Annotated in this window: 49 protein-coding genes (2 of these 49 only partly in view); 25 read left to right on the forward strand and 24 right to left on the reverse strand. The window is 72.4% G+C overall.

Going from position 1 to position 57,050, the window contains the following annotated elements:
* From iolB to ACZ7FF_RS30175, 5 genes are all read right to left on the reverse strand, one after another.
* A protein-coding gene (iolB, locus tag ACZ7FF_RS30155) for a 5-deoxy-glucuronate isomerase (RefSeq protein WP_470815989.1) crosses the window boundary here: on the reverse strand, positions 1–446 show its 5' portion. The gene continues 370 nt to the left of window position 1, outside the view; 446 of the gene's 816 nt are visible here — the first part of the coding sequence; the start codon lies at positions 444–446; the stop codon falls past the left edge of the window.
* Positions 447–453: 7 nt separating this feature from the next.
* Positions 454–1,338, reverse strand: a complete 885-nt coding sequence (locus ACZ7FF_RS30160; RefSeq protein WP_470816227.1) for a Cgl0159 family (beta/alpha)8-fold protein — start codon at positions 1,336–1,338, stop codon at positions 454–456.
* A 59-nt stretch (positions 1,339–1,397) separates the two neighbouring features.
* Positions 1,398–2,348: a 5-dehydro-2-deoxygluconokinase gene (gene iolC, locus ACZ7FF_RS30165; RefSeq protein WP_470815991.1), complete on the reverse strand. Its 951-nt coding sequence runs from the start codon at positions 2,346–2,348 to the stop codon at positions 1,398–1,400.
* Positions 2,349–2,486: 138 nt separating this feature from the next.
* On the reverse strand, positions 2,487–2,978 hold the full coding sequence (locus ACZ7FF_RS30170) for a helix-turn-helix transcriptional regulator (protein WP_470815994.1): 492 nt from the start codon (positions 2,976–2,978) through the stop codon (positions 2,487–2,489).
* Positions 2,979–2,981: 3 nt separating this feature from the next.
* On the reverse strand, positions 2,982–3,242 hold the full coding sequence (locus ACZ7FF_RS30175; protein WP_470815996.1) for a hypothetical protein: 261 nt from the start codon (positions 3,240–3,242) through the stop codon (positions 2,982–2,984).
* 189 nt (positions 3,243–3,431) lie between these two features.
* Between ACZ7FF_RS30175 and ACZ7FF_RS30180 the strand changes: the two genes are divergently transcribed.
* On the forward strand, positions 3,432–3,632 hold the full coding sequence (locus ACZ7FF_RS30180; RefSeq protein ID WP_413953082.1) for a helix-turn-helix transcriptional regulator: 201 nt from the start codon (positions 3,432–3,434) through the stop codon (positions 3,630–3,632).
* A 16-nt stretch (positions 3,633–3,648) separates the two neighbouring features.
* On the opposite strand, the gene ACZ7FF_RS30185 is transcribed toward ACZ7FF_RS30180, so the two are convergent.
* Positions 3,649–4,710, reverse strand: a complete 1,062-nt coding sequence (locus ACZ7FF_RS30185; RefSeq protein ID WP_470815998.1) for a zinc-dependent alcohol dehydrogenase family protein — start codon at positions 4,708–4,710, stop codon at positions 3,649–3,651.
* Between the two features lie 52 nt (positions 4,711–4,762).
* Positions 4,763–6,985 carry an MMPL family transporter gene (locus tag ACZ7FF_RS30190; RefSeq protein ID WP_470816000.1) on the reverse strand — a complete coding sequence of 741 codons (2,223 nt, stop codon included), beginning with the start codon at positions 6,983–6,985 and terminating at the stop codon, positions 4,763–4,765.
* 159 nt (positions 6,986–7,144) lie between these two features.
* Here ACZ7FF_RS30190 and ACZ7FF_RS30195 point away from each other — a divergent pair, with 159 nt between their 5' ends.
* From ACZ7FF_RS30195 to ACZ7FF_RS30210, 4 genes are all read left to right on the forward strand, one after another.
* Positions 7,145–7,783, forward strand: coding sequence for a TetR/AcrR family transcriptional regulator (locus tag ACZ7FF_RS30195; RefSeq protein WP_470816001.1), 639 nt, complete (start codon positions 7,145–7,147; stop codon positions 7,781–7,783).
* A gap of 87 nt (positions 7,784–7,870) precedes the next feature.
* Positions 7,871–8,821, forward strand: coding sequence for a PrsW family intramembrane metalloprotease (locus ACZ7FF_RS30200; protein ID WP_470816003.1), 951 nt, complete (start codon positions 7,871–7,873; stop codon positions 8,819–8,821).
* 74 nt (positions 8,822–8,895) lie between these two features.
* Complete coding sequence (locus ACZ7FF_RS30205) at positions 8,896–9,135, forward strand: heavy-metal-associated domain-containing protein (RefSeq protein WP_470816004.1); 240 nt, start codon at positions 8,896–8,898, stop codon at positions 9,133–9,135.
* A gap of 84 nt (positions 9,136–9,219) precedes the next feature.
* Positions 9,220–11,472, forward strand: a complete 2,253-nt coding sequence (locus ACZ7FF_RS30210; RefSeq protein WP_470816006.1) for a heavy metal translocating P-type ATPase — start codon at positions 9,220–9,222, stop codon at positions 11,470–11,472.
* A gap of 610 nt (positions 11,473–12,082) precedes the next feature.
* Here the strand turns inward: ACZ7FF_RS30210 and ACZ7FF_RS30215 are convergent.
* On the reverse strand, positions 12,083–13,372 hold the full coding sequence (locus ACZ7FF_RS30215; protein ID WP_470816008.1) for a citrate synthase: 1,290 nt from the start codon (positions 13,370–13,372) through the stop codon (positions 12,083–12,085).
* 178 nt (positions 13,373–13,550) lie between these two features.
* Positions 13,551–15,887, reverse strand: coding sequence for an SF1B family DNA helicase RecD2 (recD2, locus tag ACZ7FF_RS30220; protein WP_470816010.1), 2,337 nt, complete (start codon positions 15,885–15,887; stop codon positions 13,551–13,553).
* Positions 15,888–16,019: 132 nt separating this feature from the next.
* Here recD2 and ACZ7FF_RS30225 point away from each other — a divergent pair, with 132 nt between their 5' ends.
* Complete coding sequence (locus tag ACZ7FF_RS30225) at positions 16,020–16,955, forward strand: ribokinase (RefSeq protein WP_470816229.1); 936 nt, start codon at positions 16,020–16,022, stop codon at positions 16,953–16,955.
* Between the two features lie 272 nt (positions 16,956–17,227).
* On the opposite strand, the gene ACZ7FF_RS30230 is transcribed toward ACZ7FF_RS30225, so the two are convergent.
* From ACZ7FF_RS30230 to ACZ7FF_RS30240, 3 genes are read right to left on the reverse strand one after another with little or no spacing between them, the layout of a single operon-like run.
* Complete coding sequence (locus ACZ7FF_RS30230) at positions 17,228–18,022, reverse strand: sugar phosphate isomerase/epimerase family protein (RefSeq protein ID WP_470816230.1); 795 nt, start codon at positions 18,020–18,022, stop codon at positions 17,228–17,230.
* A gap of 35 nt (positions 18,023–18,057) precedes the next feature.
* Entirely contained in the window at positions 18,058–19,212 is a 1,155-nt protein-coding gene (locus ACZ7FF_RS30235; RefSeq protein WP_470816012.1) for a dihydrodipicolinate synthase family protein, read from the reverse strand.
* On the reverse strand, positions 19,209–20,360 hold the full coding sequence (locus ACZ7FF_RS30240) for a Gfo/Idh/MocA family protein (RefSeq protein ID WP_470816014.1): 1,152 nt from the start codon (positions 20,358–20,360) through the stop codon (positions 19,209–19,211). The genes ACZ7FF_RS30235 and ACZ7FF_RS30240 overlap by 4 nt, the downstream gene beginning before the upstream one ends.
* 263 nt (positions 20,361–20,623) lie before the next feature.
* Between ACZ7FF_RS30240 and ACZ7FF_RS30245 the strand changes: the two genes are divergently transcribed.
* The 5 genes from ACZ7FF_RS30245 to ACZ7FF_RS30265 all read left to right on the forward strand — a co-directional run bounded on the left by ACZ7FF_RS30245 (position 20,624) and on the right by ACZ7FF_RS30265 (position 26,572).
* Positions 20,624–21,682 carry a LacI family DNA-binding transcriptional regulator gene (locus ACZ7FF_RS30245; protein ID WP_470816016.1) on the forward strand — a complete coding sequence of 353 codons (1,059 nt, stop codon included), beginning with the start codon at positions 20,624–20,626 and terminating at the stop codon, positions 21,680–21,682.
* A gap of 196 nt (positions 21,683–21,878) precedes the next feature.
* Positions 21,879–22,811, forward strand: a complete 933-nt coding sequence (locus ACZ7FF_RS30250) for a bifunctional helix-turn-helix transcriptional regulator/GNAT family N-acetyltransferase (protein ID WP_470816018.1) — start codon at positions 21,879–21,881, stop codon at positions 22,809–22,811.
* A gap of 18 nt (positions 22,812–22,829) precedes the next feature.
* Positions 22,830–23,630 (forward strand): sugar phosphate isomerase/epimerase family protein, encoded by an 801-nt coding sequence (locus ACZ7FF_RS30255; RefSeq protein WP_470816022.1) that lies wholly within the window; start codon positions 22,830–22,832, stop codon positions 23,628–23,630.
* A gap of 375 nt (positions 23,631–24,005) precedes the next feature.
* Positions 24,006–25,862 carry a glycoside hydrolase family 3 protein gene (locus tag ACZ7FF_RS30260; RefSeq protein ID WP_470816024.1) on the forward strand — a complete coding sequence of 619 codons (1,857 nt, stop codon included), beginning with the start codon at positions 24,006–24,008 and terminating at the stop codon, positions 25,860–25,862.
* Positions 25,863–25,975: 113 nt separating this feature from the next.
* Positions 25,976–26,572 (forward strand): hypothetical protein, encoded by a 597-nt coding sequence (locus tag ACZ7FF_RS30265; RefSeq protein ID WP_470816026.1) that lies wholly within the window; start codon positions 25,976–25,978, stop codon positions 26,570–26,572.
* 36 nt (positions 26,573–26,608) lie between these two features.
* On the opposite strand, the gene ACZ7FF_RS30270 is transcribed toward ACZ7FF_RS30265, so the two are convergent.
* From ACZ7FF_RS30270 to ACZ7FF_RS30285, 4 genes are all read right to left on the reverse strand, one after another.
* A complete protein-coding gene (locus ACZ7FF_RS30270) occupies positions 26,609–27,001 on the reverse strand; it encodes a hypothetical protein (RefSeq protein WP_470816028.1) in 393 nt (130 codons plus the stop codon).
* A 103-nt stretch (positions 27,002–27,104) separates the two neighbouring features.
* A complete protein-coding gene (locus tag ACZ7FF_RS30275; protein WP_470816030.1) occupies positions 27,105–30,824 on the reverse strand; it encodes an ABC transporter ATP-binding protein in 3,720 nt (1,239 codons plus the stop codon).
* Between the two features lie 121 nt (positions 30,825–30,945).
* Entirely contained in the window at positions 30,946–31,974 is a 1,029-nt protein-coding gene (locus ACZ7FF_RS30280) for an esterase-like activity of phytase family protein (RefSeq protein WP_470816032.1), read from the reverse strand.
* Positions 31,975–32,049: 75 nt separating this feature from the next.
* Entirely contained in the window at positions 32,050–32,973 is a 924-nt protein-coding gene (locus ACZ7FF_RS30285; protein ID WP_470816034.1) for a serine hydrolase, read from the reverse strand.
* A 179-nt stretch (positions 32,974–33,152) separates the two neighbouring features.
* Between ACZ7FF_RS30285 and ACZ7FF_RS30290 the strand changes: the two genes are divergently transcribed.
* A complete protein-coding gene (locus tag ACZ7FF_RS30290; RefSeq protein WP_470816036.1) occupies positions 33,153–33,560 on the forward strand; it encodes a YciI family protein in 408 nt (135 codons plus the stop codon).
* Between the two features lie 8 nt (positions 33,561–33,568).
* Positions 33,569–34,714 (forward strand): RNA polymerase sigma factor, encoded by a 1,146-nt coding sequence (locus ACZ7FF_RS30295; protein ID WP_470816232.1) that lies wholly within the window; start codon positions 33,569–33,571, stop codon positions 34,712–34,714.
* 5 nt (positions 34,715–34,719) lie between these two features.
* On the opposite strand, the gene ACZ7FF_RS30300 is transcribed toward ACZ7FF_RS30295, so the two are convergent.
* A complete protein-coding gene (locus tag ACZ7FF_RS30300) occupies positions 34,720–35,124 on the reverse strand; it encodes an ATP-binding protein (protein WP_470816040.1) in 405 nt (134 codons plus the stop codon).
* A 210-nt stretch (positions 35,125–35,334) separates the two neighbouring features.
* Between ACZ7FF_RS30300 and ACZ7FF_RS30305 the strand changes: the two genes are divergently transcribed.
* Positions 35,335–36,186: a helix-turn-helix domain-containing protein gene (locus tag ACZ7FF_RS30305; protein ID WP_470816042.1), complete on the forward strand. Its 852-nt coding sequence runs from the start codon at positions 35,335–35,337 to the stop codon at positions 36,184–36,186.
* 8 nt (positions 36,187–36,194) lie between these two features.
* Positions 36,195–36,398, forward strand: a complete 204-nt coding sequence (locus ACZ7FF_RS30310; protein ID WP_470816044.1) for a DUF397 domain-containing protein — start codon at positions 36,195–36,197, stop codon at positions 36,396–36,398.
* Here ACZ7FF_RS30310 and ACZ7FF_RS30315 read toward each other — a convergent pair.
* From ACZ7FF_RS30315 to ACZ7FF_RS30325, 3 genes are read right to left on the reverse strand one after another with little or no spacing between them, the layout of a single operon-like run.
* Positions 36,382–38,067, reverse strand: a complete 1,686-nt coding sequence (locus ACZ7FF_RS30315; RefSeq protein ID WP_470816046.1) for a thiamine pyrophosphate-binding protein — start codon at positions 38,065–38,067, stop codon at positions 36,382–36,384. The genes ACZ7FF_RS30310 and ACZ7FF_RS30315 overlap by 17 nt on opposite strands.
* A 5-nt stretch (positions 38,068–38,072) precedes the next feature.
* The gene (gene speB, locus ACZ7FF_RS30320; RefSeq protein ID WP_067131203.1) at positions 38,073–39,044 is read right to left on the reverse strand and encodes an agmatinase; all 972 of its coding nucleotides are present in this window, start codon (positions 39,042–39,044) and stop codon (positions 38,073–38,075) included.
* A 56-nt stretch (positions 39,045–39,100) separates the two neighbouring features.
* The gene (locus tag ACZ7FF_RS30325; RefSeq protein WP_470816048.1) at positions 39,101–40,561 is read right to left on the reverse strand and encodes a sodium:solute symporter family protein; all 1,461 of its coding nucleotides are present in this window, start codon (positions 40,559–40,561) and stop codon (positions 39,101–39,103) included.
* A 191-nt stretch (positions 40,562–40,752) separates the two neighbouring features.
* Here ACZ7FF_RS30325 and ACZ7FF_RS30330 point away from each other — a divergent pair, with 191 nt between their 5' ends.
* Both ACZ7FF_RS30330 and ACZ7FF_RS30335 read left to right on the forward strand, forming a co-directional pair.
* On the forward strand, positions 40,753–42,309 hold the full coding sequence (locus ACZ7FF_RS30330) for a PucR family transcriptional regulator (RefSeq protein WP_470816050.1): 1,557 nt from the start codon (positions 40,753–40,755) through the stop codon (positions 42,307–42,309).
* A gap of 82 nt (positions 42,310–42,391) precedes the next feature.
* Positions 42,392–43,180 carry a phosphatase gene (locus tag ACZ7FF_RS30335; RefSeq protein WP_470816051.1) on the forward strand — a complete coding sequence of 263 codons (789 nt, stop codon included), beginning with the start codon at positions 42,392–42,394 and terminating at the stop codon, positions 43,178–43,180.
* A 55-nt stretch (positions 43,181–43,235) separates the two neighbouring features.
* On the opposite strand, the gene ACZ7FF_RS30340 is transcribed toward ACZ7FF_RS30335, so the two are convergent.
* The 4 genes from ACZ7FF_RS30340 to ACZ7FF_RS30355 form a co-directional block, all read right to left on the reverse strand.
* Entirely contained in the window at positions 43,236–43,631 is a 396-nt protein-coding gene (locus ACZ7FF_RS30340) for a hypothetical protein (protein ID WP_470816054.1), read from the reverse strand.
* Positions 43,632–43,939: 308 nt separating this feature from the next.
* A complete protein-coding gene (gene tesB, locus ACZ7FF_RS30345; protein ID WP_470816056.1) occupies positions 43,940–44,806 on the reverse strand; it encodes an acyl-CoA thioesterase II in 867 nt (288 codons plus the stop codon).
* Between the two features lie 36 nt (positions 44,807–44,842).
* Positions 44,843–46,000, reverse strand: a complete 1,158-nt coding sequence (locus tag ACZ7FF_RS30350; RefSeq protein ID WP_351245602.1) for an acyl-CoA dehydrogenase family protein — start codon at positions 45,998–46,000, stop codon at positions 44,843–44,845.
* Positions 46,001–46,116: 116 nt separating this feature from the next.
* Positions 46,117–46,713, reverse strand: a complete 597-nt coding sequence (locus ACZ7FF_RS30355; RefSeq protein ID WP_470816058.1) for an SACE_7040 family transcriptional regulator — start codon at positions 46,711–46,713, stop codon at positions 46,117–46,119.
* Positions 46,714–46,810: 97 nt separating this feature from the next.
* Between ACZ7FF_RS30355 and ACZ7FF_RS30360 the strand changes: the two genes are divergently transcribed.
* From ACZ7FF_RS30360 to ACZ7FF_RS30395, 8 genes are all read left to right on the forward strand, one after another.
* Positions 46,811–48,427, forward strand: coding sequence for a carboxyl transferase domain-containing protein (locus ACZ7FF_RS30360; protein ID WP_470816059.1), 1,617 nt, complete (start codon positions 46,811–46,813; stop codon positions 48,425–48,427).
* An 11-nt stretch (positions 48,428–48,438) separates the two neighbouring features.
* Complete coding sequence (locus ACZ7FF_RS30365; RefSeq protein ID WP_470816061.1) at positions 48,439–50,367, forward strand: acetyl/propionyl/methylcrotonyl-CoA carboxylase subunit alpha; 1,929 nt, start codon at positions 48,439–48,441, stop codon at positions 50,365–50,367.
* A gap of 17 nt (positions 50,368–50,384) precedes the next feature.
* Entirely contained in the window at positions 50,385–51,308 is a 924-nt protein-coding gene (locus ACZ7FF_RS30370) for a hydroxymethylglutaryl-CoA lyase (protein ID WP_470816234.1), read from the forward strand.
* A gap of 5 nt (positions 51,309–51,313) precedes the next feature.
* Positions 51,314–52,474: an acyl-CoA dehydrogenase family protein gene (locus ACZ7FF_RS30375; protein ID WP_470816062.1), complete on the forward strand. Its 1,161-nt coding sequence runs from the start codon at positions 51,314–51,316 to the stop codon at positions 52,472–52,474.
* 176 nt (positions 52,475–52,650) lie between these two features.
* Positions 52,651–53,697 (forward strand): ABC transporter substrate-binding protein, encoded by a 1,047-nt coding sequence (locus ACZ7FF_RS30380; protein WP_470816065.1) that lies wholly within the window; start codon positions 52,651–52,653, stop codon positions 53,695–53,697.
* A gap of 41 nt (positions 53,698–53,738) precedes the next feature.
* Positions 53,739–54,593, forward strand: coding sequence for a siderophore-interacting protein (locus ACZ7FF_RS30385; RefSeq protein ID WP_470816067.1), 855 nt, complete (start codon positions 53,739–53,741; stop codon positions 54,591–54,593).
* A gap of 127 nt (positions 54,594–54,720) precedes the next feature.
* A complete protein-coding gene (desA, locus tag ACZ7FF_RS30390) occupies positions 54,721–56,163 on the forward strand; it encodes a lysine decarboxylase DesA (protein ID WP_470816068.1) in 1,443 nt (480 codons plus the stop codon).
* On the forward strand, positions 56,147–57,050 hold the 5' portion of the coding sequence (locus ACZ7FF_RS30395) for a lysine N(6)-hydroxylase/L-ornithine N(5)-oxygenase family protein (RefSeq protein WP_470816070.1). 380 nt of this gene lie beyond the right edge of the window; 904 of the gene's 1,284 nt are visible here — the first part of the coding sequence; it begins with the start codon at positions 56,147–56,149; the stop codon falls past the right edge of the window. The genes desA and ACZ7FF_RS30395 overlap by 17 nt, the downstream gene beginning before the upstream one ends.

Genomic DNA, 57,050 nt, shown 5'->3' on the forward strand with positions numbered 1-57,050 from the left:
GCGTCGGCGGAGGCGAAGTTGCGCACCTGGCGGGCGCAGCCGCCGCTGCCGCGCTGTTCGACGGGCACCTCCGGCGCGGGGCCGTAGCGGGCGGGGAGTCGTCGCTCGCACTTCGCTCCTGCCAGGGCGAAGCGGCCTCCCGCGCCGGAGGCGATCTGGACCCGGGTGTCCCGGGGCGCGTACGCGAAGTCGGAAGCCGACGCGAACACGCTCTTCCTACCCAGGAGTTGAAACTCGTTTTCCTCAATTTGTACGGTACATCCGCCTTCCAGCGGAAGCACGATCCACTCACTGTCCCCGGTGGTGAACGTATGTGCACCACCGGGCGTCAACTCGACCACGCGCAGGCTGCTGTGGGTCCATCCCGCCCGTTCGGGGCCGATGTCGAGGGCGTACCACGCGTTCGCGGTGGCACCCCTGGGCAGATGCAGTTCGGTGCTGGTCATACGGCCCTCACAGCAGTCCTACGGCGGTGTCCACGGCGGCGGCCACGTCGCCGTCCGCCGGGTACAGCAGCGAGCGGCCGACCACCAGGCCGCGCACGGTGGGGAGTTGGAGCGCGCCGCGCCACTTCTCGTAGGCGGCGACCTGGTCCTCGGGCGAGTCACCGATGTCGCCGCCGAGCAGCACGGCGGGCAGGGTGGAGGTCTCCATGACCCGGGCCATGTCGTCGGGGTTCTCGGTGACCGGCACCTTCAGCCAGGTGTAGGCCGAAGTGCCGCCGAGGCCCGAGGCGATGGCGATGGACCGCGTGACCGCCTCCGCGCTCAGGTCGTTGCGCAGCCGCCCGTCCGGGTCGCGGCGGCTGATGAACGGCTCCACGAACACCGGCAGCCGGCGCTCGGCCATGGCGTCGATGGCCCGGGCCGTGGACTCCAGGGTGTTCAGCGAACCGGGGTCGGCGTAGTCGAGGCGCAGCAGCAGCTTGCCCGCGTCGAAGCCGAGGCGCTGGATGTCCTCGGGGCGGTGGCCGGTGAAGCGGTCGTCCAGCTCGAAGCCGGCCCCCTGCAGGCCGCCCCGGTTCATCGAGCCCATGACGACCTTGTGGTCGAGGGCGCCGAGCAGGAGCAGGTCGTCGAGGATGTCGGCGGTGGCGAGGACGCCGTCGACGCCGGGCCGGGACAGCGCCAGGCAGAGCCGTTCGAGCAGGTCGGCGCGGTTGGCCATGGCGAGCTTGCGGTCGCCGACGCCGAGGGCGCCCCGGGCGGGGTGGTCGGCGGCGACGATCATCAGCCGGCCGTGCTCGTTCAGCAGCGGCCTGCGGGCCCGGCGGACGGCGGCCTCGGCGATCGCCTCCGGGTGGTGGGTGCGCACCCGGACCAGCTCGGCGACGTCCACGCGCGGCTGCCGGGCGCCGTCCCCGCCCTCGTGGTGCGTGCCCGTGACGCAGCCGGCCCTCACTGCACCGCTCCCGCCTCGAGCGCGGCGGCCACCTCGTCCGGGGTGGGCATCGCCGAGGAGCACTCCAGACGGGAGGCGACGATGGCGCCGGCCGCGTTGGCGTGTCGCATGACCGTCTCCAGGTCCCAGCCGGCCAGCAGCCCGTGGCAGAGGGAGCCGCCGAACGCGTCCCCGGCACCGAGCCCGTTGAGGACGGTGACGGGCAGCGGCGGGACCTCGGCGCACTCACCCGTGCGGCTGACGGCGAGGACGCCCTTCGGTCCCTGCTTCACGACGGCGATCTCCACCCCGGCGTCCAGCAGCGCCCGGGCGGCGGCGTGCGGCTCGCGCTCCCCGGTGGCGACCTCGACCTCGTCCAGGTTGCCGACGGCCACGGTGGTGTGGCGCAGGGCCTCGGCGTAGAAGGGGCGGGCCTCGTCCGGGTGACTCCAGAACATCGGGCGCCAGTCGAGGTCGAAGACGGTCGTGCCGGCCTTGGCGCGGTGGGCGAGGGCCGCGAGGGTGGCCGTACGGCTGGGCTCCTCGCTCAGGCCGGTGCCGGTGACCCAGAAGATCCCTGCCGCGCGCACGGCGTCCAGGTCCAGCTCGCCGGTGTGGATCTCCAGGTCGGGCGCCTTGGGCCGGCGGTAGAAGTACAGCGGGAAGTCGTCCGGCGGGAAGACCTCGCAGAAGGTGACCGGGGTCGGCAGCCCGGGGACCGGGGTGACCCAGCGGTCGTCGACGCCGAAGCCGCGCAGCGCCTCGTGCAGGTAGGCGCCGAACGGGTCGTCCCCGGTGCGGGTGATCACGGCGGTGGTGCGGCCGAGGCGGGCCGCCGCGACCGCCACGTTCGTCGCCGACCCGCCGAGGAACTTGCCGAAGGTCGACACCTGGGCGAGCGGGACGCCGGTTTGCAGGGGGTAGAGGTCCACTCCGATCCGCCCCATGGTGATCAGGTCGTACGCCATCGGCTTCCCTTCGTCACGGCTCTCCCCGGATTTCTAGTCCTGTCCGCCGAGCCCTGTCAATGTTTTGTCCGGACATTCGGACGATAGGTTGGCGCTCGGCCCCGACGGCACGCGGACACGGGCCCGTCCGGCCCGGGTTCACTCCGCCGTCGGCGGGTGCCGGTAGGTGTCCGCGAGGGCGACGACCGTCTCCGCCATCCGTGCGCGCAGATCCGCGGGCGCCACCACCTCGGCCTCCGCGCCGAGCCGCAGCAGCGTCCCGACGGCGTGTTCGACGGATTCGACGGGGACGACGACCCGGATCCGGCCGTCGGGGCCCGGCGGTCCGGCGCTCTCCCGCGCGGCGCGCGCCACCGCGGGCTCCACCAGGTCCGGCAGCTGTTCGAAGGCCCGCGGCGACAGCAGCACCACCGCCTCGCCCCGGTGGCGGCGGGCGTCGAAGCCGGCCAGGTAGGACCGCCAGTGCGCGGCCAGGTCGAAGTCCGGGGGCCGCTCGAAGGGGTCCTCCAGCACCTGGACCCGGAGGATCTGGGAGACGCGGTAGGTGCGGACGCGTTCCGGCCGGCCCGCCACCAGGTACCAGCGGCCCGCCTTGAGCACCAGCCCGTACGGCGCGAGGGTCCGGGTCACCTCCTAGGGAGACCTCCAGCGCCGGTACCGGACGCGGACGAGGCGCTGCCGCCACACCGCGTCGGTCACGGCGGCGAGGTGCGGGGTGGGGTCCGCCTCCGCGTACCAGCCGGAGGTGTCCAGGTGGAACCGCTGCCGCAGCTCACCGGTCCGGTCCGACCGAGCGGCCGGCGGGGTGCCCGCGGCCCGCTGATCCGACTCCGCGACTCCCGCCCGGCGCGCTCCCCGCGTGCCGGGCGTGGGGCTTTGTGGCGGCCGTGTCACAAAGAACCCCCTTGTGTCACACATGTCACGGCTACGCGGGTTCTGCGTCACACCCGGACGACAGGCGCTGTCCGCTGGTCACTCTGTGTCGTTCACCGGACACAGGCTAGGTGATCGCCAGCGCAGCGCCCGGCTCCCCCGACGGCCGTTCCCGGCCGCCGCCGCGGTGTGCGCACGGAGGTGCAGCACATGACCGACCGAAGGCTCTGGTCCTACAAGGAGATCGCGGCCCACATCAAGGTGCAGCCGGACACCGTACGGTCCTACCGGAAGCACGGGCTGCTCCCCGCGCCCGACCACGTGGAACGGGGGAAGCCCTACTGGTACGCCGACACCGTCCGCGCCTGGGTCGCCTCCCGCCCCGGCAACCGGGGCCGCCGGCCGGACTGACCGGCGGTGCCCGGGGTCACCGCGCCTCGCGGGCCCGGCTCCAGGGCTCGATGACCGTGACCCCGGCCCCCGGCGCCGTGCCCATCGCCGCGAGAGCCGCCGGGGCCGCGTCGAGGGGGATGGCGGACGTCACCAGGAGGTCCGGGCGCAGGACGCCGGAACGCACCAGCCGGAGCATCGCGGGGTAGCCGTGGGCGGCCATGCCGTGGCTGCCGAGGAGTTCGAGCTCCAAGGCGACGGCGCGGGCCAGCGGCACGGGGGTGGTGCCGTCCGGCGAGGGCAGCAGGCCGACCTGGACGTGCCGGCCGCGCCGGCGCAGTGACCCGATCGAGGCGGCACAGGTGACGGGCGACCCGAGGGCGTCCAGGGCGAGATGGGCGCCGCCCGCGGTGAGGTCGACGACGGCCGCCGCCGTGTCGCCCGTCCGGGCCGCGTCCACGGTGTGGACCGCGCCGAACCCGCGCGCCAGCTCCAGCGCCCGGGGCGACACGTCCACGGCGACCACCTGCGCCCCGGCGGTCGCCGCGATCATCACCGCGGACAGCCCGACTCCGCCGCAGCCGTGCACCGCGACCCACTCGCCGGCCGCGACCCGGCCCCGCTGCACCACGGCCCGGAAGGCGGTGGCGAATCGGCAGCCGAGGCCGGCGGCGGTGGCGTACGCCATGTCGTCCGGGATCGCCACCAGGTTGACGTCGGCGTGGTCGAGGGCGACGTACTCGGCGAAGGAGCCCCATTGGTGGAAGCCGGGCTGGGTCTGCCGTTCGCACACCTGCTGGTCGCCGGCCGCGCAGGACGGGCAGGTGCCGCAGGCGCAGACGAACGGCACCGTGACCCGGTCACCGGGCCGCCACCCGGTCACCCGGGCGCCCACCGCCTCGACGACTCCGGCGAGTTCGTGCCCGGGCACGTGCGGCAGCGTGATGTCCGGGTCGTGACCCATCCAGCCGTGCCAGTCGCTGCGGCACAGGCCGGTCGCCTCGACCCGCACCACCGCACCGTGCTCCGGGGGTTCGGGATCGGGCACCTCCCGCACCTCGGCCGGCTTCCCGTACTCCTCGAACACCACGGCTCTCATGCGCGTCAGCCTTTCACGCGGCCCGCCGCAGCCGGCGCCGGACGCCCGGCCCTCAGGCCGGCACCGGCTGCTTCTCCTCCTCCGGTGCGGCGCTCTCCCCCTCGCTGAGGCCGAAGCGCCGGTGGAAGCGGCGCAGCGGGGCGGGGGCCCACCAGGTGGCGCGGCCGGTGAGCCGCATGATGGCCGGGACCAGCAGGCTGCGGACCACCATCGCGTCCATCAGCACCGCGAGGGCGATGCCGAGGCCGAGCATCTTGGTGTTGGTCACCCGGGAGGTGCCGATGGCGACCATCACCACCGCGAGGATGACCGCAGCCGCGGTGATCAGGCCGCCGGTGCGCTGGAGTCCGTGGCGCACGGCCGCCTCGTGGTCGCCCGTGCGGTCGTACTCCTCCTTGATTCGGGAGAGCAGGAACACGCCGTAGTCCATGGAGAGTCCGAAGGCCACGCAGAACATCAGCACGGGCAGGGTGGTCTCGATGGAGCCGGAGCTGGTGAAGCCGAGCACGCCGGACAGATGACCGTCCTGGAACACCCACACCACCGCGCCGAACATCGCCGTCAGGCTGAGCGCGTTGAGCACCACGGCCTGCAGGGGTATCAGCACGCTGCCGGTGAGCAGGAAGACCAGCAGGAGGGTGACCACGGCGATGAACAGGGCCGCCCAGGGCAGGCGTTCGGCTATCGCGTGCTTGGTGTCGACCAGGACGGCGGCCGTGCCGGTCACCTTGGTGTCGAAGGGGGCGTGCAGGGCGCGGAGGTCGCCGACCAGGTGCTGGGCGCCGCCGTCCACGGCCTCGCCCCTCGGCTGGACGGTGAAGTACGCCGCGTCCTTCCTGACCAACGGGCCCTCGACGCGGGCCACCTCGGGGAGCTTGGCCACCCGCTCCTTGTAGGCGGCGTACTGGTCCGGGGTGGCCCTGCCCTCGGCGAGGACCTCCAGGCCGCCGCCGGGGCTGCCCGGGAAGCCGTCGCGGAGGTGCTGCTGCACCACGTGGGACTCGGCGGTCGAGGGGAGCTGACGGTCGTCCGCGGTGCCGAACTTCACGCCCATGAAGGGCAGTCCGAGGATCACCAGCAAGGCGGTGGTACCGAGCGCGAAGATCGGGGCGCGCCGCATCACCAGTCCCGCGGTGCGCGCCCAGGTGCCGCTCCCGGCCGGCCCAGGCTGCCGGCCGCGCCGGAACAGACGGCGCAGGTCCAGGGAGTTGACCCGGCGTCCGAGCAGCATCAGCGCCGCCGGGAGCAGGATCAGGGCGGCGGCCGCGGCGAGCAGGACCACGGCGATGCCGGCGTAGGCGAAGGACCGCAGGAAGTACTGCGGGAAGACCATCATGGCGGCCAGGGAGACCGCGACGGTCATGGCGGAGAAGAGCACCGTGCGGCCGGCCGTGCGCAGGGTCGTGCCGATCGCGGTCAGCGGCTCGGCGCCGGCGGCCAGTTCCTCGCGGTAGCGGCGGACGATGAAGAGCGCGTAGTCGATGGCGAGACCGAGACCGAGGGCCGTGGTGAGGTTCAGCGCGAAGACGGAGACGTCGGTGAAGGACGTCAGGCCGCGCAGCACGGCGTTCGTGCCGAGGATGGCGACGATGCCGATGCCCAGCGGGAGCAGGGCCGCGATCGCGCTGCCGAAGACCATCACGAGCAGGACGAGGGTGATCGGCAGGGCGATCATCTCGGCGCGGGTGAGGTCTTCCTTGATGATCGTCTGCATCTCGTGCCGCACCGCGACGATGCCGCCGACCTTCACCACGACCGGGCCGTGCGTGCCCCGGTAGTGGGGGGCTATCCGGTCCAGGGTCTTGGCCATCGCGTTCTCGTCGCCGGTGATGCGGGCGGCGATGAGGGCCTCGTGCCCGTCCCGGGCGCGCAGGGCGGGCGCCTTCGTCTGCCAGTAGGAGCCCACGCCGGTGACGCCCCGCTCCCCCGCCAGCCGGGTGGTCAGGCTCCGGGCCTCGGCGGCCACCGCCGGATCGTCGACCCCGGCGCGGCCCGTGTCCAGCAGGAGCAGCAGGTTCGGCTGGGAGTCGGGGAACTCGTGCTCCAGGGCCTTGGTCGCGTACGTCGACTCGGCGGCCGGGTCCTCCCAGCCGCCGCTGCCGAGGCGGTCCGCGACCCCGCTGCCGGCCAGCACGGCGAGCGCGGTGAGGACCAGGGCCACCAGCAGCGACAGGCGCGGGCGCGCGGTCACGAACCGGGTCCAGCGGCCGATCCGGGGCGTCGCCTCCCCCGGTGCCCCTTCTCCCGTCCGCGGTGGCGTGTTGACTTCGGTCATCTTGCGGTGTCCCCTTCACCACGACCCGTGCCTGCACAGCCGGAGGCACGGAGGAGTCGTTGCCATAAAATGGCAAACACGAGAGATCGCTCGCGTTCCACAAGAATGCGAGCGACCACTCGCGTTTGTCAATCACCACCGGAGAGCTGGGGACAACGCGTGTCCGACATTTCGGAGAAGGAGCAGCCGCGCCGCCGCCAGGCCCGCGGCGAGCGCCGCATCGCACAGCTGCTCGAAGCCGCCGCCCGGGTCTTCTGCACCACCGGCTACACCGCCACCAGCACCAACGCCATCGCCCGCGAGGCCGGCGTCTCGCCGGGCACCCTCTACCAGTTCTTCCCGAACAAGGAAGCGATCGCGATCGAGCTGGGCGACCGGCTCGTCCACGAGATGCAGGAGACCTACGGCGTGGCGCTCGCCCCCGTCGACCCCGCCACCCCACTGGAGGAGGCCATCGGCGGGGCGGTCGACCGCTTCATCGCCTTCAACGCCGAGCACCCGGTCTTCTTCGCCCTGATGCACGGCCCCGACATGCCCGGCGGGATCACCGAGGCGCACGACCAGCTGCACACCACCCTGATCGGCCGGGTGGCGGACCTGCTCGCCTCCCTCATGCCCGGCGCCGACCCGGCCGACGTCACACGCACGGCGCACGTCTGCCTCGGCGTCTACAAGGCCGGCCTGGAACTGGTCCTCGCCCACGAGGGCGCGGAGCGCGCGGCCTACGTCCAGGAGATCAAGGACGTGCTGATCCGCTACCTCGGACCCCTGGTGGGCGACCGGCCCCCTCTCGCCTGACCCCACGGGGGTACCCGGACTGCGACTCGCGGGAACATCTGCCTAAAGTGCGGATGAATCGCCCAGCAGCAGTCCGAGGGGACCCCCGTGACCCACTCACCGCCGCCCGGCACACCCAGGGCCCGCATCCCCGGTCCCCAGCAGCCCCCACCGCCGTACCCGCGCATCGGCGCCGGGCTGTGGAAGCGCTGCCTGCGCGGTGGGCTGATCCTGTGGGCGCTGACCGGGTGGGCGCTGTACACGACGCTGAACACGGCCCTGCTGCCCGCCCTGATCCTGCTCGGCTGCTTCCTGGTGCCGGTCGTCTTCGTGCTCTGGGCGTACGAGCAGCACGGCCGCGACCTGGGCGTCAGCGCGATCCTCGGCTGCTTCCTCGCCGGTGGCGCGCTCGGCGTGCCCGGCGCCGCGCTCATGGAACGGTACCTGCTGGACCCCTCCCTCGGGACGTTCCTGGTCGTCGGGCTGACCGAGGAGGCGGCCAAGCTGGGCGCGCTGGTGTTCGTGCTGCACCGGCAGCCGGGCATCCGCGGGACACGGGCCGGGCTGGTGCTCGGCGCGGCCGTCGGGCTCGGCTTCGCGGCCGTGGAGAGCGCGGGCTACGCGTTCGACGCGGCCTTCTCCACCGAGGACATCGGCCTTCGGGCGCTGCTGGAGACGGAGTTGCTGCGCGGTCTCGCCGCCCCCGTCGGGCACGGACTGTGGACGGCGATCGCGGGCGGGGTGTTGCTGGCGCTGCGCCGGCCGAACGGGCGCTTCCGGTACGCCCCGCCCGCGGTCGCCGCCGGCATGGGCGTGGTCCTGCTGCACACCCTGTGGGACTCCACGCACGGCATCGCGCTCTGGCTGGTGGGGCGCCTGACCGGCACCGGCGTCGGCCCCCGGCTGTTCGCCCAGGGGTACCTGCCCCGGCCGGGCGCCGCGCAGCAGCATCTGTTCACCCTGTTCTCGGTCGGCGGGGCGGCCCTCGTCGCGCTCGCGGGGATCAGTTGGGTGATGGCTCTGGCGCGCCGCGACACTTCTTGGAGAAATACCCCCTAGGGGTATAGTGTGTGGAGCGTGGGGGTCCCTCGTGGGCCCCGCCAGCCCCACATGCCACGACGAGGAGTAACGACATGAGCGCTCAGACCGACACCCCGGGCTCCGTCACCGCCGTCTACCGGGTGACCGGCATGAGCTGCGGCCACTGCGAGGGATCCGTCTCCGGGGAGATCTCCGGGATCCCCGGCGTCACCTCGGTCAAGGCCGTGGCGTCGACCGGCGAGGTGACCGTCGTCTCCGAGGCCCCGCTGGACGACGAGGCCGTGCGCGCCGCCGTGGACGAGGCCGGCTTCGAGCTGGCCGGCAGGGTCTGAGCACCACCTCCCCTTCCCCGACCGGCCGTGCCGACCAGCTGATACTGGCTCCGTGCGGTCCGGTCCGATGTCTGGAGTCCGGACATGACCAGCACCACCGAGAAGACAGCGGCCGCGATAGGCGACACGTCCGAGGCCGAGCTGCTCATCGGCGGGATGACCTGCGCCTCCTGCGCCGCCCGGGTGGAGAAGAAGCTCAACCGGATGGAGGGCGTGACCGCCACCGTCAACTTCGCCACCGAGAAGGCGAAGGTCACCTACGCCGGCGGTGTCCAGGTCACCGACCTGATCGCCACCGTGGAGCGCACGGGCTACACCGCCGAGGAGCCCCCGCCGCCGGAGCCCGCGCCCGAAGCGGCGCCGGAGACCGCCGAGCGGGACCCCGAACTCGGGGCCCTGAGGCACCGCCTGCTCGTCTCCGCGTTGCTCGCCGCGCCCGTGGTCCTGCTCGCGATGACCCCCGCTCTGCAGTTCGACGACTGGCAGTGGCTCTCGCTCACCCTCGCCGCGCCGGTCGTCGTCTGGGGCGGCGCGCCCTTCCACCGGGCCGCCTGGACCAACGCCCGGCACGGCGCCGCCACCATGGACACCCTGGTCTCGGTCGGCACGCTGGCCGCGTTCGGCTGGTCGCTGTGGGCACTGTTCCTCGGCGACGCCGGCCTGCCCGGCACGCACGACGCGTTCCGCCTCACCGACTCCCGGATGGACGGCGCCTCCACCATCTACCTGGAGGTGGCCGCCGGGGTCGTCGCGCTGATCCTGCTCGGCCGCTATCTGGAGGCCCGCTCCAAGCGGCGCGCCGGGGCCGCGCTGAAGGCCCTGATGGAACTGGGCGCCAAGGACGTGACGGTGCTGCGGGACGGGCGCGAGGTGCGCGTCCCGGTGGCCTCCCTGGCGGTCGGCGACCGGTTCGTCGTACGGCCCGGCGAGAAGGTCGCCACCGACGGCACGGTGGTCGAGGGCGTCTCCGCGGTGGACGCCTCCATGCTGACCGGCGAGTCGGTACCGGTGGACGTCGGCCCCGGCGACCGGGTCACCGGCGCCACGGTCAACGCGGGCGGCCGGCTGGTCGTGGCCGCCACCCGGGTCGGCGCCGACACCCAGCTCGCCCGGATGGCGAAGCTGGTGGAGGACGCGCAGAACGGCAAGGCCGCGGTGCAGCGGCTCGCCGACCGCGTCTCCGCGGTGTTCGTGCCGGTCGTCATCCTGCTCGCGCTCGCCACCTTCGGGGTCTGGCTGGGCGCCACCGGCGACACGGCCGCCGCGTTCACCGCCGCCGTCGCCGTCCTGATCATCGCCTGCCCGTGCGCGCTGGGCCTCGCCACCCCGACGGCGCTGATGGTGGGCACCGGCCGCGGTGCCCAGCTCGGCATCCTCATCAAGGGCCCCGAGGTGCTGGAGTCCACGCGCCGGGTCGACACGGTCGTCCTCGACAAGACCGGCACCGTCACCACCGGCCGGATGACCCTCCAGTCGGTGTACGTCGCCGAGGGCGAGGACGAGAAGGAGCTGCTGCGTCTCGCCGGGGCCCTGGAGCACGCCTCCGAGCACCCCGTCGCCCGCGCCGTCGCCGCCGGGGCCGCGAAGCGCGCCGGGACGCTCCCGCGGGCCGAGCGCTTCGAGAACGTCCCCGGGCGGGGCGTACGCGGGCGCGTGGAGGGCCGCCAGGTGGCCGTGGGGCGCCTGTACGACGAGGTGCCCGAGGAACTGGCCCGCGCGGTCCGCGAGGCCGAGCGGGAGGGCCGTACGGCCGTTCTGGCCGGCTGGGACGGCCGGGCCCGCGGGGTTCTCGCCGTCGCCGACGCGGTCAAGCCGACCAGCGCCGAGGCGGTGCGCGAACTGCGCGCGCTGGGGCTCACTCCGGTCCTGCTCACCGGGGACAACCGCACGGTCGCCGAGGCGGTCGCCCGGTCCGTCGGCATCGACCCGGGGAACGTGTTCGCGGAGGTGCTGCCCGAGGACAAGGTCGAGGTCGTACGACGGCTGCAGCGCGAGGGGCGCGCGGTGGCCATGGTCGGCGACGGCGTCAACGACGCGGCCGCCCTCGCCACCGCCGATCTGGGTCTCGCCATGGGCACCGGCACGGACGCGGCGATCGAGGCCGGTGATCTGACGCTGGTGCGCGGGGACCTGCGCGTGGCCGCGGACGCCATCCGGCTCGCCCGGCGCACCCTCGCCACCATCAAGGGCAACCTGGTCTGGGCCTTCGGCTACAACGTGGCCGCGCTGCCGCTGGCCGCCGCCGGTCTGCTGAACCCGATGATCGCGGGCGCCGCCATGGCCTTCTCCTCGGTGTTCGTGGTGAGCAACAGCCTGCGACTGCGACGATTCCGCTGAAGTCCCCCAGGGTTACCGGGGGTTAAGTTCTGCGGATGTAAGAGTCCCTCTAGAGTCAGGCGCGAGCCTCACATAAGCTCTTCACAAGGCTCGCGCATCATCCTTACGCTTGGACCCCGATCGCGGTATCGGGGCTCTTGCGCACCTAAAGGACATATGCAAGAGACGCAGATCACAGTGATGCGAACGTAACCATCGAAGGGGTTCGAAGGTCTAAGTTGGCGATGTCGGTTTCGGCGTCTTGGGGGGCGCCGACCGGCGTCTGGGGATGTCTTGGGGGACTTCCCCGGAGATGCGTTGCCGGGGCACGTACACCGGGAAGCTTTGAGCGGCCCTCCCTGCGTGCGTTGTCCCGGCAGATCGCACCGCATCACTGGAGCACGACGGGTACCACCCGCCGTGCTCACCGACAGCGATTCAGGCGCTGTCCTCTCCGAGCGCCCGGCCGGATCCCGTGGGGGGAATCCGCACCGGGACATGGGAAGGCGCCCTGGTCGTCGGCCCGTGGGGGGACCGGCGTCTCAGGGCGCCTTCCGCTTGAGCTCCTGCGCTTCGTGACGCGGTTCGCCTCCGGGGCGCCTGTTCGGCGGCGCCCCTTCGGCGAGGGATGTCAGCGCTCCTCGACCGGAACGAAGTCGCGTTCGACGACGCCCGTGTAGATCTGACGCGGACGGCCGATGCGGGAACCCGGCTCCTTGATCATCTCGGTCCACTGGGCGATCCAGCCCGGCAGCCGGCCGAGGGCGAACAGGACCGTGAACATCTCGGTCGGGAAGCCCATGGCCCGGTAGATCAGACCGGTGTAGAAGTCCACGTTCGGGTACAGCTTGCGCTCGACGAAGTAGTCGTCGGAGAGCGCGTGCTCCTCCAGCTTCAGGGCGATGTCGAGGAGCTCGTCATCCTTGCCCAGCGCGGAGAGCACGTCGTGCGCGGCGGCCTTGATGATCTTGGCGCGCGGGTCGAAGTTCTTGTAGACCCGGTGGCCGAAGCCCATCAGGCGGACGCCGTCCTCCTTGTTCTTCACCTTGCGGATGAAGGTGTCGACGTCGGAGCCGGAGTCGCGGATGCCCTCGAGCATCTCCAGGACGGACTGGTTGGCGCCGCCGTGCAGCGGGCCCCACAGCGCGTTGATGCCGGCCGAGATCGAGGCGAACATGTTGGCCTGCGAGGAGCCGACCAGGCGGACCGTGGAGGTCGAACAGTTCTGCTCGTGGTCCGCGTGCAGGATCAGCAGCTTGTCCAGCGCGGAGACCACGACCGGGTCCAGGTCGTACTCGTCGGCCGGGACCGAGAAGGTCATGCGCAGGAAGTTCTCGACGTAGCCGAGGTCGTTGCGCGGGTAGACGAACGGGTGGCCGATCGACTTCTTGTACGCGTACGCCGCGATCGTCGGGAGCTTCGCGAGCAGCCGGATCGTGGAGAGGTTGCGCTGCCTCTCGTCGAACGGGTTGTGGCTGTCCTGGTAGAAGGTGGACAGCGCGGAGACGACCGAGGACAGCATGGCCATCGGGTGGGCGTCGCGCGGGAAGCCCTTGTAGAAGTTCTTGACGTCCTCGTGCAGCAGGGTGTGCCGCGTGATGTCGTTCTTGAACGTCGTCAGCTCGTCGACGGTGGGCAGCTCGCCGTTGATCAGCAGGTACGCCACCTCGAGGAAGGTGGAGCGTTCGGCCAGCTGCTCGATGGGGTAGCCGCGGTAGCGGAGGATGCCCGCCTCGCCGTCGAGGTAGGTGACAGCGGATTTATAGGCGGCGGTGTTGCCGTAACCGCTGTCCAGAGTCACCAGACCGGTCTGGGCGCGGAGCTTCCCGATGTCGAAGCCCTTGTCGCCGACGGTGCTGTCGACCACCGGGTAGGTGTACTCGCCGTCGCCGTACCGCAGTACTACAGAGTTGTCGCTCACGTCTTCCCTCACCGACGTAGTGCCTCATCTTCGAGGTGCCCTGACTGTCTCTACCATCCCCCATTTGGCTCAGGAGAGTGCACTCGGGGTCGACCATTGGGCCTATTGGCGGCACTCAGTGCCGCCAACCTGCTCATCCTGCCCCCTCGGGAGGGCATCTGGAAGTGCTCTGTGACCTTCACGACTCATTTGATCGATCATTTTTCACGATGCCGGTCCGCCGGCTGTCCGAACCGGTGACATCCAGCCTCCCGCCGGGTGACGCGAGCCTGAAATCGAGGGCCGTGCACCGCCGTCCGGCGGACACCGTGCGCACCGCCTGCCCGATCGCCTTGCGCGAACCGACGAGGACGACCAGGCGTTTGGCCCGGGTGACCGCCGTGTAGAGCAGGTTCCGCTGGAGCATCATCCACGCTCCGGTGGTGACGGGAATCACCACCGCGGGATATTCACTTCCCTGTGAACGGTGGATGGTCACCGCGTAGGCGTGTGCCAGTTCGTCCAGTTCGTCGAATTCGTACGGAACCTCCTCGTCCTCGTCGGTGAGCACCGTCAGGCGCTGGTCGGCCGGGTCGAGCGAGGTGACGACGCCCACGGTGCCGTTGAAGACACCGTTCTTCCCTTTCTCGTAATTGTTGCGAATCTGGGTGACCTTGTCGCCGACCCGGAAGACCCGGCCGCCGAAGCGCTTCTCCGGCAGGTCGGGGCGGCCGGGGGTGACGGCCTGCTGGAGCAGCCCGTTCAGCACCCCGGCCCCGGCCGGGCCCCGGTGCATCGGCGCGAGGACCTGGACGTCCCGGCGCGGATCCAGCCCGAATCTGGCGGGAACCCGGCGCGCGGCCACGTCCACGGTGAGCCGGCCGGCCTCCTCGGTGTCGTCCTCCACGAAGAGGAAGAAGTCCTTCAGACCGTCGGTGAGCGGATGTTGTCCCGCGTTGATCCGGTGCGCGTTGGTCACCACGCCGGACTGCTGCGCCTGCCGGAAGACCCGGGTGAGCCGGACGGCGGGGATCGGGCCGCCCTCGGCCAGCAGGTCCCTGAGCACCTCCCCCGCACCCACGCTGGGCAGCTGGTCCACGTCCCCGACGAACAGCAGGTGGGCGCCCGGGGGCACCGCCTTCACCAGCTTGTTGGCGAGCAGCAGGTCCAGCATGGACGCCTCGTCCACCACCACCAGGTCGGCGCCCAGCGGCCGGTCCCGGTCGTAGGCCGCGTCGCCGCCGGGCTTCAGCTCAAGGAGCCGGTGCACCGTGGAGGCCTCGGCGCCGGTCAGCTCGGCCAGCCGCTTGGCGGCCCGTCCGGTGGGGGCGGCGAGCAGCACCCTGGCCCCTCTGGCACGGGCCAGCTCCACGATCGAGCGCACCGTGAAGGACTTGCCGCAGCCGGGGCCGCCGGTGAGCACGGCGACCTTCTCGGTGAGCGCGAGTCTGACCGCCGCCTCCTGCTCCGGGGCCAGTTCGGCACCGGTGCGGGACTTCAGCCAGCCGAGCGCCCTGCCCCAGTCGACGTCCCGGAAGGCCGGCATCCGGTCCTCGTCGGTGCGCAGGAGGCGCAGCAGCTGGGCGGAGAGGGACAGCTCGGCCCGGTGGAAGGGCACCAGGTAGACGGCCGTGACGGGCTGTTCCGAGTCGCCGTCGGGGCCCGGGACGCGCTCCCGCACGACCCCGGGGTCCTCGCCCTCCTCGGGGGCGCGGGCCAGCTCGGCGAGGCACTCGATGACGAGCCCGGTGTCGACCTGGAGGAGCTTGACGGCGTCGGCGATCAGCCGCTCCTCCGGCAGATAGCAGTTGCCCTGGTCGGCGGACTGGGAAAGGGCGTACTGCAGGCCCGCCTTGACCCGCTCCGGGCTGTCGTGCGGGATGCCCACGGACTGGGCGATCTTGTCGGCGGTGAGGAAGCCGATGCCCCAGACGTCGGCGGCCAGCCGGTAGGGGTGGTTCCTGACGACGGAGATCGAGGCGTCGCCGTACTTCTTGTAGATCCGCACGGCGATCGACGTCGACACCTCGACGGTCTGCAGGAAGAGCATGACCTCCTTGATCGCCTTCTGCTCCTCCCAGGCGTCGGCGATCTTCCTCGTCCGCTTGGGACCGAGGCCGGGGACCTCGACGAGCCGCTTGGGCTCCTCCTCGATGATCCGGAGCGTGTCCATGCCGAAGTGCTGGGTGATGCGGTCGGCGAAGACGGGCCCGATGCCCTTGACCAGGCCGGAGCCCAGATAGCGCCGGATGCCCTGGACCGTGGCGGGCAGCACCGTCGTGTAGTTCTCCACGTGGAACTGCTTGCCGTACTGCGGGTGCGACCCCCAGCGGCCCTCCATGCGCAGGGACTCGCCGACCTGGGCACCGAGGAGCGCGCCGACCACCGTGAGGAGATCGCCGCCGCCTCTTCCCGTGTCGACCCGGGCGACCGTGTAGCCGTTCTCCTCGTTGGCGTACGTGATCCTCTCCAGCACGCCTTCGAGGGAGGCGAGCCGACGCTCGCCGCCCGTGGGGTTCCCCGCCAGTTGAGCCATGATCCGACGGTACCGGTGCGGTCTGACAGCGGTGCACTGTTACCGTGCGTGCACATGACCAATGCCCACGGCGCGGGCTCGGCCCGGGAGTTCCGCGCCCGCGAGGCGACCGCCGGGGCGGGGAGTCCTTCCATGTACGCGTACGACCTGCTGGTCGTGGGGTCGGCCAACGCCGACCTGGTGATCGGGGTGGAGCGGCGGCCGGCCGCGGGCGAGACGGTGCTCGGCGGCGACCTGTCCGTGCACCCGGGCGGCAAGGGCGCCAACCAGGCGGTCGCCGCCGCCCGGCTCGGTGCGCGCACGGCCCTGCTGGCCCGGGTCGGCGACGACGGCCACGGCCGGCTGCTGCTCGACTCCCTGCGGGCGGCCGGGGTCGACCCGGCCGGCGTGCTGGTCGGCGGGGCGCCGACCGGCGTCGCGCTCATCACCGTCGACCCCACCGGGGACAACAGCATCGTGGTGTCACCGGGTGCCAACGCCCGGCTCACCCCGGCGGACGCCCGGGCGGCCGCGGGCCTCCTGCTCGCCTCCCGGGTGGTGTCGGCGCAGCTGGAGATCCCGCTGGAGACGGTCGTGGAGGTCGTACGGAACCTGCCGGCCGGGACCCGGTTCGTGCTGAACCCGTCCCCGCCGCGCCCGTTGCCGGCCGAGGTGCTGGCGGCCTGCGACCCGCTGATCGTCAACGAGCACGAGGCACGGGTGGTCCTCGGCGGGGACCGGGCCGGTGCGGACCCCGAGGAGTGGGTGCGGCTGCTGCTGGCCGAGGGGCCCCGCTCGGTGGTGGTCACCCTCGGCGCCGAAGGGGCGCTGGTGTGCGACGGCTCGGGTGTCACGCGGGTGCCGTCGGTGGCGGTCGAGGCGGTGGACACCACGGGAGCGGGCGACGCGTTCACGGCCGCCCTGGCCTGGCGGCTGGGCTCGGGCGCGGCTCCGGTCGAGGCGGCGGCCTATGCGGCCCGGGTCGGCGCGGCGGCCGTGACCAGGCGCGGAGCGCAGGAGTCGTATCCGAGTGCGGCGGAGGTCGAGGCGCTGGGCCGTGCCGCTGCTCAGGACCGGCGGCCGCGCTGAGGCGTTTCGAGGCGGTGTGCCCGGTCCGTCGACCGGGCACACCCCCTCGGCTTTCCCCTCCGTGTCAGAACCCCTGCGAATCCCCCCCCCGGGTTCCCTCCCCGGGTTCTGACGCCAGGTACGACACCCGGAGCCCGGGAAGGGTTGCACGGCTTCCCGGGATTGTTTCGCCGGGCCGGTCCGGTCCGTACCGTGAGTCGCCGTGGCACGTGTCCGTGAGCCGCCGTGGCTGGTACCCGTGAGTCGCCGTGGCTCGTGTCCGTCGGTCGGCGTCACGCGTGTGCGAGGAACCGCGTGGCCGTCTCCGCCAGCACCTCCCGCCCGTCGCGTGCCCACAGGTCCTCGTTGAACAGCTCCACCTCGATCGGCCCGGTGTAGCCGGCCGCCTCCACGTAGCCCCTCCACTCGCGCATGTCGATCGAACCGTCGCCGATCTGCCCGCGGCCGTTGAGCACCCCTTGGGGCAGCGGGGTTGTCCAGTCGGCCAGCTGGAAGGTGTGGATGCGGCCGGCGGCGCCCGCGCGGGCGATCTGCGCGGGCGCCTGGTCGTCCCACCAGACGTGGTACGTGTCCACGGCGACCCCGACCTGGTGGGCGGGAAAGCGTTCGGCGAGGTCGAGGGCCTGGCCGAGGGTGGAGACCACGCAGCGGTCGGACGCGAACACGGGGTGCAGGGCCTCGACGGCGAGCCGGACGCCGTTCTCCCCGGCGCAGGGGGCGAGTTCGGCCAAGGCGTCCGCGACACGTTCCCGGGCCGCCCGCAGGTCCCTGTCACCGGGCGGGAGTCCGCCACAGACCAGGACGAGGGTGTCCGTGCCCAGGGCGGCCGCCTCGTGCACCGCGCGGCGGTTGTCGGCGAGGGCCGCCGCCCGCGCGTCGGGGTCGGTGGCCGTGAGGAAGCCGCCGCGGCACAGGGTCGTCACCGACAGGCCCGCGTCCCGTACCAGCCTGGCGGTCTCCCGAAGACCGTACGCCCGCACCGGCTCCCGCCACAGCCCCACGTTGCCGATGCCCAGCTCCCGGCAGGCGGCGGTCAGTTCGGGCAACGACAGCTGCCGTACCGTCATCTGGTTGACGGAGAAGCGGTCGAGCCCGGTGCCGGTCACCGGTCCACCCCGTACAGCCGCAGCAGGGTCTTCATGCGTTCCTCGGCGAGCTTCGGATCGGGGAACAGGCCGAGGCCGTCGGCGAGTTCGTAGGCGCGGGCGAGATGCGGGAGGGAGCGGGCCGACTGGAGTCCGCCGACCATCGTGAAGTGCGACTGGTGGCCCGCGAGCCAGGCGAGGAGCACGACGCCCGTCTTGTAGAAGCGGGTCGGCGCCTGGAACAGATGGCGGGACAACTCGACTGTCGGGTCGAGCAGTTGACGGAAACCGGCCGTGTCCCCCGCGTCCAGGAGCCGCATCGCCCGGGCGGCCGGCGGGCCCAGCGGGTCGAAGATGCCGAGCAGGGCGTGGCTGAAGCCCCGCTCGTCGCCCGCGATCAGCTCGGGGTAGTGGAAGTCGTCGCCGGTGTAGCAGCGCACCCCGGCGGGCAGCCGGCGCCGCAGGCCCCTCTCGCGCCCGGCGTCCAGCAACGAGATCTTGACGCCGTCGACCTTGTCCGGGTGGGCGGCGACGACCTCCAGGAGGACGTCGGTTGCCGCGTCCGGATCGGTGTGGCCCCAGTAGCCCTCCAGCGCGGGGTCGAACACCGGGCCGAGCCAGTGCAGGACGACCGGCTCGGCGGCCTGGCGCAGGAGGTGGCCGTAGACCTCCAGGTAGTCCTCGGGTCCCGAGGCGGCCGCGGCCAGCGCCCGGGACGCCATCAGGACGGCCTGCGCGCCCGCCTCCTCGGCCACCGCGAGCTGCTCCTCGTAGGCGGCGCGGATCTCGGGCAGGGTGGTGGTGCCGGTGAGCTGGTCGGTGCCGACCCCGCAGGCGACACGGCCACCAGTGGCCCGCGCCTCGGCCGCCGAGCGGCGGATCAGCTCGGCCGCGCCCGGCCAGTCCAGACCCATCCCGCGCTGGGCGGTGTCCATCGCCTCGGCGACGCCGAGTCCGTGGGACCACAGGTGGCGGCGGAAGGCGAGGGTGGCGTCCCAGTCGACGGCGGCGGGCGAATCGGGCGAGACGTCCGCGTACGGGTCGGCGACCACGTGCGCGGCCGCAAAGACCGTACGGGAGGTGAAGCGGGCGCCGGGTGGCAGCACGAGCGGGTCGGTACGCGGCTCGTAGGTCCGCAGGGTGCCGTCGGGGGCGGGGAGCCGGAGGGTCACAGCGCGATCTCCGGTACGTCGACGCGGCGGCCCTCGGCACAGGACCTGAGGCCCAGCTCGGCGAGCTGCACACCGCGGGCGCCGGCCAGCAGGTCCCAGCGGTAGGGGTCGTCGGCGTAGACGTGCCTGAGGAACAGCTCCCACTGGGCCTTGAAGCCGTTGTCGAACTCGCCGTTGTCGGGCACCTCCTGCCACTGCTCGCGGAAGGCCTCGGTGGCGGGGACGTCCGGGTTCCAGACCGGCTTGGGGGTGGCGCCGCGGTGCTGCGCCCGGCACCCGCGCAGGCCGGCCACCGCCGAGCCCTCGGTGCCGTCGACCTGGAACTCGACCAGTTCGTCGCGGTGGACGCGCACCGCCCAGGAGGAGTTGATCTGGGCGACGGCGCCGCCCACCAGTTCGAAGATGCCGTAGGCGGCGTCGTCGGCGGTGGCGTCGTAGGGCTTGCCGTGCTCGTCCCAGCGCTGCGGGATGTGGGTGGTGGCCAGCGCCTGGACGGACGTCACCCGGCCGAACAGCTCGTGGAGCACGTACTCCCAGTGCGGGAACATGTCGACGACGATGCCGCCGCCGTCCTCGGCGCGGTAGTTCCAGGAGGGGCGCTGGGCGCCCTGCCAGTCGCCCTCGAAGACCCAGTAGCCGAACTCGCCCCGCACGGACAGGATCCGGCCGAAGAAGCCGCCGTCGACGAGCCGCTTCAGCTTCAGCAGGCCCGGCAGGAAGATCTTGTCCTGGACGACGCCGTGCCTGACGCCCTTCTCGTGCGCGAGCCGGGCGAGTCGGAGGGCGCCGTCGAGCCCCGTGGCGGTGGGCTTCTCGGTGTAGACGTGCTTGCCGGCGGCGATCGCCTTCCCGAGGGCGTCCTCGCGGGCGGCGGTGACCTGGGAGTCGAAGTAGATGTCGACGGACGGGTCGGCGAGCACCGCGTCCAGGTCGGTGGACACGTGTTCCAGGCCGTGCCGTTCGGCGATCTCCCGCAGGGCGTGCTCGCGGCGGCCGAGCAGGACCGGCTCGGGCCAGAGCACGGTGCCGTCGCCGAGGTCGAGGCCGCCCTGGTCGCGCAGGGCGAGGATCGACCGGACGAGGTGCTGGCGGTGGCCCATGCGCCCGGTCACGCCGTTCATGGCGATACGCACCGTCTTGCGTGTCACGTCAGTCCCCTTCGTGGGCGCCGTGCGCCCCGTCGAACAGCAGCGTCGGTACGGCAAGCGCAGCACAGCAAACGCTTTCCGGCCAGGAGGAGGACGACTTCGTCCACTCGTCTGTACAAGACCGTGTCCCGTTCGAGTTGTTCGAGGGGGCGAACAAGTCATGTGCAGGGCTTTAGGGTCTGCTCCACGGTTTCCCGGAACCGGGACCGTGGCCTGGCTGTCTACGAGGGCGTACGACGAATGCACGACCGGAGGACGACGAGATGACGGTGACCCTGGCGGACGTGGCGGCCCGCGCCCAGGTCTCCCCCGCGACGGTGTCGCGCGTGCTGAACGGCAACTACCCGGTGGCCGCGTCCACGCGCGAGCGGGTGCTGCGGGCGGTGGACGAACTGGACTACGTCCTCAACGGGCCGGCCAGCGCGCTCGCGGCGGCCACGTCCGACCTGGTCGGCATCCTCGTCAACGACATCGCCGACCCCTTCTTCGGGATCATGGCGAGCGCGATCCAGGCCGAGATCGGCGGGCCGGGCGGCCGGGCGGGCGGCGAACGCCTCGCGGTCGTCTGCAACACGGGCGGGTCGCCGGAGCGCGAGCTGACGTACCTCACGCTGCTGCAGCGGCAGCGGGCCGCGGCCGTGGTGCTGACCGGCGGGGCGGTGGAGGACGCGCCGCACGCGGCGGCGGTCACGGCGAAGCTGCGGAAACTGGCGGAGGCGGGGACCCGGGTGGTGCTGTGCGGGCGGCCGCCGCTCGCGGGCACCGAGGCGGTCGCGCTGACCTTCGACAACCGGGGCGGGGCCCGGGCCCTGACGGACCATCTCATCGGCCTGGGCCATCGCCGCCTCGGCTACATCGCCGGCCCCGAGGAGCGTACGACGACCCGGCACCGGCTGGAGGGTCACCGGGAGGCGCTGACGTCTGCCGGCATCGCGGAGGACCCGGCCCTGACGGTGTACGGCCGCTACGACCGCCGGTCCGGATACGAGGCCACGCTGGAGCTGCTGCGCCGCGATCCGTCGCTGACGGCGGTCGTCGCCGCGAACGACTCCGTCGCGCTCGGGGCGTGTGCGGCGCTGCGGGACTCCGGGCTGCGGATCCCGGACGACGTCTCGGTGGCCGGCTTCGACGACCTCCCCTTCAGCATCGACGCGGTGCCTTCCCTCACCACGGTCCGCCTCCCCCTGGCGGAGGCGGGCGCCCGCGCCGGCCGGATCGCCATGGGCCGCGAGGAGCCGCCGCCCGGGGGGATCGCGTCGGTACGGGGAGAACTGATGGTGCGGGGCTCCTCCGGAGTGCCGCGGGTCCCCTCCGGGGGCTGAGCTTTCACCGACCCGGGGTGCGGCGGGGGCGGTGCGGGTGCGTCGTGGCCGGTCGCGCGGTTCCCCGCGCCCCTTGGGGTGGCTGCCGAGCTGTGGCCTGGGGTGTGGGCCGGTGTCGGGGGCATGGGGGGTGGGGCGTGTGGGGGTGGTGTTCGAAGGGGATATCTCTGACTGGGTCAAATGGTTGGGGGCGAGGATGAGTGTCGAGGATGTTCGGGGGTTCAACCGGTTCTACACGGGGGTCATCGGGGCCCTCGACTACGGGCGGCAGCTGTATGCGCCGTACACGCTCACCGAGTCCCGGGTGCTGTACGAACTCGCGCAGGTTCCGCAGCTGGACGCGGCGGACCTCCGGGCCCGGCTCGACCTGGACGCCGGGTACCTGAGCCGGATCCTGAACCGGTTCGAGGAGGCCGGGCTGGTCGAGCGCGGGCCGTCCGAGACCGACCCGCGCCGGCGGCGGATCCGGCTCACCCCGAGCGGACGCGGCACCGCGGGGATGCTGGACGAGCGGGCCCGGGAGACGGTCGGGGCGCTGCTCGACCGCGTGCCCCCGGCGGACCGGCCCCGGCTCGCGGAGGCGATGCGGACCGTCCGGGACATCCTCGGCGACGAGCGCCCGCGGCGGTCCGGCGAGGTGGTGCTGCGCGCGCCGCACGCCGGTGACCTGGGGTGGATCGTGCAGCGCAACGCCGCGCTGTACGCGGCCGAGTACGGCTGGAACACCGACTACGAGGGCCTGGTGGCCCGGATCGTCGCCGACTTCGCCGAGGACCACGACCCGCATCTGGAGCGGGTGTGGATCGCCGAGTCCGGCGGCCGTGCCGCGGGCTGCGTGATGTGCGTACGGGACGACGCGCCCGGCACCGCCCGGCTGCGGCTGCTGCTCGTCGAGCCCGAGGCGCGCGGGCAGGGCGTGGGCGACCGGCTGGTGCGGGCCGTCGTCGACTTCGCGCGCGGGGTCGGCTACCGCGACCTGGTGCTGTGGACCAACGACGTGCTGAGCGGCGCCCGCCGCATCTACCAGCGGCACGGCTTCGTCCTCGTCGCCGAGAAGCCGCACCGCTCCTTCGGCAAGGACCTGGTCGGCCAGGACTGGCGGCTGGATCTCCACGAACCGGACGAATGACGAGTAGGGTCCGTGGCCATGAAGCTGGCGTTCTCCACTCTCGGTGTCCCAGGACTGCCCGTCCCGGAGGTCCTGGCGCTCGCGACCGCACACGGCTACCACGGCGTCGAACTGCGCGCCCACCCGGAGGAGCCGGTGCACACCGGCCTCTCCACGGCCGAACGCGCCGAGACCGCGGCCCTGTTCAAGGGCGCCGGGGTCGAGGTGCTGGGCCTCGCCGGGTACGCGCGTGTCGCCGCCCCCGGTGACGACACGCCCGTGCTGGCACAGATCCGGGACCTCCTCCAGCTCGCCCACGACCTGGGCGCGCCCTACGTCCGCGTCTTCCCCGGCGCCGACCTCGGCCGGCCGGCCCCGGAGTCCGACGCGATCGCGGCCCGGCGGCTCGGCACCGCCGCCGAGGACGCCTCCGCGCTGGGCGTGCGGATCCTGCTGGAGACCCACGACTCGCACCGCACCGGCGCCGACGTGATCCGTGTGCTCGGCCCGGTCGGCCACCGGCAGGTGGGCGCGCTGTGGGACGTGATGCACACCTGGCTGGGCGGCGAGCAGCCGTCGGAGACGTACGCGGCTCTCGCCCCGCACCTGGGGTACGTCCAGGTCAAGGACATCGCCTCGGCCGAGGACACCACCCCGCTGCCGCTCGGCGCGGGCGTGCTGCCGCTCACCGAGTGCGTGGACGTCCTCAGCCGCCACGGCTGGGACGGCTGGCTGTGCTGGGAGTACGAGAAGCGCTGGTACGAGCAGGCCGCCCCGCTGCCCGGTCTGCTGGGCGCGGGCCACGACCACCTCGTACGGCTGCTGGGCGAGGCGGCGTAGGGCGCGGACCGGCCTGGCCGGACCGGCCGAGCGCCGCTGAGGACATGACGATGCGGTGAGCTCCACCGGCGCGCGACGTCCAGGAACCGGGACGCCGCGCGCCGGGAACCGTCCCCGGGCCCCGCGCGTCCAACGGGCGGCTGCCGGGCGAGTCTCCGTGGTGCGGTGTCGGCCTTCACGCGCTGGCAGCGAGCGCCGACGTACCCTCTCCGCCGCACCCGGCCGGCAGCCCGCCGCCATCGGCGCGCCCCCCTCAATGCGCCGATGGCGGCCCCTCGCTGGTTACTGTGCACTCCCTTGACGGAAAGAAACTTCCCGGATATTGGTGATTCCTCGGAAGTTTCCTTCAGCGGTTCTCCTCTGGAAGGAGCGCACGTGCCCGACACCAGCACGGGAAGCGACACCAGCACGAGAAGCACGGAACGGAACGCCGAAGGCCCGTCCAGACGCGCCGTCCTCGCCGCCACCGCCGGCCTCACCGCCGCGCTGACCGTACCGACGACCGCCCACGCAGTCCCCACCCTCGACGACCGGGGGCTGCGCGCCCTCATCTCCCGCATGACGCTGGAGGAGAAGGTCGGCCAGCTGTTCGTGATGCGGGTCTACGGCGCCTCCGCCACCGCTCCCGACCAGGCCGACATCGACGCCAACCTGAGCGAGCTCGGGGTCCGCACCGCGGCCGAGCTGATCGCCAGGTACCGGGTCGGCGGGATCATCTACTTCACCTGGACCCACAACACCGGCGACCCGCAGCAGATCGCGGAGCTGTCCAACGGCATCCAGCGGGCCTCCCTGGAGCAGCCGCGCGGTCTGCCCGTGCTCATCGCCACCGACCAGGAGCACGGGGCGGTGTGCCGGGTGGGCACGCCGGCCACCCTGTTCCCGGGGGCCATGGCCATCGGCGCCGGCGGTTCCCGCGCGGACGCCCGCACGCTCGGCCGGATCTCCGGCGCCGAGCTGCGCGCGATCGGCATCAACCAGGACTACTCCCCCGACGCGGACGTCAACGTCAACCCGGCCAACCCGGTCATCGGCGTGCGTTCCTTCGGCGCCGACCCGGAGGCGGTGGCCGCCCTGGTGGCCGCCGAGGTGAAGGGCTACCAGGCGTCCCGGGTCGCGGCGACCGCCAAGCACTTCCCGGGCCACGGCGACACCGCCGTCGACAGCCACTACGGCTTCCCGGTCATCACACACAGCCGGGACCTGTGGGAGAAGCTGGACGCGGTGCCGTTCCGGGCGGCGATCGCGGCGGGCATCGACTCGATCATGACCGCGCACATCCAGTTCCCCGCCCTGGACGACTCCGGCGACCCGGCCACCCTCTCGCACCCGATCCTCACCGGCATCCTGCGCGGCGAACTGGGCTACGACGGGGTCGTGATCACCGACTCCCTGGGCATGGAGGGGGTGCGCACGAAGTACGGCGACGACCGGGTGCCGGTGCTCGCGCTGAAGGCCGGCGTCGACCAGCTGCTCAACCCGCCCTCCATCGACAAGGCCTGGAACGCGGTGCTGAAGGCCGTCCAGGACGGCGAGCTGACCGAGGCGCGGCTCGACGAGTCGATCCTTCGCATCCTCCGCCTGAAGAACCGGCTCGGCCTCTTCGGCGGGCCCTATGTCGCCCGGGCCGGCATCGGCCGCACCGTGGGCACGAGGTCGCACCTGGCCACCGCCGACCGGATCGCCGAGCGCACCACCACCCTGCTGGTCAACGAGGACGGCGTCCTCCCCCTCGACCGCCACAGGGAACCCAGGGTCCTGGTGGTCGGCGCCGACCCCGCCTCCCCGTCCGGCACCACCGGTCCGCCCACCGGCGTACTGGCCGCCGCCCTCACCGAACTGGGCTTCACCGCCACGGCCCTGTCCACCGGCACCGCGCCCTCGGCCGCGACCGTGGCCAAGGCGGTCACGGCCGCCCGGGACGCGGACGCGGTGGTCGTGAGCACGTACAACGTGACGGCCGACAGCTCCCAGCGCACGCTGGTGGAGCAGTTGCGGGCGACGGGCAGACCGGTGGTGGCGGTCGCCGTCCGCAACCCCTACGACGTGGCCCAGTTCCCCTCGGTGCGGGGCTTTCTGGCGACCTACTGCTGGACCGACGTCGAAGTGCGCGCCGCGGCACGGGTGATCGCGGGCCGGGTGTCGCCGCGCGGGAAGCTGCCGGTGCCGGTGCAGCGGGCCGACGACCCCACGCAGGTGCTGTACCCCATCGGCCACGGACTGACGTACTAGCCGTACGTCACACACCGGGCGTAACACCATCAACAGGCGGAAATCCCTCCCACACGACTGGCGTGGCGCGACCGCCACGGGCCACGCTGGTCGGGGTGGCAGGGGGGAATGCGATGCGTGCGAAGGGTGCCGCGGAAGCCGTGTGCCTGCTGCTGGCCGCCCTGCTGACGGGCTGCCAGGGCCCGGCGGACGCCCCGGTGGGCAGCGCCCACCCCACGTCGGTCGCCACCAGCGGCTACGGCGCCGGGTTCCTCGCGGTCGGCGAGTGCAGCTCCTTCGGCACGACGAGCTTCACCGAGGTGCCGTGCGCGAGCGAGCGTGCGGCGGCCCGGGTCGTCGCCCGCTACGACGGCACCTCCGCCGACGGCCCGCTCTGCCCGGCCACCACCGACTTCGTGCTGCACATCAGCGCCCAGCAGGCCACCGGCGACGGGGCGATCCCCGAGGGCTACGCCTGCATGCGCAAGCTGGAGCCCCCGCACCCCGGCGACCCGGGGGCGGGCGGCGGTCCGCGCACGATCCCCGGCGACTGCGTCTACACCTCCGGCGCGGGCCAGGTCCGCGAGACCGCCTGCGACGGATCGGGCCACCACAGGCCGCAGTACCGGGTCACCAGGGCCGTCACCGTCCGCGCGGACTGCCCGTCGTCGACGGCGCTGTACGTCGAGCTGGGCGGCCGCCAGCCGGTCGGGTGCGCCCGGCGGGTGTGACACCGCCCGGCTCGGGCGGGGGTCAACGGTGCGGCCTCAGCACAGGATCCAGCCCGAGCTGACCGAGTCGCCGCCGATCGATCCCCTGATCCAGACGCAGCGGTGACCGGCGTGGACGGTCACCGGGCCGGCGAGATGTCTGTAGCGGCCGGTGTCGGCGACCGGGCGGTTGCCGCGGGCCTGCACGCTGACCGACATCGCGCGGGCGGTGCCGGGATGACGCGCGACGGTGACCGCACAGACCCAGCTGCCGCTGCGGTACACGTGCGTGACACCGGTGCCGAACGACAGGGCCCGCACCTCGCGCCCGCCGCAGCTGCCGGACGGAGCCGCCTCGGCGGTACCGGACGCCGCGAGGGCGAGCACCCCGGACGCGGCCAGCACGGCCGTGCCGAGCGCAAGGCACCGGCGTATCGCACCACTCACCACTAGCTGTCCTCCCCGAAGCGCAACCATGAGCCGTACTGGTGTACGGACGCAGGACATGTGTCGGATGGTTGCACGATCGTCAGGAGCACGCGTCCGCGGGGTGTCAGCGGGACGCGCCGACCGGCTCCTCCGGTTCGGACTGGCCGACGAAGGTCCGCCACAGCTCGGCGTACCGGCCGCCGCGGGCGAGCAGCTCCTCGTGGGTGCCGTCCTCGGCGACCCGGCCGCGGTCCATCACGACCACCCGGTCGGCACGCGCGGCCGTGGTGAGGCGGTGAGCCACCACCAGGGTCGTACGGCGGCCCGCCAGCCGGTCGGTGGCCTGGTTGACCTGAGCCTCCGTGGCCAGGTCGAGCGCGGCCGTGGCCTCGTCGAGGAGCAGGACGTCCGGGTCGACGAGTTCGGCGCGGGCCAGGGCGATCAGCTGGCGCTGGCCGGCCGAGAGGTTGCGGCCCCGCTCGGCGACCTCGTGCAGATAGCCGCCGTCGAGGGTGGCGATCATCTCGTGGGCGCCGACCGCCCGCGCCGCCGCCTCCACCTCGGCGTCGGTGGCGCCGGGGCGGCCGTAGGCGATGGCGTCGCGGACGGTGCCGGGGAAGAGGTACGCCTCCTGCGGAACCACTCCGAGGCGGTGCCGGTACGAGGTGAGGTCCAGGGCGCGCAGATCGGTCCCGTCGACCGTGACCCGGCCGGCCGTGGCGTCGTAGAACCGGGCCACCAGCTTCACGAGGGTCGACTTGCCGGCGCCCGTCTCACCGACGAAGGCCACCGTCTGGCCCGCCGGTATCCGCAGGTCGATGCCGGTCAGCGCCTCCTCGCCGGTGCCGTACGCGAAGTGCACGTCCTCGAAGGCGACCTCGCCCCGGAGCGAGGGCACGGGCAGCGGGGCGTCCGCGGCGCTCGTGGACGTCGGCTCGCGCAGCAGCTCCTGGATGCGGCCCAGCGAGACCGTGGCCTGCTGGTAGCCGTCGAAGACCTGGGAAAGCTGCTGGACGGGGGCGAAGAACAGGTCGATGTAGAGCAGGTACGCGACCAGCGCGCCCGTGGTGAGGGTGGCCGCCTCCACCCGGGCCGCGCCCGAGATCAGCACGGCGGCCGCGGCCACCGAGGACAGCAGCTGGACGAAGGGGAAGTACACCGATATCAGCCGCTGGCCGCGGATGCGGGCGCTGCGGTAGCTGTCGCTGCGCTCGGCGAACCGCCGCAGGCCGTCCCGCTCCCGCCGGAAGGCCTGCACGATGCGCAGCCCGGCCACCGACTCCTGGAGGTCGGCGTTGACCACCGACACCCGCTCACGGGCCAGCTCGTACGCCTTCACGCTCGCGCGGCGGAAGAAGAAGGTGGCCACGACCAGCGGGGGCAGCGTGGCGAAGACGACCAGCGCCAGCTGCACGTCGATCACCAGCAGGGCGACCATGATGCCGAAGAAGGTGACGACCGAGACGAACGCCGTGACGAGGCCGGTCTGCAGGAACGTGGAGAGGGCGTCGACGTCCGTCGTCATCCTCGTCATGATCCGGCCGGTCAGCTCGCGCTCGTAGTAGTCGAGGCCGAGCCGCTGGAGCTGCGCGAAGATCTTCAGCCGCAGTGTGTACAGGACCCGTTCGCCGGTGCGCCCGGTCATCCGGGTCTCGCCGAACTGCGCGGCCCACTGCACCAGCACGACCAGCAGCGCGACCAGGGACGCCGACCACACGGCGCCGAGCGCCGCCTTCGTCACGCCCGCGTCGATGCCGTGCCGGATCAGCACCGGCAGCAGCAGTCCGGCGCCCGCGTCCAGGGCGACCAGCAGCAGGCTCGCGAGCAGGGGCAGCCCGAAACCGCGCAGGAGGCGGCGCAGGCCGTAGGAGTCCTCCGCAAGGACCGCACGGCCCTCGTCGACGTCCGGAGTGTCGGTGGCCGGGGGCAGCGCGTCCACCTGGGCGAGGAGCTGGGGGGTGGCGGGGGTGCCGGTGAGCGCCTGGTCCTTGGGCTCGCGGTCGCCCGTCCACAGCCTGGGGGTCACGCCCCGCTCGGCGTCGAACTCGGCGTCCAGCTCCTCGCGCACGGAGTCGTCCTCCTGCGGCCCGGCCGGGAGCGCATGGCCCGGGGAGACCCCGCCCAGCTCGTCCGGGTCGGTGAGCAGCCTGCGGTAGAGGGCGGACCGCTCCTGGAGTTCCTCGTGGGTGCCGACGTCGGCGAGCCGGCCGCCGTCGAGGACGGCGATGCGGTCGGCGAGGTTCAGGGTGGAGCGGCGGTGGGCGATGAGCAGGGTCGTACGGCCCCGCATGACCTGCTTCAGCGCCTCGTGGATCTCGTGCTCCACGCGCGCGTCCACGGCGGAGGTGGCGTCGTCCAGGACCAGCAGCCGGGGGTCGGTGAGCAGGGCGCGGGCGAGCGCGACGCGCTGGCGCTGGCCACCGGAGAGGGTCAGACCCTGCTCGCCGACCGTGGTGTCGTAGCCCTCGGGCAGGTCCCGGATGAAACGGTCCGCCTGGGCGGCGCGGGCGGCGGCCTCGATCTCCTCCTCGGAGGCGTCCGGGCGGCCGTAGGCGATGTTCGCGCGGACCGTGTCCGAGAAGAGGAACGAGTCCTCGGGCACCAGGCCGATGGCGGCCCTGAGCGACTCCAGGCTCAGCTCGCGCACGTCGTGGCCGCCGATCAGGACGGCACCGTGGGTGACGTCGTAGAACCGCGGCAGCAGCAGGGAGAGGGTGGACTTGCCGGAGCCGGAGGAGCCGACCACGGCGAGGGTCTCACCCTGGCCTATCTCGAAGCTGAGCCCGTCGAGGACCTTCGAGCCGCTGTCGTAGCCGAAGGACACGTCGTCGAACTCGACGGTGGCCGGCGCGTCCGCGGGCAGCTCCTTGGTGCCGCCCTTCAGGGTCGGCTCGGTGTCGATCAGCTCCAGCACGCGCTCGGTGCCGGCGCGGGCCTGCTGGCCCACGGTGAGGACCATCGCGAGCATGCGGACCGGGCCGACCAGCTGGGCCAGGTAGGTGGAGAAGGCGACGAAGGTGCCGAGGGTGATGTGCCCGCGCACGGCGAGCCAGCCGCCGAGGGCCAGCATGGCGACCTGGCCGAGCGCCGGGACGGCCTGCAGGGCGGGGGTGTACCGGCTGTTCAGCCGTATGGTCCGCAGCCGCCCCGCGAACAGCCGCCGGCCGACCTCGCGCAGCTTGCCGGTCTCCTGCTCCTCCTGCCCGAAGCCCTTCACCACGCGTACGCCGCTCACGGCGCCGTCGACCACGCCCGCGACGGCGGCGGCCTGGGCCTGGGCGTACCAGGTGGCCGGGTGGAGCTTGCTGCGGCTGCGCTTGGCGATCAGGTACAGGGCCGGGGCCACGGCCAGGGCGACCAGGGTCAGCGGCAGCGACAGCCACGCCATGATCACCAGGGAGACCAGGAAGAGCAGGACGTTCCCGAGGGTCATCGGGAGCATGAAGAGCAGGCCCTGGATCAGCTGGAGGTCGCTGGTGGCCCGGCCGACGACCTGGCCCGTCGACAGCTCGTCCTGGGCGCGGCCGTCGAGGCGGGTGATCGTGCCGTACATCTCGGTGCGCAGGTCGTACTGGACGTCCAGGGCGAGCCGGCCCCCGTAGAAGCGGCGGACGTAGGTGGCGCCGTAGACCAGCACGGCCGCGCCGATCAGGGCGCCCGCCCAGGGGCCGATGGCCCGGCTGTGGGCGCCGATCACGTCGTCGATGATCACCTTGGTGATCAGCGGGACGACGGCCATGACCGCCATGCCCACCAGTGACGACCCCACGGCGAGCACGACGTCCTTCGGATACCGCCAGGCGTACCCCGCCAGCCGTCGCGCCCATCCCCGTTGCGGTCCCACGCGGGTGCCTCCCGTCCGTCCTGATCTGCCGCAAGGCACCAACGCCCGCGACCGCCGATTTCATCCCGCTGTGACAAATGAGGGGCGCGTCACGGGGGGTGGATCGCCGGTCGGCCCGCGCTCAGCGGGTTCGCACCCGCAGGTAGTAGAAGCGGGTGGTCTGCGCGGGGTTCTGGTTGTCGTCGCTGACCAGGAGGACCTTCAGGCGGCCGGTGCGGTCGCGGCCGGTGACGGCCATGCCCTCGATGTTGTCGAGCAACGGGTTCGGCTGGGGCTGCCTGGCGGTGGCGCCGAGCGAGGGGCAGGTGGCGATGTCGGTCAGGAGGGTCTTGCGGACCGTACGGACGCCCGGCTGACCGGTCAGGTTCTCGATGCCGCCGGTGTCCGTCGCGTGGCGCGGGTCGGCCAGGTAGAGGCGCACGGTGTTGCCGACGCCGGGGGTGAAACCGCGCTCCAGGACGAGGAGGCGGCCGTCGGGCGTGGCCTGGACCTCGGGGACACCGAGGCCGGCGTCGGTGCGGTAGGCGTACTGCGCGCCGAGCTCGAAGCGGCCCCGGTGGCGCTCCCAGGTCTGGAAGCGGACGATGCCGGCGGCGTCGCCGGAGATCGCGTACTCCATGGAGGCCAGCAGGGTGTGGCCGCCGGGCAGCAGGGTGAGGCCCTCGAAGGTCTGGTTGGCGGTGGCGCGGCCGGCCGGGGCGACGAGGAGCGGGGAGGGCACCGGGAGCCGGTCGAGGATCCTGCCGTCGCGGGAGTAGCGCCGCACGGACGGCTCGGTCTCGGAGGTGATCAGCCGCGTGCCGTCGCGGTCGACGGCGAGTCCCTCGGAGTCGAGGTCGGCGCCGTTCTCGTCGGCGAGGTGGACGGCCGCCCTCGGGCGGAGGGTCCCCGCGTCCAGGGCGAAGAGGGAGGAGCGGTCCTCCAGTGCGGCGATCGAGCCGTCGCGGTCGAGCGCGAGTGCGGAGAAGTTGCCGACGAACGTGCCGTCGTACGACGTCTTGTCGAGCGCGTCGGAGAAGCGGTCGATCGACACGGTCGGCGAACAGGCGTGGTCTGCCGTCGGGTTGGCGTTCGCGGGCCCGGCGGCGGTCAGGCAGCTGGCCGCCGCCAGGCCGGCGGTGAGGGTGGCGAGTACGGTTCTCAGTCGCATGGCGGTCACCGTAGAACCGGCCGGCGGCGTAAGGGAGACCGCCTCGTGAAGCGCCGGCCGGCCGCCGGTCCCCCGTCAGCCCTGCGGCGGCACCGCGACGAACGCCTCACGCGGCTCGCTGGTCGGGGTGTAGCGCGTGACGGCGGCGGTCGTCGGCACCAGGTCCTTGTGGATGGCCTTGGCGACGTTCTGGATGGTCGTGACGCCGTAGTCCATGGTGCTGTCGTCCTGCGTGAGCACCGACATCATGTAGTCGTGGCCCGCGCCGTTGAAGGTGCCCAGGCTGTGCACCCGCCAGCCGTGCGTGGAGCGCTGCAGCCAGCCGTTCTTGACGTGCACGGCGACGGAGGACGGCGCCCCCGCGGGCGTGCCCCAGCGCTGCGAGGAGATGACCTGGCCCATCAACTTCAGGATGTAGGCACGGGAGTTGTCGCTCAGCACGCTGTTCTTGGCGGTGACGAGCTTGAGCAGCTTCTGCTCGTCGGTGACGTTCTCCTGGGTCAGACCCCAGTAGCCGTCGGCGCCGGGCACGGTCTTCGTCATCCCGGCGGCGGCCAGGAAGCCCTTGATCTTCGTCATGCCCAGCTGCTTCCACAGCTTGGTCGTCGCGTTGTTGTCCGACTGGGTGATCATGGCCTTGGTGAGCGAGGCCTCGGTGTCCGTCAGGTACCGGTTGTGCTTCTTGGCGTCCCACAGCAGCGTGGCGAGCACGGTGACCTTGACGGTGCTGGCCGAGTCGTAGGAGCTGGTGGCGCGCAGGGAGCAGGTCGTGTTCGTGCTGCGGTCGTACAGGCCGATCGCGACCGTGCTCTTGCGGTTCGCGAGGGCGGCCGTGATGTCCTTCTGGAGCTTGGCGGCGAGGCCCGCCTTGGCCGAGGTGCAGCTGACGGTGGGCGTCGCGGCGGCGGCCGGGGCGGCGGCGGTGACGGCCGGTATGAGCAGTGCGGCACCGAGAGCGGCGGCGAGCGCTCCGGCACGTCTTGAGGTCCGGGAATTCATACCCCCCTTGACTCACCGGGGTGGCCGAAAGGTTGCACAGGCGTTCGGCGACCGCGTCCGCCGGCACCCCTCCCGGCGGGCCCGGAAAAAAGTCGGGCGGGGATGTCGAGAAGCCGTGGTCCGCTCCGTCTCCCAGGGAACGCGGCCACAATGGACGCACCAGCATCGAGGAGAAGACGATGGCCAAGTACCTGCTGCTGAAGCACTACCGCGGCGCTCCGGCTCCGGTGAACGACGTGTGCATGGACCAGTGGACGCCGGAGGAGATCTCGGCGCACATGCAGTACATGCACGACTTCGCGACCCGGCTGGAGAAGACCGGCGAGTTCGTCGACGGCCAGGCGCTCGCCCCCGAGGGCGCGTGGGTCCGGTACGACGGCGAGGGACGCCCGCCGGTCACCGACGGCCCGTTCGCCGAGACCAAGGACCTGATCGCCGGCTGGATGATCATCGACGTCGACAGCTACGAGCGTGCCGTCGAGCTGGCCGGGGAACTGTCGGCCGCTCCCGGGGCGGGCGGCAGGCCGATCCACGAGTGGCTGGAGGTCCGCCCGTTCCTCGCCGCGCCGCCCACCATCACGGAGTGACGGTCCCGATGGACGAGGCCCTGCTGCGGAGCCTCACGCCGGGCGTGCTCGCCGCCCTCGTCCGCCGCGGAGCAGACTTCGCGGCGGCCGAGGACGCGGTGCAGGACGCCCTGGTCGAGGCGGTGCGCGTCTGGCCGGCCGACCCGCCGCGGGACCCGAAGGGCTGGCTGGTCACCGTGGCCTGGCGCCGGTTCCTCGACGCGACCCGGGCGGACGCCGCCCGCCGCCGGCGTGAGGACCGCGTCGACGAGGAGCCGGCGCCCGGCCCCGCGCCCGCGGTGGACGACACGCTCCAGCTGTACTTCCTGTGCGCCCACCCGTCGCTGACGCCCGCGTCCGCGGTCGCGCTCACCCTGCGCGCCGTGGGCGGGCTGACGACCCGCCAGATCGCCCAGGCCTACCTGGTGCCGGAGGCGACCATGGCGCAGCGCATCAGCCGCGCCAAGCGCACCGTCTCCGGTGTGCGGTTGGACCGGCCCGGAGACGTCGCCACCGTGCTGCGCGTCCTCTACCTGGTCTTCAACGAGGGCTACTCCGGCGACGTCGACCTCGCCGCCGAGGCCATCCGGCTCACCCGGCAGCTCGCGGCCCGGATCGACCACCCCGAGGTGGCCGGACTGCTCGCCCTCATGCTGCTCCACCATGCCCGGCGGGCGGCGCGGACCGCGCCCGACGGGGCCCTCGTGCCGCTCGCCGAGCAGGACCGGGGCCGGTGGGACACCGCGTCGATCGCCGAGGGGGTCGCGATCCTGCAGGCGGCCCTCGCGCGTGACCGGCTGGGCGAGTTCCAGGCCCAGGCCGCCGTCGCGGCGCTCCACGCCGACGCGCCCACCGCCGGGGAGACCGACTGGGTGCAGATCGTCGAGTGGTACGACGAGCTGACACGGCTGACCGACAGCCCGGTCGTCCGGCTCAACCGCGCGGTCGCCGTCGGCGAGGCCGACGGCCCCCGCGCCGGCCTCGCGGCACTCGCGGCGCTGGACGGCTCACTGCCCCGGCACACCGCGGTGGCGGCCTACCTCCACGAGCGCGACGGCGGCCTGGAGACCGCGGCCCGCCTCTACGCCGAGGCGGCCCGCAAGGCGCCCAACCTCGCCGAACGCGACCACCTCACCCGCCAGGCCGCCCGCCTCAACTCCCGCGGGCGCCGGTGACGGCATCAGGCGGCCCCCAGCTCGCACCACACGTACTTGCCCCGGTCCCCGAACCTGGCCGACGGCTGCCATCCCCAGCAGTCGGCCCAGGTGCTGACCAGCCCCAGTCCCCTCCCGTCCTCCTGTTGCACGACCTGCTCCAGCGGCCGTGGCGGGTCCGGCGGCACGGGGTCGGTGTCCCACGCCCCGATCCAGACCACACCCCGCGCACTGCGGCGGACCCTCAGCGCGGCCGGCCCCTTGGTGTGGCGCACGGCGTTGGAGACCAGTTCCGTCGCGAGGAGTTCGGCGGTGTCGACCAGCCCGACCAGGCCGTGCAGGGTGAGAATCAGGCGCAGAGTGCGGCGGCAGACGGTCACCGCTCTGAGGTCGTTGGGGATGTAGAGGGTGTAGTCCCAGGTCTCGGGCATGCGTCATCGACTCCGTGGGTTCGGGGGGTGGTTCGCGCGGTGGCATTGCCGCAGCCGTCGTGGCAGGGCGAAGCGGTGCGGTGCACTTCCGCTGCGTGTACGTTGCGTCACCGACGGTAGGGCCACAATTTGGGACCACGCAAGTCGTTGCCATAATCTCCCCCTCGAACGAGGCTGCGCCTCAGCGGCTTTGGGCGCGAGGAGGAAGACATGGCGCGCAGGAAAGAGGCCACCGCACGCCAGGTGCGACTCGGCGCCGAGCTGCGGAAACTGCGTGAGGCCTCAGGGCTCAAAGGGCGCGAGGCCGCTGCACTGCTCGGGACGGACTCGGCTCAGGTGAGTCAGATCGAGTTCGGGACGGCGGGCGTGAGCGAAGAGCGCGTACGCCGGCTCGCGGCGCACTACGCCTGCACGGACACCGAGTTGATCGACGCGCTCGTGGCCATGGCCAATGACCGCACGAGTGGCTGGTGGGAGGAGTACCGGGGTTCGCTGCCGAACTCGTTCCTGGACCTCTCCGAGATGGAACATCACGCGCGCTACCGGTGGGACGTGGACTTCCTGCACGTGCCCGGACTTCTTCAGACCGAGGAGTACGCGCGCGCCCTTTTCTCGTACGTGAACCCGGACTTCCCGAACGGCGAGCTCGAACGCTGGGTGGAGCACCGTATGAGGCGGCGGGTCATCATCGAGCGTCCCGACCCGATCCCGTACGAGACCGTGATCCACGAAGCGGCGCTGCGCATCAGGGTGGGAGAACGTGCCGCGAACCGGGCCCAGCTCACCCGCATCCTGGAGCTGTCCGACGCCGCTCACGTCACCGTGCGCGTCATCCCCTTCGAGCTGGAAGCCTTCGCCGGTGCCGGGAGCGCAATGGTGTACGCGGGTGGTCCTGTCTCACGGCTGGACACCGTGGTGCGTGACGGCCCGTACGGCACGCTCTTCATCGACGCAGAAGCCCAACTCAACCGCTTTCGAACCCTTTTCCGTAGGGTAGAAGCAGTGTCACTCGAGCCCGAGCGTTCTCGTGACTTCATCCACCGGCTGGCGAAGGAGCTGTGAGGCGCACCATGACCGCCCCTCTGATATGGCGCAAGTCGTCCTACTCCGGCGGTGGCGAAGGCAACGCCTGCGTCGAAGTCGCCGACCTCCGCACCCACATGGCCATCCGTGACTCGAAGGACCCGGACAGGGCCGTGCTCACCGTTGCGGCCGCCGCCTTCGCCCCCTTCGTCGTGGCGCTGAAGGAGGCCCGCGTCAGCCCAGGTGCGTAGGCGCGAACATCCGCAGTACCGCCGGGAGGACGACCACCGAGGGGCCCGGGGTGGCGAGGGACTTCGCCAGGTCCTCCTCCAGGGTCCCGGGGGTCGTGCGGACGCCGGGGACGCCGAAGGACTCGGCGAGGGCCACGTAGTCCGGGCGGGTCAGCTCGGTCGCCGTGGCCTGGCCGAAGGCGTCCGTCATGTACTCGCGGAGGATGCCGTAGCCGCCGTCGTCGACGATGAGCCAGGTGACCGGGAGGTCGTACTGGCGGGCCGTGGCCAGTTCGGCGACGGAGTACAGGGCGCCGCCGTCGCCGGACACCGCCAGGACCGGGCGCGTCGGGTCGGCCGCCGCCGCGCCGAGGGCCGCGGGGAAGCCGTAGCCGAGGCCGCCGGCGCCCTGGGCCGAGTGCATGGTGTTCGTGCCGCGTGGGTCGAACGCCGACCAGGCCCAGTACGCCAGGATCGTCATGTCCCAGAAGGACGGGGAGGCGGCCGGCAGCGCGCGGCGCACGGACGCCAGCACGTCCTGTTCCAGGGTCAGTTCCTGGGACGCGATGCGGTCCGACACCTTCGCGAGAACGGTCCGCACCCGCTCCGGCGCCGTCCCGTCCGTCCGCTCCTCGACCGTCTCCAGCAGGGCCTGGAGGGCGAGGCGGGCGTCCGCGTGGATGCCCAGCGCGGGGTGGTTGGCCTCCAGCTTGCCGAGGTCCGCCTCGATGTGGACCACCCGGCCGCGGGGCTTGAACGTGTGGTAGTTCGAGGAGAGTTCGCCCAGTCCGGAGCCGACGACCAGCAGGACGTCGGCGTCCTCCAGGAAGTCGGTCGTGTGGCGGTCCTCCAGCCAGGAGCGGAGGGAGAGCGGGTGCTCCCAGGGGAAGGCTCCCTTGCCGCCGAACGTCGTGACCACCGGCGCGTCGAGCTTCTCGGCCAGCGCCCGCAGCTTTCCGGACGCGTCCGACCGTACGACTCCCCCGCCCGCGATGATCGCCGGGCGGGCCGCGCCGGACAGCAGGTGCGCCGCGACCGCGGTCAGTTCGGGGCGCGGGACCAGGTCCTCGGGGGCCGCGTCCGGCGCCGTCACCACCGGCAGGGAGGTCTCGGCGAGCAGCACGTCCTGCGGGATCTCCACCCACACCGGGCCGTGCGGGGCGGTCAGGGCCGACTTCCAGGCCGCGGCGACGGCGGAGGGGATCTGGGACTGGCTGCGGACGGTGTGCACCGACTTGACCACGCCCCGGAACGAGGCGGCCTGGTCCGGGAGTTCGTGCAGATAGCCGTGGCGTCCGCCGCCCAGGCCCGCCGTCGGGACCTGGCTGCTGATCGCCAGCACGGGGGCGGAGGCGGCGGCGGCCTCCTGGAGTGCCGCCAGCGACGTCAGCGCGCCCGGGCCCGTCGACAGCAGCAGCGGGGCCGCCTCGCCGGTGACCCGGCCGTAGGCGTCGGCCGCGAAGCCCGCGTTGTTCTCCACCCGCAGGCCCACGTACCGCAGGGACGAGCGGCGCAGGGCGTCGAACATGCCGAGGGCGTGCTGGCCGGGCAGGCCGAAGACCGTGGTCGCGCCGAGCCCGGCCAGCGTCTCCACGACCAGGTCTCCGCCGTTGCGGCCCGGGGGAGGGTTCAGCGCGGCTTCCCGCTGTGCGGCGGTCGGGCTGAGTACCAGGTCGTGGTCGTGGGTCACTTCGCTTACGCGTCCTTCCGGGCCGCCGCGATCTGGCGGCTCATGATGGTGGTCAGTTCGTAGGCCGTGTGGGAGGCCGCGACCGAGGTGATCTCCGCGTGGTCGTACGCCGGCGCGACCTCCACCACGTCCGCCGACACCAGGTTGCACGACGCCAGGCCGCGCAGGATCTCCAGGAGCTCGCGGGAGGTCATGCCGCCCGCCTCCGGGGTGCCGGTGCCGGGCGCGTGGGCCGGGTCGAGGCAGTCGATGTCGATGGAGATGTACAGCGGGCGGTCGCCGATGCGCTGGCGGAGCTGGTCGGCCACCTCGTCGGCGCCCCGGCGGTAGATGTCGGCGGACGTGACGATGCCGAAGCCCATCTTCTCGTCGTCCGTGAGGTCCTGCTTGCCGTACAGCGGGCCACGGGTGCCCACGTGGGAGAGCGCCTCGGTGTCGAGGATGCCCTCCTCCACCGCGCGGCGGAACGGGGTGCCGTGCGTGTACTCGGCGCCGAAGTAGGTGTCCCAGGTGTCGAGGTGGGCGTCGAAGTGGAGCAGGGCGACCGGGCCGTGCTTCTTCGCGACCGAGCGCAGCAGCGGCAGGGCGATGGTGTGGTCGCCGCCCAGGGTCATCAGGCGGGCGCCGGTGCCGAGCAGCTCGTCCGCCGCGGCCTCGATCGTGTCGACGGCCTCGTTGATGTTGAACGGGTTCACCGCGATGTCGCCGCCGTCGGCGACCTGCGCCAGGGCGAAGGGGGAGGCGTCCTGCGCCGGGTTGTACGGGCGCAGCAGCCGGGACGCCTCGCGGATGGCGTTGCCGCCGAAGCGGGCGCCCGGCCGGTACGAGACGCCGGAGTCGAACGGCACGCCCACCACGGCGACGTCGGCGGTGCCGACCTCGTCCAGCCGGGGCAGCCGGGCGAAGGTCGCGGGACCGGCGTACCGCGGGATGCGGGAGGAGTCGACGGGGCCGCGGGGCGTCTCGTTGCTGCTCATGATGAATTGCCTTCTTTCTAGCGCTTCGTCGCGCATGTACTGCTATCCATATGACTCTACTGGTGAGCCGGGACCGGTTCGGACACGGTTTCGGGGGACCGTCCGGCCAGGCGCTCGCGCCAGACGGCGAGGACGGCCTCGTCGGTGGGCCGCGTCGCCAGGGAGACGGCGACGTACGCCACGAGCGAGGCGAGCAGGCCGTAGTAGACGGGCTCATTGGCCAGGATGCCGTAGCCCGCCATCAGGCCGACGACAGCGAGACCTCCGACGGTCACCGAGGCCAGGGCGCCCTGCACGGTGCCGCGCTTCCACAGCAGCCCGCCGAGGATGGGGACGAGCAGACCGGCGACGAGCAGGTTGTACGCGACCGTCAGGGCTTGCACGACGTCGTTGAGCGCAATCGCCGTGCCGATCACCGCCAGCCCCATGACCAGGATGAACGCCCGGTTGCCCGACACCTCGTCGCGCTCTTCGCCGTCGCGGCGCACGATCCCGCGCAGCCGCGACCAGATGTCGTTGTTCGCGACCGTGGCGCAGGCGATCAGGGCGCCGGAGGAGGTGGACATCACCGCGGCGAGGGCGGCGGCCAGCACCAGTCCGCGCACGCCGACGGGAAGTTCGTCCTTGACGATGGTGGCGAAGGCGTCGTCGGGGCTGCCGAGCTTCGGGTAGAGCACCTTGGCGGCCGTGCCGATCACCGAGCCGGCGACGGCGTAGGCCAGGCAGTAGGTTCCGGCCACCGTGCCGCCCCACCGGGCGGTCCGGTCGCTGCGGGCGGTGAAGACGCGCTGCCAGATGTCCTGGCCGATCAGCATGCCGAACGTGTAGATCAGGACGTAGGTGAAGATCGTCTCGCCGCCGATGCCCAGCGGGTCGAAGTACGAGGTCGGCAGCTTGGCCCGCATCGCGCCGAGGCCGCCCGCCCGGACCACGGCGATCGGCAGGAGCAGGAGCAGCACGCCGATCGTCTTGACGACGAACTGGACCATGTCGGTCAGGGTGATGGACCACATGCCGCCGAGGGTCGAGTACGCGACGACGATCGTGCCGCCGAGGATGATCGCGACGGTCCGGTTCATGTCGAACAGGACGTCGAAGATCGTGGCGTAGGCGATGGTCGACGTGACCGCGAGCATGAGGGTGTAGGCCCACATGACGACGCCGGAGATCACGCCCGCGCGGCCGCCGTACCTGAGGTCCAGCATCTCGGAGACGGTGTAGACCTTCAGCCGGGCGATACGGGCGGAGAAGAACACCGACAGGGCGAGCAGGCCGAGGCCGATGGTGAGGACCATCCAGGCGCCGGAGAGGCCGTACTGGTAGCCGAGGCCCACGCCGCCGATCGTGGAGGCGCCGCCGAGGACGATCGCCGCCATGGTGCCGGAGTACATCGCGGGCCCGAGGCGGCGGCCCGCCACCAGGAAGTCGCTCTTGGACCTGGCGCGGCGCATGCCCCACCAGCCCATCGCCAGCATCCCGGCGAGATAGACGACGATCACTGTGTAGTCGACGGCCATGCGGGGCCTCCTTCGCGCACTTTCCGGTGGCGTGTCGTGCAGATACGTGGGGACGCGCCGGCAGCGGATCGCGGGGACATCCGCCCGTACCCGCGGCTGCCGGTTCCGCACCGACATTAGGTGGCCGGAAAGCGGCTGCGAAGTGTACGTTTCATCCATATGGAGGGGGTGGAGTGGAGGGAACGCACACGATGCCGGAAACGATCGCCCCAGCGGTCCCACCGACCCCACCGGTCTCCCTGTCGGCCCTGCTGGGCCGGGAGGACCTGGCCCTGCGCCAGATCGCGGGCCCCACGGCACCGGGCATCGTGATCCACTGGGCGCACACCTCGGAGATGGCCGACCCCTACCCGTACCTGCTGGGCGGCGAGTTGCTGCTCACGGCCGGGGTGCACGTCCCTCAGGCGGCGGGCGCGGACGAGGGCGCCCCCGGTGGGGGCCGGCCCGGACCCGGGGACTACTTCGAGGACTACGTCTCCCGGATCGTCGCTGCGGGCGGCGCCGCCCTGGGCTTCGGGCTGGCCCCGGTGCACGACACGGTCCCGCGCGCCCTGGTGGCCGCCTGCGAGCGCCACGGCCTGCCGCTGCTGGAGGTCCCGCCGCAGACCACCTTCTCGGGGGTGGCCCGCGCGGTGTGGCAGCTGATGGCGCAGGCGCGGCTGGCCGAGCTGCGCCGGGTCACCGAGGCCCAGCAGGGCCTCGCGGCCGCCGCCGCCCGCCCGGACCCGGTCCCCTCGGTGCTCCACCGTCTGGCGCGCCATCTGTCCGGCCGGGCGGTGCTGTTCGGACCCGACGGCACGGAGATCGCGGGCGCGGGCCGGCAGCCGGCGCGGGGGGTGGCCGAGGCGCTCGCGGGCCTGGCGCGGGTGGTACGGCCGGTGCGGGCGGGGACTCCCCCGGCCGCCGCGGGCCCGGTCGAGGTCCCGGCGGCTCCCGCCGCCCGTCCCAGCTCCGCCACCGACGCGCTCGGAGACACCCACCTGGCCGTCTACGCCCTCGGCGCCGGCGACTTCGTGCTCGGCGTCGCCGGACCCGAGCGGGAGCCGGGCGGTCACACCATCGCCTCGGTGGCCGCCGTGCTGTTGTCGCTGCTCACCGGGGAGCACCAGAGCGGGGCCGGTGCCGCGCGGTCGTCCGCGCTGGTGCGGCTGCTGCTCGGTGCCCCGCCGGAGGCGGTCGCCCCGCTGCTCGGGTGCGGGGAGTGGCTGGTGGTGCACGCCCGCCCCGAGGCGCAGGCGCCGGACGCCGTCGCCGCCTCCGCGCTGGGCGCGGCCGTCGGGTCCCCGCTGGTGGACCTCGGCCGGGACGTCGTCCGCGTCCTGGTGCCCGCCGCGCGGGAGCCGGTCGCGGTGCCCGGCTGGACCCTCGGGGTCAGCGCGCCCGCCGGGCCGGGCGAGTGGCCGGCCGCCGATCAGCAGGCGGCCCGCGCACTGGCCCGGGCCCGCGCGACCCGCGCCCCGCTGGCGCGGCACCGGGCAGGGCCCGGGTTCGCGGAGCTGGTGCCTCCGGCCGAGGCGCAGGCGCACGCCCGCGCGCTGCTCGCCCCGCTCGCGGATCAGCCGGCGCTCGCCGACACGCTGCGCGGCTGGCTCTCGCTGCACGGCAGTTGGGACCGCACGGCGGTGGCGCTGGGCGTCCACCGCAACACCGTGCGCCAGCGCGTCGCGCGCTGCGCCGCCCTCCTGGACACCGACCTGGACGACCCGGACGTGCGCATGGAGTTGTGGTTCGCGCTGCGGCACGGCTGAGCGCGGCGGCCGGTGCGTGACCCCCGGCCCAGCGAACCGCATGCCGAGGACGCCCGCGGCGGGCTGCCCCACAATGGGGGGCATGCCGATATCCGGGACACCCAGCCGCGCCCAGCTCGTCGACCACCTGGTGAGGACCCGTATCGCGGGGGACGTCGCCACACCCCGCGAGAACAATCTCTCCCATTACCGCAAGCTGGCCAACGGCGAGCGCAACTTCTGGCTCGGACTGGAGCTGGGCGACCGCTGGACGGACGAGCAGGACGTGCTCGCGGTCATGGCCGAGCGGGTGGGCGTCAACGACGACCCCGAGTACCGGTACGGGCAGGACACCATCGACCCGGAGCTGACCGTGGACGCGCTGGACCGGCTGGCGGCGCGGCTGCGCAAGGCGGCCGGGGGACGCCAGCGGGTGCTGTTCGCCACCGGTCACCCGGGCGGTCTGCTGGACGTGCACCGGGCCACGGCTGCAGCGTTGCGCACCGCCGGCTGCGAGATCGTGGTCATCCCGGACGGTCTGCAGACGGAGGAGGGCTACGTGATGCAGTTCGCGGACGTGGCCGTCCTGGAGCACGGGGCGACGCTGTGGCACACCCACTCGGGAGAGCCGATGCGGGCCATTCTGACGGGACTTGAGCGGGCGGGGCGCCCGCTTCCGGACCTGGTCGTCGCCGACCACGGCTGGGCCGGGTACGCCGCGCAGCACGGCCTGGACTCGGTCGGGTACGCGGACTGCAACGACCCCGCGCTGTTCCTCGCGGAGTCCGAGGGAACCCTCCAGGTCGCCGTACCGCTGGACGACCACGTCGTCAGCCCGCGCTTCTACGATCCCCTGACGGCGTATCTGCTGGCCGCCGCGGGACTGGAATGACGGGATGTGCGGCCCCGCGCGCGGGGTCGCACATCGTGTTCAGTTGGGGTTCGGCTCAGCGGCCTCCGTGACCTCCGCCTCCGTGACCGCCACCGCCGTAGCCGCCACCGCCGTGACCGCCACCGCCGTAGCCGCCACCGCCGTGGCCGCCGTAACCGCCGCCGCCGTAACCACCATGGCCGCCGTAACCGCCACCGCCGTAACCACCATGGCCGCCGTAGCCGCCATGGCCGCCGTAATCGCCATAGCCGCCGTAACCGCCGTGTCCGCCGTAGCCGCAGTCGTCGTTCCACCAGCCGCCGCCGCAGTCCCTGCTGTAGGAGCCACGGTCGTTGTGGTGGTCGTACGTCCCCGCCGAGGCGGTTCCCGCGGCGCCGAGGGCGGCTCCGCCGGCCAGCAGCGCCCCGGCTGCGGACATGGCGAAGATGCGCCTCGTGCGTTGTGCTCGCATAGGAGATACCTTCCGTTCCATCGTCTCGCGCGGCTCCCGGCGAGCAGGAGGGCGAGGTCAATGGCCGCCGCCGCACGGCGAAGGGTGCGGCACGGCGGTCTTCGGATGTCACCGCTGGATCGTGTGCGGCACGTCGGTTCGGCCGACGCCTGCGGCCCGCCCGGACGCTGGTGCGCCATCAGGTGCCGCGGCTGAGGTCAGAGGTGTCCAGGGACCTCGTCGGCCGCACATGCCATGCACTTGCGGCTTTCACTCAGTGAGCCTAGTCCCCCATCCATGACTTGGCACCTCAGGAAACCATTTGCCGCTCAGCGCGGAACCCGGACCACACCCTCCTGGATGACCGTGATCGCGAGCCGGCCGTCCTGCGTGTGTATACGGGCCTGTCCGAGGCCGCGGCCGCCGTGCGCGGACGGCGACTCCTGGTCGTACAGCAGCCATTCGTCGGCGCGGAACGGACGGTGGAACCACATCGCGTGGTCGAGGGAGGCGCCGACGACGTCCCCGACGGCCCAGCCGCCGCGGCCGTGCGCGAGCAGCACGGAGTCGAGCAAGGTCATGTCGGAGACATAGGTGGCGAGGACGACGTGCAGCAGCGGGTCGTCGTCCAGCTTGCCGTTGGTGCGGAACCACACCTGGCTGTGCGGCTCCCGGGGCTCGCCGAACCTGCCGTACGGCGGCTCGTCCACGTACCTGAGGTCGATCGCCTCGCGGGCCTCCAGGAACTTCTCGACGACCTCGGGCGCGAGGTGGTCGTAGCCGCGCAGCCGCTCGTGGGAGGTGGGCAGGCCCGCCGGATCGGGTGCGGCCGGCATCGGCGTCTGGTGGTCGAGCCCCTCCTCGTGCGTCTGGAAGGACGCCGAGAGGTGGAAGATCGGCTTGCCGTGCTGGACGGCGACCACGCGGCGGGTGGTGAAGGACCGGCCGTCGCGGATGCGGTCGACGGTGTAGACGATCGGTGCGCCCGGGTCGCCGGGACGCAGGAAGTACGCGTGCAGGGAGTGGGCGGGCCGGTCCGCGGGGACCGTGCGCCCGGCGGCGACCAGCGCCTGCGCCGCGACCTGCCCGCCGAAGACGCGGGGGACGACGGCGGAACGGGACTGGCCGCGGAAGATGTTCTCCTCGATCTGCTCGAGATCGAGCAGATCGAGGAGATCCTGGAGTGCCTGGCTCATGGCTTGTAGTAATACCCGCCAGTGATTGCGGAGACCTTACAGACCCATGTCCTTGGCGATGATCGTCTTCATGATCTCGCTGGTGCCGCCGTAGATGCGGTTGACGCGGTTGTCCGCGTACAGGCGGGCGATCGGGTACTCGTTCATGTAGCCGTAGCCGCCGTGCAGCTGGAGGCAGCGGTCGATCACGCGGTGGGCGACCTCGGTGCAGAACAGCTTGGCGGAGGCGGCCTCGGCGGGCGTCAGCTCGCCGGCGTCCAGGGCCTCCGTGGCGCGGTCGGCGACGGCCTCGGCCGCGTCCACCTCGGCCTGGCAGGCGGCCAGCTCGAACTTCGTGTTCTGGAAGTGGGCGACCGGCTTGCCGAAGACGGTGCGCTCCTGAACGTACTGCTTGGCGAACCGGACGGCGGCCTTGGCCTGGGCGTAGGCGCCGAAGGCGATGCCCCAGCGCTCGGAGGCCAGGTTGTGGCCGAGGTAGTAGAAGCCCTTGTTCTCCTCGCCGAGCAGGTCCTCGACGGGCACCTTGACGTCGACGAAGGCCAGCTCGGCGGTGTCGGAGGTCTTCAGGCCGAGCTTGTCGAGCTTGCGGCCGACGGAGTAGCCCTCGGACTTGGTGTCGACGGCGAAGAGGGAGATGCCGTGGCGGCGGTCCTCGGCGGTCGGCGCGGCGGTGCGGGCGCACACGATCACGCGGTCGGCGTGGACGCCACCGGTGATGAAGGTCTTGGCGCCGTTGAGGACGTAGTGGGTGCCGTCCTCGGAGAGCTTGGCGGTGGACTTCATGCCCGCGAGGTCGGAACCGGTGCCCGGCTCCGTCATCGCGATGGCCCACATCTCCTCGCCGGTGACGAACTTCGGCAGGAAGCGCTTCTTCTGCTCGTCGGTGGCGAGCATCTTGATGTACGGCAGGGCGAGCAGCACGTGCACGCCGGAACCGCCGAACTGGACGCCCGCGCGCGCGGTCTCCTCGTAGAGGACGGCCTCGAACTTGTGGCTGTCCATGCCCGCGCCGCCGAACTCCTCGGGCACGTTGATGCCGAAGATGCCCAGCTCGCCGAGCTTGTAGTAGAAGTCGCGCGGCGCCTGGCCGGCGGCGAACCACTCGTCGTACACGGGTACGACCTCGGCCTCGATAAAGGCGCGCAGGGTCTCCCGGAACGCCTCGTGATCCTCGTTGAACACCGTACGGCGCACGCCGCCCACCTCCAGCTACCTGTCTAAGCGCTTGCTCAGATCCAAAGGTACTGGCGAGTATGTTCTGGCGTCCAGGGTGACCTTGGCCACGCGCCCTGGCGCCCGGGGACCGGAGGTCAGTCCTCCCCGGCCGCCTCGAACGCCCCGCGGGCCATCCGGTGCAGCAGCGCCGCCATGGGGCCCCGCCCGGGGAGGGTGCCCGCCCGGCCCAGGTGGGGCGTGGAGTTCAGGAGGCCGAAGACCGAGTGGACGGCGGACCGGGCGGACGGCTCGGACAGCCCCGGGTACACCTCGCGGACCACCTCCACCCACAGTTCGACGTACTGCCGCTGGAGCTGGCGGACCAGCTTGCGGTCGCTGTCGCGCAGGCGGTCCAGCTCGCGGTCGTGCAGGGTGATCAGGGGCCGGTCGTCGAGGGCGAAGTCGATGTGCCCCTCGATCAGCGAGTCGAGGATCCGGGCCGCGGGCACCCCGTCGGCCTCCGCGAGGCGCCGCTTGGCCCCCGTCAGCAGCTGGCCGCTGATGCCGACCAGCAACTCGGCGAGCATCGCGTCCTTGCCCGGGAAGTGGCGGTACAGACCGGGGCCGCTGATGCCGACGGCGGCGCCTATCTCGTCGACCCCGACGCCGTGGAAGCCGCGCTCGGCGAAGAGCCGGGCGGCCTCCTTGAGGATCTGCTCACGGCGGGTGGGCGCGTCGGTTCTGGTGACCATGCAGGCAATTCTAGACAGCGAGGTTAGCGGTCGTTAACCTGAAGGAAATGGTTAACGCTCATTAACTGGTTCGATCACCGGGTGAGGGGACCGCAGGATGCAGGAGGCACCGGAGCTTCGGAGCGCGGCAGATCCCGCGTCGGAGGCCTGGCGGGCCAATGAACAGGCCCATCTCGCGCTCGTCGAGGAGCTGCGCGGCAAGCTGGCCGCGGCGGCGCTCGGCGGTGGCGAGAAGGCGCGGGCCCGGCACACGGCGCGCGGCAAGCTGCTGCCGAGGGACAGGGTCGACGCGCTTCTCGACCCGGGCTCCCCTTTTCTGGAGCTGGCGCCGCTCGCGGCCGACGGGATGTACGACGGACAGGCCCCGGCCGCGGGTGTGATCGCCGGCATCGGACGCGTCAGCGGGCGCGAGTGCGTGATCGTCGCGAACGACGCCACGGTCAAGGGCGGCACGTACTACCCGATGACGGTGAAGAAGCACCTGCGCGCCCAGGAGGTGGCCCTCGACAACCGGCTGCCCTGCGTCTACCTGGTCGACTCCGGCGGCGCCTTCCTGCCGATGCAGGACGAGGTGTTCCCGGACCGCGAGCACTTCGGGCGCATCTTCTACAACCAGGCCCGGATGTCCGGCGCCGGGATCCCGCAGATCGCGGCCGTCCTCGGCTCGTGCACGGCCGGTGGCGCGTACGTCCCCGCGATGAGCGACGAGGCGGTGATCGTCCGCAACCAGGGGACCATCTTCCTCGGCGGCCCGCCGCTGGTGAAGGCCGCCACCGGTGAGGTCGTGACGGCGGAGGAGCTGGGCGGCGGCGAGGTCCACTCGCGCGTGTCAGGTGTCACCGACCACCTCGCCGAGGACGACGCGCACGCGCTGCGGATCGTGCGGAACATCGTCGCCACGCTCCCGGCCCGGCAGTCCCTCCCCTGGGAGGTCCAGCCGGCCGTCGAGCCCAAGGCCGACCCGTTCGGGCTGTACGGCGCCGTCCCGGTCGACTCCCGCACCCCCTACGACGTCCGCGAGATCATCGCGCGCGTGGTCGACGGCTCGCGGTTCGCCGAGTTCAAGAGCGAGTTCGGGCAGACCCTGATCACCGGCTTCGCCCGCATCCACGGCCACCCGGTCGGCATCGTCGCCAACAACGGCATCCTCTTCTCCGAGTCCGCCCAGAAGGGCGCGCACTTCATCGAGCTGTGCGACCAGCGCGGGATCCCGCTGGTGTTCCTGCAGAACATCTCGGGCTTCATGGTCGGCAAGGACTACGAGGCCGGCGGCATCGCCAAGCACGGCGCCAAGATGGTCACGGCGGTGGCCTGCACGCGCGTGCCGAAGCTGACGGTGGTGGTCGGCGGCTCCTACGGGGCGGGCAACTACTCGATGTGCGGCCGGGCCTACTCCCCCCGCTTCCTGTGGATGTGGCCCAACGCCAAGATCTCCGTGATGGGCGGCGAGCAGGCCGCCAGCGTCCTCGCCACCGTCAAGCGGGACCAGCTGGAGGGCCGCGGCGAGTCCTGGTCCGCCGAGGACGAGGACGCCTTCAAGGCGCCGATCCGCGCCCAGTACGAGAACCAGGGCAACGCCTACTACGCCACCGCCCGCCTCTGGGACGACGGCGTGATCGACCCGCTGCAGACCCGTCAGGTGCTCGGACTCGCCCTGACGGCCTGCGCCAACGCGCCGCTGGGCGAGCCCCAGTTCGGCGTCTTCCGGATGTGAGGAGGGGAACCGTGTTCGACACAGTGCTGGTAGCCAACCGCGGCGAGATCGCCGTACGCGTCATCCGTACGCTCCGCTCGCTGGGCGTGCGCTCGGTGGCGGTCTTCTCCGACGCCGACGCCGACGCGCGGCACGTCCGGGAGGCCGACACCGCGGTCCGGATCGGGCCGGCCCCCGCCGCCGAGAGCTATCTGTCGGTGGAGCGGCTGCTGGAGGCCGCCGCCCGCACGGGCGCGCAGGCCGTCCACCCCGGGTACGGCTTCCTCGCCGAGAACGCGGGCTTCGCCCGTGCGTGCGAGGAGGCGGGCCTGGTCTTCATCGGCCCGCCGGCGGACGCCATCGCGCTGATGGGCGACAAGATCCGCGCCAAGGAGACGGTGCAGGCGGCCGGGGTCCCGGTCGTGCCCGGCTCCAGCGGCAGCGGACTGACCGACGCGCAGCTCGCAGCGGCCGCCCGGGAGATCGGGGCCCCGGTGCTGCTCAAGCCGTCCGCGGGCGGTGGCGGCAAGGGCATGCGGCTGGTGCGGGACCTGAGCGTGCTGGAGGAGGAGATCGCCGCCGCCCGCCGCGAGGCCCGCGCCTCCTTCGGCGACGACACCCTGCTGGTGGAGCGGTGGGTCGACCGCCCCCGGCACATCGAGATCCAGGTGCTGGCCGACGGCCACGGGAACGTGGTGCACCTCGGCGAGCGCGAGTGCTCGCTCCAGCGGCGGCACCAGAAGATCATCGAGGAGGCGCCGAGCGTGCTCCTCGACGAGGCCACGCGCGCGTCGATGGGCGAGGCGGCCGTGCAGGCGGCGCGCAGCTGCGGGTACCGGGGCGCGGGCACGGTGGAGTTCATCGTGCCGGGCGGCGACCCGTCGTCGTACTACTTCATGGAGATGAACACCCGCCTCCAGGTGGAGCACCCCGTCACCGAACTCGTCACCGGCCTCGACCTGGTGGAGTGGCAGCTGCGGGTGGCGGCCGGGGAGCCGCTGGGCTTCGGGCAGGCGGACGTGACGCTGACCGGGCACGCGGTCGAGGCGCGGATCTGCGCCGAGGACCCGGCGCGCGGCTTCCTGCCCTCCGGCGGCACGGTCCTCAGGCTCCTCGAACCGGAGGGCGACGGCGTCCGCACCGACTCCGGGCTCAGCGAGGGCACCGAGGTGGGCAGCCTGTACGACCCGATGCTGTCCAAGGTGATCGCGTACGGTCCCGACCGGGAGACGGCGCTCAGGAAGCTCCGTGCGGCGCTCGCGCGGACGGTGACGCTCGGCGTGCAGACCAACGCGGGCTTCCTGCGCCGGCTGCTCGCGCACCCCGCGGTGACGGCGGGCGACCTGGACACCGGGCTGGTGGAGCGGGTGGTGGACGAACTGGTCCCCACCGACGTGCCCGAGGAGGTGTACGAGGCGGCGGCGGCCGTGCGCCTGGAGGCGCTGCAGCCCCCGGCGGAGGGCTGGACGGACCCCTTCTCGGTGCCGAACGGCTGGCGCATGGACGGCACCCCGAAGCCGCCCGTCTTCCACCTGCGGGTGCAGGACCCGGTGGCCCACACCCCCCGGGGCACCCACACCGTCACCGGCGACCGGGTGAGCGTCGCCCTGGACGGCGTCCGGCACACCTTCCACCGCGCCGGTGACTGGATCGGCCGCGACGGCGACGCCTGGCAGGTGCGCGACCACGACCCGGTGGCCGCGTCCCTCGGCCGGTCCGCGCACGCCGGTGCCGACTCGCTGACCGCGCCGATGCCCGGCACGGTGACCGTGGTGAAGGTGGCCGTGGGCGACGAGGTGGCCGCCGGGCAGAGCCTGCTGGTGGTGGAGGCGATGAAGATGGAGCACGTCATCTCCGCCCCGCACGCCGGCACGGTCGCCGAGCTGGACGTGACCCCCGGCACCACGGTCGCCATGGACCAGGTGCTGGCCGTCATCGCGCCCAAGGAGGAGGCGGAGTGAGCGCCGACGGACTGCCCATGGTCGTGCCGGCCCCGGACCTGCCCGCGCGGGTGCGGATCCACGAGGTCGGCGCGCGCGACGGGCTGCAGAACGAGAAGACGGCCGTGCCCACGCAGGTGAAGGCCGAGTTCATCCGCCGGCTGGCGGACGCGGGCCTGACGACCGTCGAGGCGACCAGCTTCGTGCACCCGAAGTGGGTGCCCCAGCTCGCCGACGCCGAGCAGTTGTTCCCCCTGGTGAGCGACCTGCCCGGGGTCGCCCTGCCGGTGCTGGTGCCCAACCGGCGCGGCCTGTACCGGGCGCTCGCGCTCGGCGCCGACCGGATCGCCGTCTTCGCCAGCGCCACCGAGTCCTTCGCCAAGGCCAACCTCAACCGCACGCTGGACGAGTCGCTGGCCGTCTTCGAGCCGGTGGTGCGGCACGCGAAGCAGGAGGGCGTGCACGTACGGGGCTATGTGTCGATGTGCTTCGGCGACCCCTGGGAGGGCGCGGTCCCCCTGCACCAGGTGGCCCGGGTCTGCACGGCGCTGCGGGACATGGGCTGCGACGAGCTGAGCCTCGGCGACACCATCGGTGTGGCCACGCCGGGCCATGTGCTCGAACTCCTCAGCCTTCTCAACGAGGAGGGCGTGCCGACCAACGTGATCGGTGTGCACTTCCACGACACCTACGGCCAGGCGCTCGCCAACACCCATGCGGCCCTGGAACACGGCGTGACGACGATCGACGCGTCCGCCGGCGGGCTCGGCGGCTGCCCGTACGCCAGGTCCGCCACCGGCAACCTCGCCACCGAGGACCTGGTGTGGATGCTGCACGGCCTCGGCATCGAGACCGGGGTCGACCTCGGCCGTCTGACCGCCACCAGCGTGTGGATGGCCGAACAGCTGGGCCGCCCCAGCCCCTCCCGTACCGTCCGCGCCCTCTCCCACAAGGACCAGTGATCAGCATGGACCACCGTCTCAGCCCCGAGCTGGAGGAACTCCGCCGCACGGTGGAGGAGTTCGCCCATGACGTGGTGGCGCCGAAGATCGGCGACTTCTACGAGCGGCACGAGTTCCCGTACGAGATCGTCCGGGAGATGGGCCGCATGGGCCTGTTCGGGCTTCCGTTCCCGGAGGAGTACGGCGGCATGGGCGGCGACTACCTGGCCCTCGGCCTCGCCCTGGAGGAACTGGCCCGGGTGGACTCCTCGGTGGCCATCACCCTGGAGGCGGGCGTCTCGCTGGGCGCGATGCCCCTGCATCTGTTCGGCACCGAGGAGCAGAAGCGCGAGTGGCTGCCCCGGCTGTGCTCGGGCGAGATCCTCGGCGCGTTCGGCCTGACGGAGCCGGACGGCGGCAGCGACGCCGGCGCGACCCGTACGACGGCCCGCCTGGACCCCGACACGAACGAGTGGGTGATCAACGGCACGAAGTGCTTCATCACCAACTCCGGTACGGACATCACCGGTCTGGTCACGGTCACGGCGGTCACCGGCCGGGGGCCGGACGGCAAGCCGCAGATCTCGGCGATCATCGTGCCCTCGGGCACACCGGGCTTCACGGTGGCCGCGCCCTACTCGAAGGTCGGCTGGAACGCCTCGGACACCCGTGAGCTGTCCTTCCAGGACGTCCGGGTGCCCGCCGCCAACCTGCTCGGCGCGGAGGGCCGGGGCTACGCCCAGTTCCTGCGCATCCTCGACGAGGGCCGCATCGCCATCGCGGCGCTCGCCACCGGCCTCGCCCAGGGCTGTGTGGACGAGTCGGTGAAGTACGCGAAGGAGCGGCACGCCTTCGGCCGTCCGATCGGCGCCAACCAGGCCATCCAGTTCAAGATCGCGGACATGGAGATGAAGGCCCACACGGCCCGCCTCGCCTGGCGCGACGCGGCCTCGCGGCTGGTGGCCGGCGAGCCCTTCAAGAAGGAGGCGGCCCTGGCCAAGCTGTACTCCTCCACGGTCGCCGTCGACAACGCCCGGGAGGCCACCCAGGTCCACGGCGGCTACGGGTTCATGAACGAGTACCCGGTGGCCCGCATGTGGCGCGACTCCAAGATCCTGGAGATCGGCGAGGGCACGAGCGAGGTCCAGCGCCTGCTGATCGCCCGGGAGCTCGGCCTGGTGGGCTGAGACCGGAACAAGGAGAGGGCCGGCCCCCGCGGGGGCCGGCCCTCTCCTTTTCGGTCCGCTCGGACGCGGCCGGGCCGGAACAGTCACCACCCCTGGACATCAAGTGAGGTTAGGCTAACCTGACCTTCGAGCCCGTCCGGTGGGTCGTCCCGCCCTGTTCCGAAAGCAGCCGAGTCATGCCCAACGCCCGCACCCCCCAGCTGAATCGCCGCGGTCTCCTCGCCGCCGGCGGCGCCGTCGCGCTCGGCGCCGCGCTCGCCGCCTGCGGGGACGACACGGGTAAAAGCGGCGCCGACGGCTCCGGGGCGACCGCCGCGAAGTCCGGCCCGTGGTCCTTCCGGGACGACCGCGGCACGACCGTGAAGCTGGACAAGGTCCCCGCGGACATCGTGGCGTTCACCGGCGTCGGCGCCGCGCTGTACGACTACGGCATCCAGGTCAAGGGCGTCTTCGGACCGACGACGACCAAGGACGGCAAGGCCGACGTCCAGGCCGGCGACATGGACGTCAGCAAGGTGACGGTCCTCGGCAACACCTGGGGCCAGTTCAACCTGGAGAAGTACGCGTCCCTCGCACCGGACGTGCTGATCTCCACGATGTTCGACGGCGCCGGCACCCTCTGGTACGTCCCCGAGGAGTCCAGGAAGAAGATCGCCCAGCTGGCCCCGAGCGTCGGCGTCTCCGTCTACGACCGCCCGCTCACCCGGCCGCTGCAGCGGATGTGGGAGCTCGCCGAGTCGCTCGGCGCGGACATGAAGGCCGCGAAGGTGACGGACGCCAGGAAGCGGTTCGAGGCCGCGGCCGCCCGGCTGCGGGCCGCCGCCAGGTCCAAGCCCGGCGTCAAGGTGATGGCGGCCAGCGCGAGCGACCAGCTCTTCTACGTCTCCGGCTCCAACCTCTCCGTCGACCTGGAGTACTTCAAGGCCCTCGGCGTGAACCTCGTCGAGCCCCCGGAGAGCGCCAAGAAGCAGGGCGGCGGCTGGTACGAGTCGCTGAGCTGGGAGAACGTCGACAAGTACCACGCCGACATCATCATGATGGACGACCGCTCCTCGGCCATCCAGCCCGCCGACATCACCAAGCCGACCTGGCAGAAGCTGCCCGCGGTGAAGGCGGGCCAGGTCATCGCCCGTTCGCCGGAGCCGATCCTCTCCTACGACAAGTGCGTCCCACTGCTGACGAACCTCGCCGAGGCCCTGGAGAAGGCCAGGAAGCTCGGCTGACCCCCTGACGAAGCCCTGGATCCCATCCTCAGGAGCCCCCCATGACGACGGCCGTGGCCGCCCCGTTCCGCTTCTTCGCAACTCAGGTCGCACGGACGAGGCGGCTCGGCCCGTCCCTGGTCCGGATCACCTTCGCCGGCCCCGACCTGGACGGCTTCCGCTCCGAGGGGCGCGACCAGTCCCTCTCCCTGTTCCTGCCGCACCCCGGCCAGACCGAGCCCGTCGTCCCGCTGGAGCTGGGCGACGGCTGGTGGCAGGGGTGGCGCGAACTGCCCGACGACGTACGGGCGGTGATGCGGTCCTACACGCTCCGCGCCCTGCGCCGGGACGCCCTGGGCCGCACGGCGGAGATCGACATCGACTTCGCCCTGCACGGCGTCGGACCCGGCGCGCCCGGCCCGGCGGGACCCGCCTCCCGCTGGGCCTCCCGCGCCACGGCCGGGGACCGCGTGCTGCTGCTCGGCCCGGCGGTCGCAGACAACCGCGCCATCCGCTTCCGCCCGCCCGAGGACACCGACCTGGTCGTCCTGTGGGGTGACGAGACCGCCGTACCCGCCGCGACCGCCGTCCTGGAGGCCCTCCCCGCGGGCGTCCGCGCCCGCGCCTGGCTGGAGGTGCCGCACGCCGGGGACATCCAGGACGTGCTCACGGATGCGGACGCGGAGATCACCTGGCTCGTGCGGCACGACGGGGCGCCCTCGGCCGCCGAGGCCGTCCGGGCCGCCCGACTGCCGTCCGCCGAGCGGCCGTACGTGTGGATCGCGGGCGAGTCGGGCGAGGTGAAGGCGCTGCGGCGGCACTTCGTCGGCGAGCGCGGGGTCGACCGGCGCCGGGTGACCTTCGTCGGGTACTGGCGCCGCGGGATGACCGAGGAACAGCTCCGGGCCGCGGAGTGATCACCCCCTGAAGTGACGCCGGGGAAGTGACGCCGGTCACGTCGAGTCATGCCTTGATCCAAATAACTTAGGTTAGGCTAACCTAAATTTAATCCCCGCACGGACTGTCCCCTCGGAGGACCCCCACATGCGCTCGCACCTGCTCAATGGCCTCACCGCGGAGCAATACCGCCGCTCCGTGACCGAAGGAGTCGAGCGGGTGGCGGCCAAACTCGCCACCACCGACCGTCCGTTCACCGGCGTCACCGTGGACGCCCTCGCCCCCCGCGTCGACGCCGTCGACCTCGACCGGCCGCTCGGCGACACCGCCGCCGTCCTGGACGAACTGGAGGACGTGTACCTCCGCGACGCGGTCTACTTCCACCACCCCCGCTACCTCGCCCACCTCAACTGCCCGGTCGTCATCCCGGCGGTGCTCGGCGAGGCCGTCCTCAGCGCGGTCAACTCCTCCCTCGACACCTGGGACCAGTCGGCCGGCGGCACCCTCATCGAGCGCAAGCTCATCGCCTGGACGGCCGCCCGCGCCGGCCTCGGCCCGGCCGCCGACGGCGTGTTCACCTCGGGCGGCAGCCAATCCAACCTCCAGGCGCTGCTGCTCGCGAGGGAGGAGGCGAAGAGCGACGACCTCTCCGCGCTGCGGGTCTTCGTCTCCGAGGCCGGCCACTTCAGCGTGCAGAAGTCCGCGAAACTGCTCGGCCTCGGACCGGAGGCGGTCGTCACCGTGCCGGTCGGCCACGACAAGCGCATGCAGACCGTCGCGCTCGCCCGCGAGATGGAGCGCTGCCGCGAGGACGGCCTGGTCCCGATGGCCGTCGTCGCCACCGCCGGCACCACCGACTTCGGCTCCATCGACCCCCTGCCGGAAATCGCCGGACTGTGCGCCCAGTACGGCGCCTGGCTGCACGTCGACGCCGCCTACGGCTGCGGGCTGCTCGCCTCCCGCGCCCACCGGCACCGCGTCGACGGCATCGAGCGCGCCGACTCGGTGACCGTCGACTACCACAAGTCCTTCTTCCAGCCGGTGAGTTCGTCCGCCCTGCTGGTCCGGGACGGGGCCACCCTGCGCCACGCCACCTACCACGCCGACTACCTCAACCCGCGCCGCATGGTGCGCGAGCGCATCCCCAACCAAGTCGACAAGTCCCTGCAGACCACCCGCCGTTTCGACGCCCTCAAGCTCTGGATGACGCTGCGGGTGATGGGCGCCGACGGCATCGGCGAACTCTTCGACGAGGTCTGCGACCTGGCGGCGGAGGGCTGGCGGATGCTCGCCGCCGACCCCCGCTACGACGTCGTCGTCGAGCCGAGCCTGTCCACCCTCGTCTTCCGCTACGTCCCGGCGGCCGTCACCGATCCGGCCGAGATCGACCGCGCCAACCTCCACGCCCGGGCAGCGCTGTTCGCCTCCGGCGACGCCGTGGTCGCGGGCACCAGGGTCGGCGGCCGCCACTACCTGAAGTTCACCCTGCTCAACCCCGAGACGACACCGGCCGACATCGCCGCCGTCCTCGACCTCATCGCCGGCCACGCCGAGCAGTACCTGGGAGAGACCCTTGACCGCGCTTCCTGAAGCCAGCCGCACCCATGACTTCGTGGCCATCGGGCTCGGCCCCTTCAACCTCGGTCTCGCCTGCCTCACCGAGCCGATCGCCGAACTGGACGGCGTCTTCCTGGAGTCCAAGCCCGGCTTCGAGTGGCACGCCGGCATGTTCCTGGACGGCGCCCACCTCCAGACCCCGTTCATGTCGGACCTGGTCACCCTCGCCGACCCCACCTCGCCGTACTCCTTCCTCAACTACCTGAAGGAGAAGGGTCGGCTGTACTCCTTCTACATCCGGGAGAGCTTCTACCCGCTGCGGATCGAGTACGACGACTACTGCCGCTGGGCGGCGAACCGGCTGAGCAGCGTCCGCTTCGGCACCACGGTCACCGAGGTGACGTACGAGGACGAGCTGTACGTGGTCCGCACCGGCGCAGGCGAGACCTACCGCGCCCGGCACCTGGTCCTGGGCACGGGCACCGTCCCCTTCGTCCCGCCTGCCTGCCGGGGGCTGGAGGGGGACTTCCTGCACAACTCCCAGTACATGCACCGCAAGGCCGAGCTGCAGGCCAAGAAGTCCATCACGATCGTCGGCAGCGGCCAGAGCGCGGCCGAGATCTACCACGAACTCCTCGCCGAGATCGACGTCCACGGCTACCGGCTCAACTGGGTCACCCGCTCGCCGCGGTTCTTCCCGCTGGAGTACACCAAGCTGACCCTGGAGATGACCTCCCCGGACTACATCGACTACTTCCGCGCCCTGCCCGAGGAGACCCGCTACCGGCTGGAGAAGCAGCAGAAGGGCCTGTTCAAGGGCATCAACTCGGATCTGATCGACTCGATCTTCGACCTGCTCTACCAGAAGGACGTCGAGAGCGGAGACCGTCCCGTCCCCACCCGCCTGCTCACCAACTCCT

This window comes from Streptomyces sp. NPDC037126 (assembly GCF_055605965.1).

Coding starts and splice junctions, on each gene's coding strand:
- iolC (WP_470815991.1), bottom strand. CDS start 2,348: ATGGCGTACGACCTGATCACCATGGGGCGGATCGGAGTGGACCTCTAC.
- ACZ7FF_RS30180 (WP_413953082.1), top strand. CDS start 3,432: ATGACCGACCGAAGGCTCTGGTCCTACAAGGAGATCGCGGCCCACATC.
- ACZ7FF_RS30185 (WP_470815998.1), bottom strand. CDS start 4,710: ATGAGAGCCGTGGTGTTCGAGGAGTACGGGAAGCCGGCCGAGGTGCGG.
- ACZ7FF_RS30190 (WP_470816000.1), bottom strand. CDS start 6,985: ATGACCGAAGTCAACACGCCACCGCGGACGGGAGAAGGGGCACCGGGG.
- ACZ7FF_RS30205 (WP_470816004.1), top strand. CDS start 8,896: ATGAGCGCTCAGACCGACACCCCGGGCTCCGTCACCGCCGTCTACCGG.
- ACZ7FF_RS30210 (WP_470816006.1), top strand. CDS start 9,220: ATGACCAGCACCACCGAGAAGACAGCGGCCGCGATAGGCGACACGTCC.
- recD2 (WP_470816010.1), bottom strand. CDS start 15,887: ATGGCTCAACTGGCGGGGAACCCCACGGGCGGCGAGCGTCGGCTCGCC.
- ACZ7FF_RS30225 (WP_470816229.1), top strand. CDS start 16,020: ATGTACGCGTACGACCTGCTGGTCGTGGGGTCGGCCAACGCCGACCTG.
- ACZ7FF_RS30230 (WP_470816230.1), bottom strand. CDS start 18,022: ATGACGGTACGGCAGCTGTCGTTGCCCGAACTGACCGCCGCCTGCCGG.
- ACZ7FF_RS30245 (WP_470816016.1), top strand. CDS start 20,624: ATGACGGTGACCCTGGCGGACGTGGCGGCCCGCGCCCAGGTCTCCCCC.
- ACZ7FF_RS30250 (WP_470816018.1), top strand. CDS start 21,879: ATGAGTGTCGAGGATGTTCGGGGGTTCAACCGGTTCTACACGGGGGTC.
- ACZ7FF_RS30255 (WP_470816022.1), top strand. CDS start 22,830: ATGAAGCTGGCGTTCTCCACTCTCGGTGTCCCAGGACTGCCCGTCCCG.
- ACZ7FF_RS30265 (WP_470816026.1), top strand. CDS start 25,976: ATGCGTGCGAAGGGTGCCGCGGAAGCCGTGTGCCTGCTGCTGGCCGCC.
- ACZ7FF_RS30280 (WP_470816032.1), bottom strand. CDS start 31,974: ATGCGACTGAGAACCGTACTCGCCACCCTCACCGCCGGCCTGGCGGCG.
- ACZ7FF_RS30285 (WP_470816034.1), bottom strand. CDS start 32,973: ATGAATTCCCGGACCTCAAGACGTGCCGGAGCGCTCGCCGCCGCTCTC.
- ACZ7FF_RS30290 (WP_470816036.1), top strand. CDS start 33,153: ATGGCCAAGTACCTGCTGCTGAAGCACTACCGCGGCGCTCCGGCTCCG.
- ACZ7FF_RS30295 (WP_470816232.1), top strand. CDS start 33,569: ATGGACGAGGCCCTGCTGCGGAGCCTCACGCCGGGCGTGCTCGCCGCC.
- ACZ7FF_RS30300 (WP_470816040.1), bottom strand. CDS start 35,124: ATGCCCGAGACCTGGGACTACACCCTCTACATCCCCAACGACCTCAGA.
- ACZ7FF_RS30305 (WP_470816042.1), top strand. CDS start 35,335: ATGGCGCGCAGGAAAGAGGCCACCGCACGCCAGGTGCGACTCGGCGCC.
- ACZ7FF_RS30310 (WP_470816044.1), top strand. CDS start 36,195: ATGACCGCCCCTCTGATATGGCGCAAGTCGTCCTACTCCGGCGGTGGC.
- speB (WP_067131203.1), bottom strand. CDS start 39,044: ATGAGCAGCAACGAGACGCCCCGCGGCCCCGTCGACTCCTCCCGCATC.
- ACZ7FF_RS30325 (WP_470816048.1), bottom strand. CDS start 40,561: ATGGCCGTCGACTACACAGTGATCGTCGTCTATCTCGCCGGGATGCTG.
- ACZ7FF_RS30330 (WP_470816050.1), top strand. CDS start 40,753: ATGCCGGAAACGATCGCCCCAGCGGTCCCACCGACCCCACCGGTCTCC.
- ACZ7FF_RS30335 (WP_470816051.1), top strand. CDS start 42,392: ATGCCGATATCCGGGACACCCAGCCGCGCCCAGCTCGTCGACCACCTG.
- ACZ7FF_RS30340 (WP_470816054.1), bottom strand. CDS start 43,631: ATGCGAGCACAACGCACGAGGCGCATCTTCGCCATGTCCGCAGCCGGG.
- tesB (WP_470816056.1), bottom strand. CDS start 44,806: ATGAGCCAGGCACTCCAGGATCTCCTCGATCTGCTCGATCTCGAGCAG.
- ACZ7FF_RS30355 (WP_470816058.1), bottom strand. CDS start 46,713: ATGGTCACCAGAACCGACGCGCCCACCCGCCGTGAGCAGATCCTCAAG.
- ACZ7FF_RS30360 (WP_470816059.1), top strand. CDS start 46,811: ATGCAGGAGGCACCGGAGCTTCGGAGCGCGGCAGATCCCGCGTCGGAG.
- ACZ7FF_RS30370 (WP_470816234.1), top strand. CDS start 50,385: ATGGTCGTGCCGGCCCCGGACCTGCCCGCGCGGGTGCGGATCCACGAG.
- ACZ7FF_RS30375 (WP_470816062.1), top strand. CDS start 51,314: ATGGACCACCGTCTCAGCCCCGAGCTGGAGGAACTCCGCCGCACGGTG.
- ACZ7FF_RS30380 (WP_470816065.1), top strand. CDS start 52,651: ATGCCCAACGCCCGCACCCCCCAGCTGAATCGCCGCGGTCTCCTCGCC.
- ACZ7FF_RS30385 (WP_470816067.1), top strand. CDS start 53,739: ATGACGACGGCCGTGGCCGCCCCGTTCCGCTTCTTCGCAACTCAGGTC.
- desA (WP_470816068.1), top strand. CDS start 54,721: ATGCGCTCGCACCTGCTCAATGGCCTCACCGCGGAGCAATACCGCCGC.